This is a genomic window from [Rhizobium] kunmingense (assembly GCF_977018605.1).
Map to the genome: position 1 here is coordinate 1945858 of NZ_CDRNXG010000001.1, position 56482 is coordinate 2002339.

53 protein-coding genes (2 of these 53 running past the window's edge) are annotated in these 56482 nt (G+C 61.8%); 31 read left to right on the forward strand and 22 right to left on the reverse strand.

All coding sequences use genetic code 11. From position 1 onward, the window contains the following. The 4 genes in view from AC0JZ4_RS09165 to AC0JZ4_RS09180 are tightly spaced (each overlapping or abutting the next) and all read right to left on the reverse strand, a layout consistent with a single transcriptional unit that may run on beyond the window. Window positions 1–508: the 5' portion of a metal ABC transporter permease gene (locus tag AC0JZ4_RS09165; RefSeq protein ID WP_471886075.1), read on the reverse strand. Its footprint begins 329 nt before the window's first position; only the first 508 of its 837 coding nucleotides appear in the window; it begins with the start codon at window positions 506–508; its stop codon lies off the left edge, out of view. Continuing rightward, window positions 505–1392 carry a metal ABC transporter permease gene (locus AC0JZ4_RS09170; protein WP_471886076.1) on the reverse strand — a complete coding sequence of 296 codons (888 nt, stop codon included), beginning with the start codon at window positions 1390–1392 and terminating at the stop codon, window positions 505–507. The genes AC0JZ4_RS09165 and AC0JZ4_RS09170 overlap by 4 nt, the downstream gene beginning before the upstream one ends. Then, entirely contained in the window at window positions 1373–2296 is a 924-nt protein-coding gene (locus AC0JZ4_RS09175; protein ID WP_471886077.1) for a manganese/iron ABC transporter ATP-binding protein, read from the reverse strand. Before AC0JZ4_RS09175 ends, AC0JZ4_RS09170 begins: the two co-directional genes overlap by 20 nt. Continuing rightward, window positions 2293–3180 (reverse strand): metal ABC transporter substrate-binding protein, encoded by an 888-nt coding sequence (locus AC0JZ4_RS09180; protein WP_471886078.1) that lies wholly within the window; start codon window positions 3178–3180, stop codon window positions 2293–2295. The genes AC0JZ4_RS09175 and AC0JZ4_RS09180 overlap by 4 nt, the downstream gene beginning before the upstream one ends. A 255-nt stretch (window positions 3181–3435) precedes the next feature. On the opposite strand from AC0JZ4_RS09180, the gene AC0JZ4_RS09185 reads away from it, so the two are divergent. Continuing rightward, the gene (locus AC0JZ4_RS09185; RefSeq protein ID WP_471886079.1) at window positions 3436–4800 is read left to right on the forward strand and encodes a hypothetical protein; all 1365 of its coding nucleotides are present in this window, start codon (window positions 3436–3438) and stop codon (window positions 4798–4800) included. Between the two features lie 216 nt (window positions 4801–5016). Here AC0JZ4_RS09185 and lysS read toward each other — a convergent pair whose 3' ends face one another. From lysS to AC0JZ4_RS09200, 3 genes are all read right to left on the reverse strand, one after another. Next, complete coding sequence (lysS, locus tag AC0JZ4_RS09190) at window positions 5017–6513, reverse strand: lysine--tRNA ligase (RefSeq protein WP_471886080.1); 1497 nt, start codon at window positions 6511–6513, stop codon at window positions 5017–5019. Between the two features lie 229 nt (window positions 6514–6742). After that, entirely contained in the window at window positions 6743–8200 is a 1458-nt protein-coding gene (gene gltX / locus AC0JZ4_RS09195) for a glutamate--tRNA ligase (protein WP_471886081.1), read from the reverse strand. 140 nt (window positions 8201–8340) lie between these two features. Next, window positions 8341–10110: an SLC13 family permease gene (locus AC0JZ4_RS09200; protein ID WP_471886082.1), complete on the reverse strand. Its 1770-nt coding sequence runs from the start codon at window positions 10108–10110 to the stop codon at window positions 8341–8343. Between the two features lie 209 nt (window positions 10111–10319). Between AC0JZ4_RS09200 and AC0JZ4_RS09205 the strand changes: the two genes are divergently transcribed. Next, on the forward strand, window positions 10320–10865 hold the full coding sequence (locus AC0JZ4_RS09205; RefSeq protein WP_471886083.1) for a glutathione peroxidase: 546 nt from the start codon (window positions 10320–10322) through the stop codon (window positions 10863–10865). 66 nt (window positions 10866–10931) lie between these two features. Here the strand turns inward: AC0JZ4_RS09205 and AC0JZ4_RS09210 are convergent, their stop codons facing one another. Together AC0JZ4_RS09210 and AC0JZ4_RS09215 are read right to left on the reverse strand one after the other, a co-directional pair. Then, on the reverse strand, window positions 10932–11705 hold the full coding sequence (locus AC0JZ4_RS09210) for a TerC family protein (protein WP_471886084.1): 774 nt from the start codon (window positions 11703–11705) through the stop codon (window positions 10932–10934). A gap of 118 nt (window positions 11706–11823) precedes the next feature. Further along, entirely contained in the window at window positions 11824–12525 is a 702-nt protein-coding gene (locus tag AC0JZ4_RS09215) for a TetR/AcrR family transcriptional regulator (protein ID WP_471886085.1), read from the reverse strand. Window positions 12526–12642: 117 nt separating this feature from the next. Between AC0JZ4_RS09215 and AC0JZ4_RS09220 the strand changes: the two genes are divergently transcribed. From AC0JZ4_RS09220 to AC0JZ4_RS09290, 15 genes are all read left to right on the forward strand, one after another. After that, entirely contained in the window at window positions 12643–13836 is a 1194-nt protein-coding gene (locus AC0JZ4_RS09220; RefSeq protein WP_471886086.1) for an HlyD family secretion protein, read from the forward strand. A gap of 45 nt (window positions 13837–13881) precedes the next feature. Further along, a complete protein-coding gene (locus tag AC0JZ4_RS09225; protein ID WP_471886087.1) occupies window positions 13882–15480 on the forward strand; it encodes a DHA2 family efflux MFS transporter permease subunit in 1599 nt (532 codons plus the stop codon). A gap of 138 nt (window positions 15481–15618) precedes the next feature. Next, window positions 15619–16644, forward strand: coding sequence for a LacI family DNA-binding transcriptional regulator (locus tag AC0JZ4_RS09230; protein ID WP_471886088.1), 1026 nt, complete (start codon window positions 15619–15621; stop codon window positions 16642–16644). A gap of 36 nt (window positions 16645–16680) precedes the next feature. After that, entirely contained in the window at window positions 16681–18135 is a 1455-nt protein-coding gene (gene xylB / locus AC0JZ4_RS09235; protein WP_471886089.1) for a xylulokinase, read from the forward strand. A gap of 169 nt (window positions 18136–18304) precedes the next feature. After that, window positions 18305–19615, forward strand: a complete 1311-nt coding sequence (xylA, locus tag AC0JZ4_RS09240) for a xylose isomerase (protein ID WP_471886090.1) — start codon at window positions 18305–18307, stop codon at window positions 19613–19615. Window positions 19616–19928: 313 nt separating this feature from the next. Next, window positions 19929–20024 carry a pyrroloquinoline quinone precursor peptide PqqA gene (gene pqqA, locus AC0JZ4_RS09245; RefSeq protein ID WP_062461193.1) on the forward strand — a complete coding sequence of 32 codons (96 nt, stop codon included), beginning with the start codon at window positions 19929–19931 and terminating at the stop codon, window positions 20022–20024. A 20-nt stretch (window positions 20025–20044) separates the two neighbouring features. Then, window positions 20045–20962, forward strand: a complete 918-nt coding sequence (gene pqqB, locus AC0JZ4_RS09250; protein ID WP_471886091.1) for a pyrroloquinoline quinone biosynthesis protein PqqB — start codon at window positions 20045–20047, stop codon at window positions 20960–20962. Next, on the forward strand, window positions 20955–21758 hold the full coding sequence (gene pqqC, locus AC0JZ4_RS09255; protein ID WP_471886092.1) for a pyrroloquinoline-quinone synthase PqqC: 804 nt from the start codon (window positions 20955–20957) through the stop codon (window positions 21756–21758). Before pqqB ends, pqqC begins: the two co-directional genes overlap by 8 nt. After that, window positions 21755–22054 carry a pyrroloquinoline quinone biosynthesis peptide chaperone PqqD gene (gene pqqD / locus AC0JZ4_RS09260; protein ID WP_471886093.1) on the forward strand — a complete coding sequence of 100 codons (300 nt, stop codon included), beginning with the start codon at window positions 21755–21757 and terminating at the stop codon, window positions 22052–22054. The genes pqqC and pqqD overlap by 4 nt, the downstream gene beginning before the upstream one ends. A gap of 62 nt (window positions 22055–22116) precedes the next feature. After that, a complete protein-coding gene (gene pqqE, locus AC0JZ4_RS09265) occupies window positions 22117–23196 on the forward strand; it encodes a pyrroloquinoline quinone biosynthesis protein PqqE (protein ID WP_471887846.1) in 1080 nt (359 codons plus the stop codon). Between the two features lie 194 nt (window positions 23197–23390). Further along, a complete protein-coding gene (locus tag AC0JZ4_RS09270) occupies window positions 23391–24920 on the forward strand; it encodes a sugar ABC transporter ATP-binding protein (RefSeq protein WP_471886094.1) in 1530 nt (509 codons plus the stop codon). Further along, the gene (locus AC0JZ4_RS09275; protein ID WP_471886095.1) at window positions 24917–25918 is read left to right on the forward strand and encodes an ABC transporter permease; all 1002 of its coding nucleotides are present in this window, start codon (window positions 24917–24919) and stop codon (window positions 25916–25918) included. The genes AC0JZ4_RS09270 and AC0JZ4_RS09275 overlap by 4 nt, the downstream gene beginning before the upstream one ends. Window positions 25919–26020: 102 nt before the next feature. Beyond that, window positions 26021–26986, forward strand: coding sequence for a substrate-binding domain-containing protein (locus AC0JZ4_RS09280; protein WP_471886096.1), 966 nt, complete (start codon window positions 26021–26023; stop codon window positions 26984–26986). A gap of 192 nt (window positions 26987–27178) precedes the next feature. Then, a complete protein-coding gene (locus AC0JZ4_RS09285; RefSeq protein ID WP_471886097.1) occupies window positions 27179–28231 on the forward strand; it encodes a sugar phosphate isomerase/epimerase family protein in 1053 nt (350 codons plus the stop codon). A gap of 13 nt (window positions 28232–28244) precedes the next feature. Beyond that, complete coding sequence (locus AC0JZ4_RS09290) at window positions 28245–29417, forward strand: Gfo/Idh/MocA family protein (RefSeq protein WP_471886098.1); 1173 nt, start codon at window positions 28245–28247, stop codon at window positions 29415–29417. 73 nt (window positions 29418–29490) lie between these two features. Here the strand turns inward: AC0JZ4_RS09290 and AC0JZ4_RS09295 are convergent, their stop codons facing one another. From AC0JZ4_RS09295 to AC0JZ4_RS09315, 5 genes are all read right to left on the reverse strand, one after another. Continuing rightward, window positions 29491–29880, reverse strand: a complete 390-nt coding sequence (locus tag AC0JZ4_RS09295) for a DoxX family protein (protein WP_471886099.1) — start codon at window positions 29878–29880, stop codon at window positions 29491–29493. 171 nt (window positions 29881–30051) lie between these two features. Beyond that, window positions 30052–30882, reverse strand: coding sequence for an HD-GYP domain-containing protein (locus AC0JZ4_RS09300; RefSeq protein ID WP_471886100.1), 831 nt, complete (start codon window positions 30880–30882; stop codon window positions 30052–30054). A 217-nt stretch (window positions 30883–31099) separates the two neighbouring features. Then, complete coding sequence (locus tag AC0JZ4_RS09305; protein ID WP_471886101.1) at window positions 31100–32413, reverse strand: c-type cytochrome; 1314 nt, start codon at window positions 32411–32413, stop codon at window positions 31100–31102. A 14-nt stretch (window positions 32414–32427) separates the two neighbouring features. Next, entirely contained in the window at window positions 32428–34197 is a 1770-nt protein-coding gene (locus AC0JZ4_RS09310) for a GMC family oxidoreductase (protein ID WP_471886102.1), read from the reverse strand. 7 nt (window positions 34198–34204) lie between these two features. Then, a complete protein-coding gene (locus tag AC0JZ4_RS09315; RefSeq protein ID WP_471886103.1) occupies window positions 34205–34906 on the reverse strand; it encodes a gluconate 2-dehydrogenase subunit 3 family protein in 702 nt (233 codons plus the stop codon). Window positions 34907–35349: 443 nt separating this feature from the next. Here AC0JZ4_RS09315 and AC0JZ4_RS09320 point away from each other — a divergent pair, with 443 nt between their 5' ends. The 6 genes from AC0JZ4_RS09320 (at window position 35350) to AC0JZ4_RS09345 (ending at window position 42710) form a co-directional block, all read left to right on the forward strand. Next, on the forward strand, window positions 35350–36735 hold the full coding sequence (locus AC0JZ4_RS09320; RefSeq protein ID WP_471886104.1) for a GH1 family beta-glucosidase: 1386 nt from the start codon (window positions 35350–35352) through the stop codon (window positions 36733–36735). A gap of 239 nt (window positions 36736–36974) precedes the next feature. After that, window positions 36975–38081, forward strand: coding sequence for a methionine ABC transporter ATP-binding protein (locus AC0JZ4_RS09325; RefSeq protein ID WP_471886105.1), 1107 nt, complete (start codon window positions 36975–36977; stop codon window positions 38079–38081). Beyond that, window positions 38071–38739 carry a methionine ABC transporter permease gene (locus AC0JZ4_RS09330; RefSeq protein WP_471886106.1) on the forward strand — a complete coding sequence of 223 codons (669 nt, stop codon included), beginning with the start codon at window positions 38071–38073 and terminating at the stop codon, window positions 38737–38739. Before AC0JZ4_RS09325 ends, AC0JZ4_RS09330 begins: the two co-directional genes overlap by 11 nt. A gap of 22 nt (window positions 38740–38761) precedes the next feature. Beyond that, entirely contained in the window at window positions 38762–39541 is a 780-nt protein-coding gene (locus tag AC0JZ4_RS09335) for a MetQ/NlpA family ABC transporter substrate-binding protein (protein ID WP_471886107.1), read from the forward strand. 87 nt (window positions 39542–39628) lie between these two features. After that, entirely contained in the window at window positions 39629–40405 is a 777-nt protein-coding gene (locus tag AC0JZ4_RS09340) for a MetQ/NlpA family ABC transporter substrate-binding protein (protein WP_471886108.1), read from the forward strand. A 109-nt stretch (window positions 40406–40514) separates the two neighbouring features. After that, window positions 40515–42710 (forward strand): EAL domain-containing protein, encoded by a 2196-nt coding sequence (locus AC0JZ4_RS09345; protein WP_471886109.1) that lies wholly within the window; start codon window positions 40515–40517, stop codon window positions 42708–42710. A gap of 49 nt (window positions 42711–42759) precedes the next feature. Here the strand turns inward: AC0JZ4_RS09345 and trhO are convergent, their stop codons facing one another. Genes trhO through AC0JZ4_RS09360 form a run of 3 tightly spaced genes read right to left on the reverse strand, consistent with a single transcriptional unit; the run spans window position 42760 to window position 45172 of the window. Beyond that, window positions 42760–43704, reverse strand: a complete 945-nt coding sequence (trhO, locus tag AC0JZ4_RS09350; RefSeq protein WP_471886110.1) for an oxygen-dependent tRNA uridine(34) hydroxylase TrhO — start codon at window positions 43702–43704, stop codon at window positions 42760–42762. Between the two features lie 18 nt (window positions 43705–43722). Then, window positions 43723–44700: a CHAD domain-containing protein gene (locus AC0JZ4_RS09355; RefSeq protein WP_471886111.1), complete on the reverse strand. Its 978-nt coding sequence runs from the start codon at window positions 44698–44700 to the stop codon at window positions 43723–43725. Beyond that, window positions 44675–45172, reverse strand: a complete 498-nt coding sequence (locus AC0JZ4_RS09360) for a CYTH domain-containing protein (RefSeq protein WP_471886112.1) — start codon at window positions 45170–45172, stop codon at window positions 44675–44677. Before AC0JZ4_RS09360 ends, AC0JZ4_RS09355 begins: the two co-directional genes overlap by 26 nt. A 154-nt stretch (window positions 45173–45326) precedes the next feature. Here AC0JZ4_RS09360 and AC0JZ4_RS09365 point away from each other — a divergent pair, with 154 nt between their 5' ends. Both AC0JZ4_RS09365 and AC0JZ4_RS09370 read left to right on the forward strand, forming a co-directional pair. Continuing rightward, window positions 45327–45965, forward strand: coding sequence for a 2-dehydro-3-deoxy-phosphogluconate aldolase (locus AC0JZ4_RS09365; RefSeq protein ID WP_471886113.1), 639 nt, complete (start codon window positions 45327–45329; stop codon window positions 45963–45965). 119 nt (window positions 45966–46084) lie between these two features. Next, entirely contained in the window at window positions 46085–46828 is a 744-nt protein-coding gene (locus AC0JZ4_RS09370; RefSeq protein WP_471886114.1) for a tellurite resistance TerB family protein, read from the forward strand. Between the two features lie 61 nt (window positions 46829–46889). Here the strand turns inward: AC0JZ4_RS09370 and AC0JZ4_RS09375 are convergent, their stop codons facing one another. Then, window positions 46890–47201 carry a hypothetical protein gene (locus AC0JZ4_RS09375; protein ID WP_471886115.1) on the reverse strand — a complete coding sequence of 104 codons (312 nt, stop codon included), beginning with the start codon at window positions 47199–47201 and terminating at the stop codon, window positions 46890–46892. A gap of 242 nt (window positions 47202–47443) precedes the next feature. On the opposite strand from AC0JZ4_RS09375, the gene AC0JZ4_RS09380 reads away from it, so the two are divergent. Together AC0JZ4_RS09380 and AC0JZ4_RS09385 are read left to right on the forward strand one after the other, a co-directional pair. Then, on the forward strand, window positions 47444–48136 hold the full coding sequence (locus tag AC0JZ4_RS09380) for a GNAT family N-acetyltransferase (protein WP_471886116.1): 693 nt from the start codon (window positions 47444–47446) through the stop codon (window positions 48134–48136). Next, window positions 48133–48342, forward strand: a complete 210-nt coding sequence (locus AC0JZ4_RS09385) for a hypothetical protein (RefSeq protein WP_471886117.1) — start codon at window positions 48133–48135, stop codon at window positions 48340–48342. Before AC0JZ4_RS09380 ends, AC0JZ4_RS09385 begins: the two co-directional genes overlap by 4 nt. A 27-nt stretch (window positions 48343–48369) precedes the next feature. Here AC0JZ4_RS09385 and AC0JZ4_RS09390 read toward each other — a convergent pair whose 3' ends face one another. Continuing rightward, the gene (locus AC0JZ4_RS09390; RefSeq protein WP_471886118.1) at window positions 48370–49242 is read right to left on the reverse strand and encodes an aldo/keto reductase family oxidoreductase; all 873 of its coding nucleotides are present in this window, start codon (window positions 49240–49242) and stop codon (window positions 48370–48372) included. A gap of 96 nt (window positions 49243–49338) precedes the next feature. Here AC0JZ4_RS09390 and AC0JZ4_RS09395 point away from each other — a divergent pair, with 96 nt between their 5' ends. Then, window positions 49339–50244 carry a LysR family transcriptional regulator gene (locus AC0JZ4_RS09395; RefSeq protein ID WP_471886119.1) on the forward strand — a complete coding sequence of 302 codons (906 nt, stop codon included), beginning with the start codon at window positions 49339–49341 and terminating at the stop codon, window positions 50242–50244. Window positions 50245–50262: 18 nt separating this feature from the next. Here AC0JZ4_RS09395 and AC0JZ4_RS09400 read toward each other — a convergent pair whose 3' ends face one another. From AC0JZ4_RS09400 to AC0JZ4_RS09410, 3 genes are all read right to left on the reverse strand, one after another. After that, window positions 50263–51345, reverse strand: a complete 1083-nt coding sequence (locus AC0JZ4_RS09400) for a nickel/cobalt transporter (RefSeq protein ID WP_471886120.1) — start codon at window positions 51343–51345, stop codon at window positions 50263–50265. After that, entirely contained in the window at window positions 51339–51983 is a 645-nt protein-coding gene (locus tag AC0JZ4_RS09405) for a DUF1007 family protein (protein ID WP_471886121.1), read from the reverse strand. The genes AC0JZ4_RS09400 and AC0JZ4_RS09405 overlap by 7 nt, the downstream gene beginning before the upstream one ends. 113 nt (window positions 51984–52096) lie before the next feature. After that, window positions 52097–52990, reverse strand: a complete 894-nt coding sequence (locus AC0JZ4_RS09410; RefSeq protein ID WP_471886122.1) for a LysR family transcriptional regulator — start codon at window positions 52988–52990, stop codon at window positions 52097–52099. Between the two features lie 780 nt (window positions 52991–53770). On the opposite strand from AC0JZ4_RS09410, the gene odc2 reads away from it, so the two are divergent. The 3 genes from odc2 to AC0JZ4_RS09425 form a co-directional block, all read left to right on the forward strand. Further along, the gene (odc2, locus tag AC0JZ4_RS09415; protein ID WP_471886123.1) at window positions 53771–54904 is read left to right on the forward strand and encodes an ornithine/lysine decarboxylase; all 1134 of its coding nucleotides are present in this window, start codon (window positions 53771–53773) and stop codon (window positions 54902–54904) included. Between the two features lie 112 nt (window positions 54905–55016). Beyond that, window positions 55017–55586 (forward strand): GNAT family N-acetyltransferase, encoded by a 570-nt coding sequence (locus AC0JZ4_RS09420; protein ID WP_471886124.1) that lies wholly within the window; start codon window positions 55017–55019, stop codon window positions 55584–55586. 183 nt (window positions 55587–55769) lie between these two features. Then, window positions 55770–56482, forward strand: the 5' portion of a protein-coding gene (locus tag AC0JZ4_RS09425; RefSeq protein WP_471886125.1) for a CatB-related O-acetyltransferase. The gene runs 358 nt beyond the window's last position; 713 of the gene's 1071 nt are visible here — the first part of the coding sequence; the start codon lies at window positions 55770–55772; its stop codon lies beyond the right edge, outside the window.

The window sequence follows — 56482 nt, forward strand, 5'->3', positions numbered from 1 at the left end:
TGGCATGCTGTTCGTCGAAGGCGTGGACGAGAAGATCCTTGCGGAAGATGACGAGGAAGATCGTCGAGGCAATGGCGATCAGCGTCGTCTCGATGAGGTCGGAGGGCAGGATGCCGAGCATGTCGCCGAAGAGGATGTGGTCGAGATGCACATCGGCCTGGACGTTAACATAGAGGACCAACCCCAAGCCGAACATGCCGGAAAAGACGATGCCGAGCACCGTATCTTCCTTGATGCGGCTGTTCTCCTTGAGGAAGCCTGTTGCGAGCGCGCAGACCATGCCGGCAACGAAAGCGCCGATGGAAAACGGGATCGCCAGCATATAGGCGATGACGACGCCCGGCAGGACGGCGTGGGAGACGGCGTCGCCCATCAGCGACCAGCCCTTCAGCACCAGAAAGCAGGAGAGGATCGCCATCGGCAGGGCGATCATCAGCGTCACCGCAAAGGCGGTGCGCATGAAGTCCACCTGGAAGGGGAAGAGGAGGAGATCGATCGCGTCGCTCATCGTGCGGTCCCTTCGGCTGCTTCCGACGTCTTCTCTTCCAGAGATGCCCTCATGCGGCGGCGGGAGGCCAGCATGCCGTGCTTGGGGGCAAACACGAAGGCTGTAAGGAAAATTGCCGTCTGCAACACGACGATGATGCCGCCGGTCGCACCGTCGAGGAAGTAGCTCAGATAGGCACCGAGGAAGCTGGTGCCGGCGCCGATGCCGAGGCCCATCAGCACGACGCGCTGGAAGCGGTCGGTCAGCAGATAGGCGGTGGCGCCGGGGGTGACGACCATGGCGACGACGAGGAAAGCGCCGACGGTCTGCATGGCGGCGACCGTGGAGGCGGCCAGCAGGGCGAAGAACATCACCTTCAGCGCATCGGGCTTCAGGCCGATGGTGCGGGCGTGGTTCTCATCGAAGAACGCGACCATCAGGTCCTTCCATTTCAGCGCCAGCACGACGAGGCTGACACCGCCGATGATGACGAGCTGCAGCGTGTCGCCCGGCGAGATGGCCAGAACGTTGCCCATGACGATGGTCTGGATGTCGACCGAGGTGGGTGACAGTGACACCATGAACAGGCCGAGACCGAAGAAGGAGGTGTAGATCAGGCCGATGATCGCGTCCTCCTTCAGCCGTGTGCGCTGGTTGAGGAAGAGCATGGAGAGGGCGGCGAGGCCACCCGACAGGAACGCGCCGATCGAGAACGGCAGGCCCAGCATATAGGCGCCGGCAACGCCCGGAACGATGGAGTGGGAAAGTGCATCGCCGATCAGCGACCAGCCTTTCAGCATCAGATAGGCGGAGAGAAAGCCGCAGACGCCGCCGACCAGGGCCGAAACCCAGATGGCGTTCAGCATGTAGCCGTAGGTGAAGGGCTCAAGAAGCGTCTGAAGCATCGACGCCATCCTTTTTCTTCCTTCGCTTCGCCTTGGGTTTGTGTACGCCGTTCCCATAGGTGACGAAGGGGCGCTCGTCATCGGTGATGACCTTGACGTGGCGTGGGTCCTCATCGTCATGCAGGTCGGCGCCGCCGAGGATGAAGTGGCGCAGCACGCCGCCGAAGGCCTTTTCCAGATTGGCCTCGTTGAATGTGTCCTCGGTCCTGCCGTAGGCGATGACGGTGCCCTTGACGAAGACGGTGCGGTCGCAGAAGTCCGGCACGCTGCCGAGATTGTGGGTGGACACCAGCATGACGCGGCCTTCGTCGCGCAGCGCCTTCAACAGCGTGATGATCTGTTCCTCGGTGGTCACGTCGACGCCGGTGAAGGGTTCGTCGAGCAGGATGACCTGGCCTTCCTGCGCCAATGCACGGGCGAGAAACACGCGCTTGCGCTGGCCACCGGAGAGTTCGCCGATCTGGCGCTTGCGATAGTCCTCCATGTTCACCCGTTTGAGGGCTTCCGTCACCATGTCATGGTCGCGGCGGGAGGGGATGCGGAGGAAATTCATGTGGCCGTAGCGGCCCATCATCACCACGTCTTCGACCAGGACCGGAAAGTCCCAGTCGACTTCTTCCGACTGCGGCACATAGGCGACGAGGTTCTTCTTCAATGCCTCGCGGGCCGGCATTCCGAGGATCTCGACCGTACCCTCGTTGACTGAGACGAAGCCCATGATCGCCTTGAAGAGGGTGGACTTGCCGGCGCCATTGACGCCGACGAGTGCCGTGATCGTGCCTTTCGGGACTTCGAAACTGGCGTGCTTGAGGGCGGTGTGGCCGTTGCGATAGGCGACGCTGACATTCTCAAGCTTCAAGCCGGCGCCTTTCGGTTTTGCCGGCTTGGTTTTGCCCATCATCATTTGGCAAGGCCTTTCGCAATGGTTTGGGTCGTGACGCGCAGGAGGTCGAGATAGGTCGGCACCGGGCCGCCTTCTTCCGAAAGCGAGTCGACATAGATGACGCCGCCATAGGCAGCACCTGTTTCGGAGGCGACCTGTCTGGCCGGCTTGTCGGAGACGGTGCTTTCGGAGAAGATCACCTTGACGTCATGCTCACGCATCGCATCGATTACGGCGCGGACCTGCTGCGGGGTGCCCTGGCTGTCGGCATTGACCGGCCAGAGATAGAGTTCCTTGAGCCCGAAATCGCGGGCGAGATAGGAGAATGCTCCTTCGCTCGTCACCAGCCAGCGGCGGTTTTCCGGCAGTTTGGCAAGCTCGTCGCGGATCGGCTGTACCTCGTCGCGGATCTTGTCCGTGTAGGCCTTCGCGTTGGCGGCGTAGGTTTCGGCATTGGCCGGGTCGATCTCCGTCAGGCCCTTGCGGATATTCTCGACATAGATGACGGCGTTTTCCGGCGACATCCATGCATGCGGGTTGGGTCTGCCCTGATAGTTGCCGCCGGCAATCGCCATCGGCTCGACACCGTCGGAGACCGTGACGTTCTTCACATCGCCGAGGTTTTGCAGAAAACGCTCGAACCAGAGTTCCAGATTGAGGCCGTTGCGCAGCACGAGATCGGCATCGCGGGCGCGCAGCAGGTCGCGCGGGGTCGGCTGGTAATTGTGGATCTCGGCGCCCGGCCTGGTGATGCTTTCGATGGTCGCGGCATCGCCGGCGACGTTCTTCGCCATATCGGCAATGATGGTGAAGGTGGTGACGACCTTCGGCTTTTCCTGAGCCTGTGCGGCGAAGGGAATGCTGAATGCGAAAATGGCGAGAGCGGCAAATTTCGAAAGCTTCATGGGCCTACCTTAACTGCTGTTGCAAATCATTTGCAATCTAACCTAATGACAAAATTTTCGGAGTCAATGCTATTGCAACTCATTCGCAATAAGGATTGGTCCGTTATGGCACGATGGCGAGGAATGCGCGGGTTTCGCCGGGGCGCGGCAGGCAAAATCGCTTAAACCTTCCTCAATAAGATTGGACGAATATGCCGCCCAGTATTCCAAGATTTGTATTGTGTAATTGGAGTTGAGCATGCCGGAGTTCGGCGTATGAAGATCCGGCTGTCGAAGAAGTTCGTCCTTATTTTGGGCGGTGGTCTTCTCCTTTGCGGCGCCAGCGGCGCGGCCGCCGTGCTGATCGGCGCAGACAAGATCCTCGGTCCTTCCTATCGTGATATCAACGGGCTGGAATGCAGCACGCTGCAGACGGTGCGGATCAAGAAGGACAAGACGCTGTGGGTGCGTAAATACGTGACCAGCGCCGAGAGCGCCGATGGCATGACGCGGCTGAAGACGGCGCTGCGCGTGGCGCGTTCCGTGCAGGAAAAGGAACATGCCGATCTCGTGCAGGTGGCGATGATCGACCCGACCGGGCCGAAGGATCGCGCCCAGATGCGCGGCCGCATGATTGCGGCGCAGGTCGTCTACATTCCCGACCCTGCCAAATTGCCGGACGGTGTCTCCTCGAATAGCTATCAGGCCTATTATCTCGATGGAAATCCGACCGCCAAGGGCGAGTTCTACGGCATGCGGGTCGATCTTCCGCTGGAGGACGTCGAGCATCTGGAAGCCAAGCTGACCGACAAGGCCGACTGTCTGGATCCTGAAGGGGCAGCGGGTGCCGGTGCTCATGCGCCCGCCGCCGCCGCCGGTCATGGCGCGGCAAAGCCCGAAGGCCATGAGGAGGCGAAGCCTGCCGGTCACGGTGAGGCAGCGCCCGCCGCGCACGGGACGGCACCGGAAGGCGGCGATGCCGCTGCAGCCGAAGGGCACGCCCCTGCCGCGACTGAGGGCGAGGGGCAGGAAGCGGTGTCGGCGGAAAGCGGCGGCTTCATGAGTTCGGTCACGGGCATGTTGTTCGGCTCGAGCCCAGAGCCGGCCGCTGCGGCCGGCGCAGAGCATGCAAGCGTCCCGGCCGGTGAAGGTCACGGCGCAAGCGACGGAAAAGCAGCCTCATCGGGCGGTGAAGACCATGGCGATCAGGCTGCGGCTGACGACAAGGCAAAGGCTGCGGCAGATGAGCCGGCCGAGGAGCAGGGGTTCTTCAGTCAGGTCAAGGGCATGATCCTTGGCGGTTCGTCCGACGATGCCGAGAATGCATCGCATGACGAGGCGAAGGTCGATGCGGGGCATGAGGCGGCGAAGGCGGCCGACGAGGGCCATGCGGCCACCGTGCCCGATGAGCCGAAGGCGGCACGAACGACGGCCGAGGGCGGCAAGGGCTGGTCCAAGGCAGACGAGGCGAGCGAGATCCGTTCCGAAGATCATGCCGCTCCCCCAGCCTCCGCCGAGCATGCCGAAGCAGAACCCGCTGCTGACGGGGCAAATGAAGCCGATGCCGCCGGTGCGGCGTGGCTGGAGCAGTTCAGGAAACAGTCGGGTGCGCCGGAAGGCGCGGCGAAGGCCGGGCATTGAGGTTCGGGTGGGGGGATCTCCCCTCGCCAACAAAATCCAGCGCTTAGCTAAAGCTAAGATGCTGATTTTTGTATCCTCTCCGACAAGGGGAGAGGCACAGCGCCGCATCCGCCAGTCTCTCTCCCCTTGCTGGAGAGAAAGCAATTTCGAAATCCTAGACGATGGCTAAATTCCAGAAATGGTAAGCGAGGGGGCGTTTGCCCCCTCCTGCATTTCTCAATCCGCCTTGGCCTTGCGGGCCGGGAAGAGGATGACGTCGCGGATCGACGGGGCATTGGTCAGAAGCATGGTCAGGCGGTCGACGCCGATGCCGAGGCCGCCGGCCGGCGGCATGCCCTGGTCGATCGCGTCGAGGAACTCGTCGTCGAGCTGCTTGTCCTTCTCGCCGCGGGCGTGGGCCTGTTCCAGCTGTTCCACCATGCGGCGGCGCTGTTCTTCCGGATCGTTCAGTTCAGAGAAGGCGTTGCCTAGTTCCCAGGCGTTGCAATAGGTCTCGAAACGTTCGACGAGGCGCGGTTCGCCCGGCACTTCCTTGGCAAACGGCGAAATGTCCTTGGGGAAATGAGTGACGTGGCTCGGCTGTATCAGTGTGCCCTCGACCTTTTCCTCGAAGATGAAGGCGAGGCATTCGCCCCAGGTCCAGTCCTTCTCGACCTCGAAGCCGGCGGCCTTGGCAGCGGTGCGGGCTTCCTCATCAGTCTTCATGGCGAGGAAGTCGATGCCGGTGGCTTCCTTGACGGCGTCAGGCATCGGCACGCGCTTGAAGGGGCCCTTGAAGGACAGCGTCTTGTCGCCATAGGCGAATTCGGTCGAACCATGGATCTTGACCGCCAGCTCAGCGAACATGCGCTCGACGAGGTCCATGACGTCCTCGTAGTCGGCATAGGCCCAGTAGCATTCCATCATTGTGAATTCAGGATTGTGCCGGGTGGAGACGCCTTCGTTGCGGAAGTTGCGGTTGATCTCGAACACCTTGTCGGTGAGGCCCGACACCAGCGTGCGCTTCAGGAACAGTTCCGGCGCGATGCGCAGGTACATGTCCTGCTTCAGCGTGTTGTGGTGGGTCTTGAACGGATCGGCCGTCGCGCCGCCATAGACGGAATGCAGCATCGGCGTCTCGACTTCCATGAAGCCGTCTTCCTCCATGAAATGGCGGATGCCGGAGACGATCTTCGAACGCTGCTGGAAGCGCAGTTTCGATTCCTCGTTGCTCATGATGTCGAGGTGGCGCTTGCGGTAGCGGATCTCGATGTCGGCGATGCCGTTCCACTTCTCCGGCATGGGGAGAAGCGACTTGGTCAGCATGGTGATTTCTTTGGCGTTGATCGACAACTCGCCACGCTTGGTGCGGCGTACGGTGCCGGTGACGCCGATGATGTCGCCAAGGTCGATCATCGCCAGCATGTTGCGGGCTTCTTCCGGAGTGACGTCCTTGTGGGAGAAGATCTGGATCTTGCCCGAGGCGTCATGGATGTCCATGAACATGCCCGAATTGCGCGAGGAATAGACGCGGCCGGCAACGGTGACGCTGTCCTCCGTCTCCGTGTCGGCCTCGAGGTTCTCGTATTTCGCCGCCAGTTCCGCATTGGTCATGCTGCGGTGGAAATGCGCCGGGTAGACGTCGCCGATGGTTTCGCGCAGCTTGGCAAGCTTCTGGGCGCGCACTTCGGTGGCGTCGGAGGAGAGGGCGGTTTCGGTCTTGGTGTCGGTCATCGTGTTCGCCTTTTTCGGGCTGTGTTCGTTGGGGTTACCGGGTGCGTTCTGGCGCCGTATGGACGAAACCTCTCCGCATCCGTCATCCTCGGGCTTGACCCGAGGATCTAATCACATTTCCGCTGGCAGCCTCGCCTCATCCGTAGCTACCCTTGCAGATCCTCGGGCTTGACCCGAGGATGACGGCTGAGAGCGGAGCGGCGTCTGCGCAAAATCGCCACCTGGGCAATTACTTTCCGTCGCCCACCATGGACGAAACCACGGCTGCTGCAATCTTCAAGCGCTGGCGCACCACCGAGCGGCCGAGGATCGCCATCGAGTCAAACAGCGGCAGCGAACGCGACGAGCCGGACATGGCGATGAACAGCGGCGGCGTGACGACGCGCAGTTTCTTCTCCAGCTTGTCGGCAACGGCGCGCAGCTCGGCGTCGATGGCTTCGACGTTCCACTCGATCATCTTCTCGATGTCGGCCTGAACCGTGTTGATGATGAGAAGCGTATCTTCCGGCGAGGTTTTAAGGCCCGCAAACGAGGCCGGCGTCAGGTTGACGTCGGCTGCAAGCAGGAAACCGGCGAGGTTCGGCAGGTCGCCGAGCTTGGTGATGCGGCTCTGCGAATGCGCGAGGCCCTGCGTCAGACGGTCGTTTTCCATTGCCCATTCGAGGGTACGGGCGACGAATTCCTGCGGTGTCAGCTTTTCGCGCAGCCAGCGACCGTTCAGCCATTCCAGCTTCTGCAGGTCGAAGATCGCACCGGCCTTGGACAGCGCTTCCGGATCGAATTTTCCGATCAGCTCTTCCATGGTCAGCAGCTCTTCGCCTTCGGCGATCTGCACGAAGAACAGGCCGAGGAAATTCATCAGTGCTTCCGGCAGATAGCCGAGCGCCGAATAATAGCTGATCGACGTCGGGTTCTTGCGCTTCGACAGTTTCGACTTGTCGGCATTGCGCATCAGCGACAGGTGCATGAACACCGGTGCTTCCCAGCCGAAGTAGCGATACAGCAGGATGTGTTTCGGAACAGATGCCAGCCACTCCTCGCCGCGGGCGACATGGGTGATCTTCATCAGATGGTCGTCGATGACGTTGGCCATGTGATAGGTCGGCATGCCGTCGCTCTTGATCAGCACCTGCATGTCGACGCTGTCCCACGGGATCGACACGTCGCCATAGACGCCGTCGGTGAAGTCGCAGGAACCCTCGGTCGGGATTTTCATGCGCACGACGGAGCTTTCGCCGGCGGTCATCTTGGACGTGACTTCTTCGGCGCTCAGATGCAGGCACAGACCGTCATACTTCGGCGGCTTGCCGGCGGCGCGCTGGCCTTCGCGCATCTGCTCGAGCCGCTCGGGCGTGCAGAAGCAGCGGAAGGCATGGCCCTTGTCGAGCAGGTCCTGCGCGTAGGGCTGGTACATGTCCTTGCGGTCGGACTGGCGGTAGGGACCGTAAGGGCCGCCGACATCCGGGCCTTCAGCCCAGGTCAGGCCCGTCCATTTCAGCGCGTCGAGCACTTTCTGCTCGAATTCGAGCGTCGAGCGGGTGGCATCGGTATCCTCGATACGCAGGATGAATTCGCCACCGTGCTTCTTGGCAAAAAGGTAGTTGAAGAGGGCGATATAGGCGGTGCCGACATGCGGCTCGCCGGTCGGCGAGGGGGCAATACGGACGCGGGGCGTAGGATTGATCATCTTGCTGCTCTAACTCAAGGCGCGCCGTCTTTTATTATAGGGCGACGCCAAGCCTGTTCCGGGAATAGGGATTGGGGCAGGCTTAGGCCATATTCAGGCACGAGCGTCAAGGTTTTTGGGTGCGCGCAAGGCCCTTGGCGTCAGCTGACCGGCCATATCCAGAGCAGTGCCGGAATGCTGACGAGGATGATGAGGAAGGAGAGCGGCAGGCCGAGCCTCGGGTAATCGGAGAACTTGTAGCCGCCCGGACCGAAGACCAGCGTGTTGCACTGGTGGCCGACGGGGGTCAGGAAATCGCAGCCGGCACCGATTGCCACTGCCATCAGGAAGGCTTCCGGGCGGAAGCCGAGATTGGTGGCAAAGCTTGCCGCGATCGGCCCCATGACCAGCACGGTCGCCGCATTGTTCAAGAACGGCGTCACCGCCATTGCCGTGACGAGGATGAGGCCGAGCGCGCCCCAGGCCGGGAGAGTGGCTGCTGCCTGGCCGAGCCAGCCGGCGATCAGTTCGCTGCCGCCGGTGGTGCGCAGGCTGTCGGAAACCGGGATGAGGGCGGCCAGCATGACGAGGATCGGGCCATCCACCGACTTGTAGAAATCGGTCAACGGAATGCAGCGGAAGACGACCATGCCGAGTGCTGCTGCGAAGAAGGCGACCGGAACCGGCGCGAAGCCGACTGCCGTCGTTGCCATGGCGAGCACCAGGATGATCAGCGGAATGAAGGCACGCCTGCGGGTGCCGAGCAGCACTTCGCGCTGGGCAAGCGGCAGGAGGGCAAAATCCTGCATGACGGTCGGCATCGTCTTGCGCGACCCTTGCAGAACCAGAATATCGCCGGCTGCAAGCGTCAGTCCGCCGAGGCGCTCCTTGAGGCGCTCGCCGTGGCGGCTGATCGCCAGAAGGTTGACGCCACGGGTGTAGGACAGTGCCAGTTCCTTGGCCGAGAGACCACGCAGCTGGGATTCCTGGCTGATGATCGCCTCGATGGAAATGATGTCACCTTCCGCCTGCTCGCCGGTCAGCGGCTTGCCGGAAAGCTGCAGCTTGGCGCCGGAAACGATGCGGTCGAGCGCTGCGGATGGGCCTTCGAGGATGACGACGTCGTTTTCGCGCAGCTTCAGATCCGGGAAGGGCGACATGCGGCGCGTCGCGCGCAGAATGGCGGTGGCGATGACCTCGCCGTCACCCAGTTTCAACAGGTCGGCGACGGATTTGTCGAGGATCGGAGAGCTGGCGGTCACCGAGGCTTCCGACGTGTAGTTCTTGATTTCGACGGCCTCTTCCAGCGAGTTGTTTTCTTTCGTGCGGCTCGGCACCAGCCAATGGAAGAAAAGCAGGAAGGTGATGCCGACGACACAGAGAATGACGCCCATCGGGGTGAAGTCGAACATGGTGAAGGAGGTGCCGGTCAGCTCTTCCTGGATGCGCGAGACGACGATGTTGGGCGAGGTGCCGATCTGCGTCATCAGGCCGCCGAGCAGGGCGGAAAACGCCATCGGCATGAGGTATTTCGATGGTGACGCACCGGATTTCTTGGCGAAGTGGAAGGCGACCGGCATCATGATGGCGAGTGCGCCGATATTCTTGATGAAGGCGGAGAGGATCGCCACGACGATCATCAGCAGCGCCAGCTGGGTGTGCAGCGTATCGAGGTTGGGAAAGAATTTCTTGATCGCCATGTCGACGACGCCGGAGCGGGCAACGCCGGCGGAGACGACCAGTGCCGAGCCGACGATGATGACGATATCGTCGGAAAAGCCGGAAAATGCCTGGTCGGTCGGCACGACGCCGAGCGTCACCGCCAGAACAAGGGCGCAGCAGGCGACGACATCGTAACGGAATCGGTCCCAGATGAAGACGGCCATCATCAGGGCGATGACGGCGAAGGCGAGGATCTGCTGGGTTGTCATGCGGCTCCGGAGGATGCAATCAGATGCGTATGCAGGATGGTTCAGGGCGGGGGCGGTCTTGGTTGCCGCGATAATGCCCGAGGTCGGCGAATGTTTCAAACACGTTGAAAAATCTTCGAGTTCAGCCTCGGTTGACACGATGGGTGGCCGCTGGACAATCGGATGCGCGCGGCTAGAGTGACCCGCATTGGCATACCGAGGAGTTTTTCATGACCGATATCCTGTCCATTCCCGTCAAGAGCGTCGACGGGCGCGAGACGACGCTTGCCGATTTCAAGGGGCAGGTGATGCTCGTCGTCAATGTCGCATCCAAATGCGGTCTGACCAAGCAGTATGAAGGCCTGGAAAAGCTCTATGACGACAAGCGCGGCAGCGGTTTCGTCATCGCCGCCTTCCCGGCGAACAATTTCAAGGAACAGGAGCCGGGCACCGACGCCGAGATCCTGGAGTTCTGCCAGTCGACCTATGACGTCAAGTTTCCGATCTTCTCGAAGATCTCGGTCAAGGGGGAGGATAAGCACGCGCTCTACAAGGCGCTGACTGCCAGCGATGTGCCGACCACGGGCGATGGCCCGATGAAGGAAAGGTTGCGCGGCTTCGGCATCGCGGTTGCCGACGACGGCGAGATCGTCTGGAATTTCGAAAAGTTCCTGATTGGCCGCGACGGCACGATCAAGGCCCGGTTCGCGCCGGACGTGACGGCCGACGACAATCGGCTGGTCGAGGCGATCGAGAGGGAACTGGCGGCTGGCTGACGCGACAGTCCGCATGTAAAAAGGGCGCCTTTCGGGCGCCCTTTTCGTATTCGTCGGGTTGTCCGGTCAATGCCGCGTTTCGTCGGATCCGGGCACTTCCTTGTTCTTCTGCTTGGCTCGACGGGAGAACATGTTGAGCGCTTCGACACCCGCCGAGAAGGCCATGGCGGCGTAGATGTAGCCCTTCGGTACATGGACGCCGAAGCCTTCGACGATCAGCGTGCCGCCGATCATCAAAAGGAAGGCGAGCGCCAGCATGACGATGGTCGGGTTCTTCTCGATGAAGTTGGCAAGCGGTGTCGCGGCCAGAAGCATGACGGTGACGGCCGCGAGAACGGCGACGATCATGATCGGCAGATGCGGGGTCATGCCGACAGCGGTGATGATACTGTCGATCGAGAAGACCAGATCGAGGATGAGGATCTGCACGATGGCCGCACTGAAGGTCATCTGGACGACCTCCTTGCCGGCGCCGACCAGATCTTCCTTGTGGTCGATGACGTCGACCGAATGGTGGATCTCCTTCGTCGCCTTGTAGACGAGGAAGAGGCCGCCGGCGATGAGGATCAGGTCCTTCCACGAGAAGGGATGGCCGAAGGCGGTGAAGAGCGGGTTCGTCAGCTGGACGATCCAGGCGACGGTGCCGAGCAGGCCGAGACGCATGATGAGCGCCAGACCGATACCGATCTTACGGGCCTTCTCGCGATGTTCGGGCGGCAGCTTGTTGGTGAGGATGGAGATGAAGATCAGGTTGTCGATGCCCAGAACGACTTCCATGACCACGAGTGTAACGAGCGCTACCCAAGCTGCCGGGTCTGCTAACAGCGCTGCAATGTCCATCCATATCTCCTGTTTTTCAATCAATAGGCGTAAATGCCCTGCCCGATGTAAGAGGGTAGGCGCCAAAGACAAGATCAGGTTGAATAAGCGGCGTTGAATTTTGGCGGGATCTGGGCCGTTATTCGATCACGGGTTTGTGATTGCAACCATAGGCCGCCATGAAGACCCGGATTGCACCCCGGATAACCCGGTCGATCTCCTGGCGCGACGGCGCATTGGCCATCGTGCCGAACAGGCGGAACTTGAAAAAGCTGCCGCTGACGAGGTCCAGATACTGTCCGGCGGCCAGGTCGAGGTCGTCGATTTCAAGCCTGCCGGCGGCAACGCTTTTCTCCAGATAGTCGTGCAGTACGGTTCTGAGGTTCTGCGGGCCACGGAAGAAGCGTGAACAGAGATCGGGCATGCGTTCGCGCACGCCGAGGACGGTGCGCATGGCGGTGACGATCTTTTCGTCCGTCATATGTTCAAGGAAGGCGACGCCGAATTCGTAAAGGCCCGTCTCGATGTTTTCGTTGCTGGAGAGAACCAGCCGCAACGCGTTGAGGAAAAGCGTTCGCTCGGCCTCGATCATGGCGACGAACAGATCTTCCTTGTTGGCGAAATAGACGTAGATCGTGCCCTTGGAGACGCCGGCCTCACGGGTGATGTCGTTCATGCTGGCGGCGTCGAAACCCATGCGCAGGAAGACACGCTTGGCGCCGTCGAGAATCTGCTCGCGCTTGGCAGGGTCCTCGCCGGCAGCGAAACGGCCTGCGGCCTTCGGCGCTTCCTTCTGCGAGACTTTCTTTAACCCTGACGACGTCATTTCTGCCTTTTCCATTTTTTTTCGAACCGATCGGTTCGATCGGACTTGATATGTGCCAAGTTCCGCTTTATGTCAACGCTCCGAACTGATCGGTTCGATTGGTTCCGGTTTCCTCAAGAGATGGTTACGCCGATGACGGCCTCCAAGAATGCCGGCGCGCTGCGCTCAGTAACAAACGAAAACGTGAACGAGGCTCCGATGCAGGAGAAGGCCGCACCCGCGACGGGACAGCCGACCGAAGCGCCTGGCGGCACGCAGTCTCAATCCGCCAAGGATCCGGCGCCGAAGAAGAAGCGCGGGCTGATTCTGCCGATCATCGTGCTCGGCCTTCTGGCTGGCGGTGCGTGGTACGGTTACGACTGGTTCACGCATGGCCGGTTCATGGTGTCGACGGACGACGCCTATATCGAGGGCGATATCGCCACCATCTCGCCGAAGGTCACGGCCTTCGTCGCCAAGGTCGACGTCGTTGCCAACCAGCAGGTGAAGGCCGGCGACGTGCTCGTCACGCTCGATGGCGGCGATTACCAGAATGCGCTCGATCAGGCGAATGCCCAGATCGAGACCGAAACGCTGTCGCTTTCCCGCATCGACGCGCAGATCGCTGCCGGCAATGCCAGCGTCGAACAGGCCGAGGCACAGCAGATCGCCCTTGCCGCCTCCGTGCGGGGTGCCGAGATCACGCAGAAGCGGCAGACGGAACTCTCGGCGAAATCCGCCGGCACCGCTGCCGATCTCGATCAGGCCAATGTCGCGCTCGACCAGGCCAAGGCGAACCTTGCCGGCGGCGTGGCGACGATTGCCAGCGCAAAGGCGAATATCCGTATTCTCGATGCCCAGAAGCGCGAGGCCGAGGGCCAGATCCGCACGGCGGAACTGCAGCGCGACAAGGCGGCACGCGACCTGTCCTTCACCGTCTTGAAGGCACCCTATGACGGTGTCGTCGGCAATCGCTCGGTGCAGGAGGGCGATCTCGTATCGCCCGGCCAGCGGCTGATGGCGCTGGTGCCGACGCGCCAGCTCTATATCGACGCCAATTTCAAGGAGACGCAGATCCAGCATCTGCAGCCGGGCTCCAAGGTGAACGTGCATGTCGATGCCTATAGCGATGACGCGATCACCGGCACGGTCATGTCGATTGCGCCGGCCTCCGGTTCAATCTTCTCGCTTTTGCCGCCGGAAAACGCGACGGGCAATTTCACCAAGATCATCCAGCGCGTGCCTGTCAGGATCGCCCTGCCGCAGGAGGCGCTCGATACGGGTCGCCTGCGCGCAGGCCTCAGCGTCGTCGTCGATGTCGACACGCGCACGGCGCCCAATCCGTAACCCCGCTCTGATCTAACAGCCCCTTGGCGGGGCGGAGGTGGTCCCATGGCCGGGAGCGCAACGACAACTGCAGGATCGATGCCCGCGGCTTCCATGTCGGCGGACGAGCCGATGGACCGGAGAAAGCTGATCGCTTTCTTTGCCATGGTGCTCGGCATGTTCATGTCGATTCTCGACATCCAGATCGTCTCGGCATCCTTGTCGGAAATCCAGGCGGGTCTGTCCGCCGGTTCCGACGAGATCGGCTGGGTGCAGACATCCTATCTGATCGCCGAAGTGATCATGATCCCGCTGTCGGGCACGCTGGCGCGGATCGTCTCGACCCGCTACCTGTTCGCCTTCTCGGCCGCCGGCTTCACCATTGCCAGCGCGCTCTGTGCAACGGCGACGAATATCGACCAGATGATCGTCTACCGCGCCATCCAGGGGTTTATCGGCGGCGGCATGATCCCGTCCGTGTTTGCCGCCGCCTTCACCATCTTTCCGCCTTCGAAGCGGGCGATCGTCTCGCCGATCATCGGCCTTATCGCCACACTTGCTCCGACCATCGGGCCGACCGTCGGCGGTTATCTCAGCCACGCCTTCTCGTGGCACTGGCTGTTCCTGGTCAACATCATTCCGGGCATCATCGTGGCGATCGTCACCTGGAAGTTCATCGATTTCGACAAGCCGGAACTGTCTTTGATCAAGAAGTTCGACTGGACGGGGCTGGCTGCGATGGCCGTTTTCCTCGGGGCGCTGGAATATGTGCTGGAGGAGGGCAATTCCAACGACTGGTTCAACGACCACCTGATCGTCATCGGCGCCGTCGCCTCCGTTGCCGGCGCGCTGATCTTCTTTTACCGCGCCTTCAGCGTGGAATTTCCGGTGGTGGACCTGACGGCGTTCGCCAACCGCAACTTCGCCTTCGGCTCGATCTTTTCGTTCGTCATGGGCATCGGCCTTTACGGGCTGACCTACATCTACCCGGTCTATCTGAGCCGTATCCGCGGTTATGACAGCCTGATGATCGGCGAGACGATGTTCGTCTCGGGTCTCGCCATGTTCTTCACTGCGCCGATCGCGGGCAAGCTTTCGACATTCATGGACCTTCGGGCGATGATGGTGATCGGCTTCGTCAGCTTTGCGGCCGGAACCTACATCATGACCGGCATTACCGCCGACTGGGACTTCTACGAGCTGTTCATTCCGCAGATCCTGCGCGGTTTCGGGCTGATGATGTGCATGGTGCCGATCAACAATATCGCCCTCGGTACGCTGCCGCCGGCACGTATTCGCGGCGCATCGGGCCTGTTCAATCTGACCCGTAACCTCGGCGGCGCGGTGGGGCTGGCGGTGATCAGTACGCTTCTGTCCAACCGGCAGGACGTGCATTACGAGCGGCTGCGCGAGCATCTCGACTGGGGCAACGGTGTGGCTGTCGACCAGTTGAACAGCATGGCCGCCAATCTGAACGCCTATGGCCTCGACGGTGCGACCGGCGCGATCAAGCAGATGGTGCAGATGGTGACGAAGCAGGCGGTGGTGATGTCGTTCTCGGACGTTTTCCTGATCCTGACCGTGCTCTTTGCCCTGATGATCCTCGGTGTCGCGGCGATCGCCAAGCCGGCGCCACAGGGCGGCGGCGGTGGCGGCGGCCACTGACTTCAATCCATTCGGAAACCACCGCCGAGAGGGGCGCCGCAGATAAAATGCGGCGTCCCTTTTTCTATGGTCAAATTTGTGGAATTTTCTGATTTACGTACCTCATGATGTGCGTTAGGACGCTTGGCGGAGGATTTGATGAAGCCCACCGTACATGACATAGCGCGCAGCGCGGGCGTGAGCCTCGCGACCGTCGACCGTGTGCTGAACGGCAGGCCCGGCGTGCGGCACATCACACGCGAACGCGTTGAAAAGGCAATCAGCAGCCTCGGTTACGTGCGCGACCTCGCTGCCGCCAATCTTGCCAAGGGTCGCACCTACTCGCTGACCTTCGTGCTGCCTTCCAACGACAATTCCTTCATGATCGGCCTGCGTGGCGAGGTGATCGCAGCAATCTCGCGCTCCGGCGTCGAGCGGACCCAGATCCGTGTGGTCGATGTCCCGGCTTTCGACGCGCCGGCGCTTGCGGCCGCACTCGATTGTCTCGCCGAGGACCGGCCGGATGGCGTCGCCTTCGTCGCAGTCGAAGGACAAGAGGTGCATGCGGCGGTTGCCCGGCTGCGGGCGGCCGGCATTGCGGTCGTCACGCTGGTCTCGGACCTGCCGGGCTCCCAGCGCAGTCATTTCGCCGGTATCGACAACAATGCGGCAGGACGCACCGCCGCCAACCTGCTCGGGCGCTTTCTCGGTGGCCGCGACGGGCGCGTCGCGGTCGTTGCCGGCTCGATGCTGGTGCGTGACCATCGCGAACGGCTGGAGGGGTTTCTGGCCGTCATGGGAGAGGATTATTCCCGTGTTGCGCTCCTGCCCGTCATGGAGGCGCGTGACGATCCGGCGCTCGCGGCGGAATTCGTGTCTGCGGCGCTTGCGCGCTATCCCGACGTGATCGGGCTTTACAGTCTCGGCGCGGGCAATCGCGGCATCGTTCAGGCGCTTGGCGCGATCGCGCCGGAGCGGCGTCCGGTGGTGGTGGCACATGAACTGACGGGGACGACGCGGGGCGCGCTGTCGGCTGGCCTCATCGATGCCGTACTCAATCAGGATGCTGGTCATGAGGTTCGCAGCGCCATACGTGTGCTGAAGGCCGAAGTGGACGGCCTGTCGGTGATCGCCGCGCAGGAGCGCATCCGCATCGACATATTCTTGAAGGATAATTTGCCCTGACGATTTTTCAGGACGGGCAGGAGGAAAGGAAAAGGCATGTATCTCGGTCTCGATCTGGGCACTTCCGGCGTCAAGGCGATGCTGATCGACGGCGATCAGAGGATCATCGGCTCGGCCAATGGCGCGCTCGACGTGTCGCGTCCGCATTCCGGCTGGTCGGAACAGGACCCGGCGCACTGGATCCGGGCCTGCGAGGAAGCAATTGCGGGGCTGAAGGCTGCGCATGGTTCGGCGCTTTCGGCTGTGAGGGGCATCGGTCTTTCCGGCCAGATGCATGGCGCCACGCTGCTCGATGCCGACGACAAGGTGCTGCGCCCCTGCATCCTGTGGAACGACACGCGCTCGCATGCGGAAGCCGCAGCGCTCGACGCGGATCCGCGTTTTCGCGCCATCACCGGCAATATCGTTTTCCCCGGTTTCACTGCGCCGAAGCTGGCCTGGGTGAAGAACAACGAGCCGGAGATCTTTGCCAGGGTGGCGAAGGTTCTGTTGCCCAAGGACTATCTGCGCCTGTGGCTGACCGGCGAGCATATTTCCGAAATGTCGGATTCCGCCGGTACGTCATGGTTCGATACCGGTGCGCGCAAGTGGTCTGCGGAGCTTCTGGCGGCGACGGAACTTTCCGAGGAGCAGATGCCGTCGCTGGTCGAGGGGACCGACGAGGCCGGGCGTCTGCGCTCCGAGCTGGCGTCGAAATGGGGCATTTCCGATGATGCTATCGTTGCCGGCGGGGCTGGGGACAATGCGGCCTCTGCCTGCGGCATGGGCACGGTGAAGGAAGGCCATGCCTTCGTTTCGCTCGGCACGTCCGGCGTGCTGTTCGCCGCCAACGGTTCCTACCTGCCGAAGCCGGAAAGCGCCGTGCATGCCTTTTGCCACGCGCTGCCGAAGACATGGCACCAGATGGGCGTCATTCTTTCCGCTGCCGATGCGATCAACTGGCATGCGAAGGTTATGGGCAAGCCGGCGGCCGAGCTTTCCGGCGAACTCGGCGACACCCTGAAGGCGCCGACGGGCGTCACCTTCCTTCCCTATCTTTCCGGCGAGCGTACGCCGCATAACGACGCGGTGATCCGCGGCGCCTTCATCGGGCTGGAGCACGAATCGAGCCGGGTGGTGCTGACCCAGGCGGTGCTGGAAGGCGTGACTTTCGCGATCCGGGATTCGTTCGAGGCGCTGAAATCGGCCGGTACGTCGATTTCCCGCGTAACGGCAATCGGCGGCGGTTCGCGCTCGCATTACTGGCTCTCGTCGATCGCCACCTCGCTCGGCGTGCCGGTGGATATTCCCGCCGACGGCGATTTCGGTGCAGCCTTCGGTGCCGCGCGCCTCGGGCTGATTGCGGCAACGGGAGCTGATCCGGTCGCCGTTTGCGCGGCGCCGAAGACGGAGGCGACGATCGACCCGGTCGGCGGGCTTGGCGAGGCCTACGAGGCAGCGTACCAACGGTACCGCAGGGCCTATCCGGCGATCCGGGCAATCTCGGGGTAACGAAATTTATCGCCGCGGGCGGGGGGTGGCGCAGCCATCGTCCGCCTGCCGCAACGTTCGCGGCGACATAGGCATATGCAAAATGAGGTACGTACGCCAAATTATGATTTACGTACCTCAGAAATGATGAAACTGTTCGACCACACTATTCTCAAGGAGGAGATATTCGATGGGTACGGGATTTTTCGGGGACATTTCGAAGATCAGATACGAGGGGCCGGAGAGCACCAATCCGCTGGCCTTCCGCTTTTATGATGCGGACGAGATCGTCGCGGGCAAGCGGATGGAGGATCATCTGCGCTTTGCCATCGCCTACTGGCACTCTTTCACATGGCCGGGCGGCGACCCTTTCGGTGGCCAGACATTCCTGCGCCCGTGGTTTTCCGACACGATGGAAGCGGCGAAGTTGAAGGCCGACGTCGCCTTCGAATTCTTCTCTCTGCTCGGTGCCCCTTTCTATGCCTTCCACGATGCCGATGTACGGCCGGAGGGCAATAATTTCGCGGAGAACACCAGGAACCTCGACGAGATCGTCGACTATTTCGAAGGCAAGCAGGCCGAGACCGGCGTCAAGCTGCTTTGGGGTACGGCGAACATGTTCTCCAATCGCCGCTACATGTCGGGTGCGGCGACGAACCCTGATCCGGATGTCTTCGCCTTTGCGGCGGCGACGGTGAAGACCTGCCTCGATGCGACGAAAAAGCTCGGCGGTGACAATTACGTTCTGTGGGGTGGCCGCGAAGGCTACGAGACGATCCTCAATACGGATTTTTCACGCGAACTCGACCAGATGGGTCGGTTCCTCAATCTCGTGGTCGAATACAAGTACAAGATCGGCTTTGAAGGCACGATCCTGATCGAGCCGAAGCCGCAGGAGCCGACCAAGCACCAGTACGACTACGACGTCTCCACCGTCTATGCCTTCCTGCAGAAGCACGGGCTGGAGAAGGAAGTGAAGCTCAACATCGAGCAGGGCCACGCGATCCTTGCCGGTCATTCCTTCGAGCACGAGCTGGCGATGGCGAATGCGTTCGGCCTGTTCGGCTCGATCGACATGAACCGCAACGACTACCAGTCGGGCTGGGATACGGACCAGTTTCCCAACAATGTGCCGGAAATGGCGCTGGCCTATTACCAGGTCCTGCAGGCGGGCGGGTTTACCACCGGCGGCACCAATTTCGATGCGAAGCTGCGCCGCCAGTCGCTGGATCCGGAAGACCTGCTGATCGGCCATATCGGCGGCATGGATTGCTGCGCCCGCGGCCTGAAGGCGGCGGTGAAGATGGTGGAGGACGAAGCCCTGTCGAAGCCGCTGCGCGCACGCTACGAGAAATGGGACAGCCCGGAAGCGCAGAAGATGCTGCGCGGCGAATACAAGCTCGACGAGATCGCCGCGATGGTCGAACGGGAAAACATCAATCCCGAGCCGGTTTCCGGTCGGCAGGAATATCTGGAAAATGTCGTGAACCGGTACGTGTGATCGGCAAACCGGCACTGCCGGCCTGAAGCCGTGAGAAATGCCTTCCGCGATCCTCCGCATCGCGGGAGCGTAATGTTTTTCAGGTCCTCTCGAAAATGTGATCTTGCCGCATATCCCTGCATCTGCACGCTCCGGTCGCATGGGTGCGGCGAAATGTCCCGGAAATGCTGAGACTCGCGCGAAACTATTTGCGACCTTCGCTCATTGCATGTCTGGGCTGCACGCGTGATGAGGCAAGTGGCTTGATGCCCCCTGTTATCAGGCGTAAGGCGGCTATGGCCGAAAAGGCCGAAACGACAGAAGGAGTAAGAGCATGAAGTGGACTGCACCCAAGTTTGTTGAAGTATCGTGCGGCATGGAAATCAACCGTTACGCACCGGCAGACGGCAGCGAGCCGGTTCTGTTCTAATCGTGAAGGGCACGGGATTGATGACCGGTCTCCGGTTTCTCGTGCTCGGCTCTGCCGCAGGCGGCGGATTGCCGCAATGGAACTGCAATTGTTCCAATTGCGCCGCCGCCCGCGATCCTTCTTCCGGAATTTTCCCGCAGACGCAGTCGTCGCTCGCCGTCAGTCTCGATGGTGAGACATGGGCGATCTTCAACGCCTCGCCCGACATCCGCCAGCAGATCCAGCAGACGCCGCAGCTTCATCCGAAGGCGCTTCGCCACAGCCCGATCAAAAGCGTCGTCATTACCAATGCCGATGTCGATCATATCGGCGGACTTCTGACGATCCGCGAAAAGCAGGCCTTCGATCTTTTTTCCACCGCGGCCATCGGCAAGGTGATCGACGCCAACCCTGTGTTCAGGGTGCTCGACCCGGCCTTCGTCAAGCGCCACGCGATCAGTCTCGATGAGGATTTCTCGCCGCTTCCCGGACTTGAAGCGCGGATTTTTGCCGTGCCTGGCAAGGTTGCGCTTTTTCTTGAAGAAGGTGAACCCGAACTCGGGCTTGAAGGCGAGCAGACAATCGGCGTCGAATTCGTCGCAAAGGGCAAACGCGCCTACTATATTCCGGGCTGCGCAACATTGCCGGACTGGCTTGGCAAACGCATTCGCGGCGCCGACCTGGTTTTCTTCGACGGCACGGTGTTTACCGATGACGAGATGGTCCGTGTCGGCACGGGCATCAAGACCGGGCAGCGGATGGGGCATATGCCGATCACCGGCGATGGCGCCGGGCGCGCCGGCAGCCTCGACGCGCTGTCAAAACTCGACATAGGCCGGATGGTCTATGTGCATATCAACAATACGAACCCGATCTGGCGCGTTGGCCCGGAACGGGATGCCGTCACCGCCGCCGGTTTCGAGGTCGGTCACGACGGAATGGAGATAGACCTTGTCTGACGCTCGCAACACCGCCCAGAACCGAACCGATTTCGAAGCCCGGCTGCGCGCCATCGGCGATGCGCGTTACCATGACAAGCATCCCTTCCACGGCATGTTGCATGGTGGCCAGTGCTCGATGACGCAGGTGCGCGCCTGGGTTATCAACCGCTTCTATTACCAGAGCCGTATTCCACTGAAGGATGCGGCCTTCATGTCGCGCTGCGAGGACGTCTCGATCCGCCGCGCCTGGCGCAAGCGCATCGAGGACCACGACGGTGGAGTGGAAGAGGGCGGCGGCATCCGTCGCTGGCTGAAGCTTGCCGAGGCGGTCGGTCTCGATCCGGATTATGTCGCCTCCAACCGCGGCGTGCTGCCGGGAACCCGCTTCGCCTGCGATGCCTATGTGCGGTTCGTGCGCGATATGCCGATGCTGGATGCAGTGGCCGCGTCGCTGACCGAACTCTTTGCGCCGACCATTCACAAGAACCGCATCGCCGGCCTTATCGAGCATTATGCGTTCGCCAATGACGCGGCGCTCTCCTATTTCCGCCAGCGCCTCAACGAAGCGCCGGTGGATGTCGCCTTCGGTCTCAATTACGTTCTCGACCATGCCGACACACTGGAGAAGCAGGATGCGGCCGCCGCCGCCCTTACCTTCAAGGCAGACGTGCTGTGGACGCAGCTCGATGCGCTGCATAATGCCTATGTTTCGCCGGCCCTTCTGCCGCCCGGCGGCTGGGACGGCAAGGAAGGCGTGATCGGCGATCTCGATCAGCCGGCCTTGAAACATGAGATGAAGGGAGCGGCGGAATGAGCGAGCCTTCTGCGGTAACCGTCACGGCTCAGACGATCGCCAAGCTTGCCCGCGGGGTTCGCCTGCGGGAAGATCCCGTGCGTGGCCAGACGGTGCTTCTGGCACCCGAGCGGGCGCTGGCGCTCGACGAGATCGCCGTGATGATCGTTCATGCACTCGACGGGGAACGCGATCTTGATACGATCGCGCAGGAATTTTCGGTAAAGTTCGAGGCGCCGAAGGAGCAGATCCTCATCGACGTGATCGCCTTCGTCGACGAGTTTTCCAAGCGCCGCATGCTGGAGTTGAAGTCGTGAACGAGCATGTCAGCATTCCGCGGACAAGCGCATGGACGGACAAGGACGGGGTTGCAGGTCGCATCCGCATTCCGGCCCCCATCGCCATGCTCGCGGAGCTGACACATCGATGCCCGCTTGCCTGTCCCTACTGTTCCAACCCGCTGGAACTGGACGGCATCAAGAGCGAGCTTTCCACGCAGGAATGGATTTCCGTCTTCGAACAGGCCGCGGCACTCGGGGTGCTGCACCTGCATCTTTCCGGCGGCGAGCCGGCGGCCAGGCGCGACCTGGTGGAGCTGACGGTCGCTGCCGCCAAGGCGGGCCTCTATACCAACCTGATCACCTCGGGCATCGGCCTGACCGAAAAGCGGATCGCCGAACTGTCGGAAGCCGGTCTCGACCATTTGCAGCTGTCGATCCAGGGCGCGACCCCGGCGCTGGCCGACAAGGTGGGCGGCTACAAGGGCGGCTACGACCGCAAGATCGCGGTGGCCGAATGGACCCATGCGGCCGGCATTCCGCTCACCGTCAACGCCGTCTGCCACAAGCAGAACATGGACCAGATCGGCGACATGCTGGATCTCGCCGTCAAGCTCGGTGCCCGCCGGATCGAGATCGCCACCGTGCAGTTCCACGGATGGGCGGAGCGGAACCGCAAGGCGCTGATGCCGACGAAGGAACAGGTGCTCAGGACCAACGCCTTTGTCGACGAGGCCCGCAAGCGGCTGGAAGGCATCATCGTCATCGACTATGTGCCGGCCGATCACCACTCGAGCTATCCGAAAGCCTGCATGGGTGGCTGGGGGCGTACCGGCCTCAACGTCACGCCATCCGGCAAGGTTCTGCCCTGCCATGCGGCCGAAAGCATCCCGTCGCTGAATTTCGAGACCGTGCGCGATATGTCGCTCACCGATATCTGGTACGACAGTTCCGCCTTCAACGCCTATCGCGGCGACAGCTGGATGCCGGAACTGTGCCGTTCCTGCGACCGCAAGGCGATAGACTTCGGCGGTTGCCGCTGCCAGGCCATGGCGCTTGCCGGCGATGCATCCGCCACCGATCCCGTCTGCATCCGCTCGCCGATGCGGCAGTTGCTGGTGGAGCAGGCCGAAATCGACAGCCGTGCCGAGCCGCCGGAATTCGTCTATCGCGGCCGTTGATATTCGCGCATTCGGTGCCGAAAACGTGAAGATCGCGCATTAGCTGAAACTGCTTTACGTACCTCAGAATCTTGGATAGCCTGAAAATACAGGGAGGATTTTCAGGTGCACCACATCGCTTGCGAGGAGGCAGGCGTTGGGGGCGTGTCGGACCACGACCGCTTTGCGACGCTGAATGATGCGAGGACGGCTGCATGATCGCCGCCTCCGACCAAACTGCTGTGCCGTTGCTTGATGCGCGCGGCCTTTCCAAGACTTTCGGCATCGTCGAGGTGCTCAGGGATATTGCACTGACCGTGCGCGCCGGAGAGGTGCATGCGATCATCGGCGAAAATGGTGCCGGCAAATCGACGCTGATGAAGATCCTCGCCGGCAATCATCAGCCGACGCGGGGCGAGATCGAAATCGACGGGCGTGAGGTCAGCTTTTCGGGCCCAGTGGATGCGGAACGGCACGGCATCGTGCTGGTGCATCAGGAGATATTGCTGGCTCCCGATCTGACGGTGGCGCAGAACATCTATCTCGGCCGCGAGCTGACAAAAGGTCTTTCCGTCGATGACCGGGCGATGAACGAGGGGGCGCTAAAGGCGATCCGCGATCTCGGCGCCGATATCGACCCGGACACGATCGTCTCGCGGCTTTCGATCGCCCAGCGGCAGTTGGTGCAGATCGCCCGTGTGCTGCTCGTGCCGCATCGCGTCGTCATCTTCGACGAACCGACGGCATCACTTACGCCGCATGAGACCGAAGCTCTGCTGAAGGTTATCACGGATATCCGCGCCAAGGGCGTCGGCGTCCTGTATATTTCCCACCGCCTTCCGGAAGTGAAGGAGATCGCCGACCGGGTGACGGTGCTGCGCGACGGGCGGCTGGTCGCATCGCATGCGGCATCGGACCTGCAGCCGGCCGACATGGCGCGGCTGATGGTGGGCCGCGATGTGGCAAAGCTCTATCCCGACCGGCACGCGGCAGAGGTGCGCGAGACGGTGCTTGCCGTCGAAGGTTTCGATGTGCCGGGCTATGCGCGCGAGGCGAGCTTTTCGCTGCGCAAGGGCGAGATCCTCGGCTTTGCCGGGCTGATCGGGGCCGGTCGAACCGAACTGATGGAAGGGCTGGTGGGGCTTCGTCCGGGCAAGGGCAAAGTCGCGTTCAATGGCCATCCGGTCGCCTTCCCCGATGTCCATTCCAGCCTCAAGGCGGGCATTGCCTATCTCTCCGAGGATCGCAAGGGCAAGGGCCTGCTGCTTACCAAAGACCTGCGCACCAACCTGACGCTCGCCTCGCTTTCCAAATTCATCCGCGGGCTGCAGATCGACGCCAGGCGGGAGGAGGCAGCACTCGATACGGCGATCCGTGATTTCGACATCCGCACCGGCACGAAAAGCATCCTCGCCGGCCAGCTTTCCGGCGGCAACCAGCAGAAGCTGCTGCTCGCCAAGATGATGCTGCTCGATCCGCAGGTCGTCATCATCGACGAGCCGACGCGCGGCATCGATATCGGCAACAAGGAACAGATCTACAAATTCATCGCCGCACTCGCCGCAGAGGGACGCTCGATCATCGTCGTCTCCTCCGAAATGCCGGAACTGATCGGCATTTGCGACCGCATCCTGGTGATGCGCGGCGGCCGCATCGTCGGCGAGGTTCAGGGAGACCGCATGACGGAAAACGAAATCGTGCAGCTTGCGACGGGTGTCGGTGCGGGAGCGGGGGAGGCGGCATGAGCAGCGTGGCACCCGATACCGGCAAGGCACCGAAGACGTCGAAGGACTGGGACATGGCGGCGATCGCGCCGTTCGTGGCGCTGGCGCTGCTGCTGGTGCTCGGCTATTTCGCCAATCCCAATTTCGTCTCCATTGCCAACCTGTCCAATGTCATCACCCGCAGCGCCTTCATCGCCATCATCGCGCTGGGGGCAACCTATGTGATCTCGTCGGGCGGTCTCGATCTTTCGGTCGGGGCGATGGTTGCCTTCGTGGCGAGCCTGATGATCCTGTTCATGAATTCCGGCGCAATCGGCGATCCGATGATGATGCTGATTGCCGGCATGGCCGTCGCGCTGGCGCTCGGCGCTGCCTGCGGGCTTGCAAACGGGTTGATCACCACGGTCGGAAGGATCGAGCCTTTCATCGCCACGCTCGGCACGATGGGCATCTATCGCGGGCTGACGACCTGGCTCAGCCAAGGTGGTTCGATCACGCTTCGGGACCGGGAATTGCAGCAGCTGTACCGGCCGGTCTATTTCGGCGACGTGTTCGGCGTGCCGATCCCGATCATCGTCATCTTCGTCACCGCCGCGATCGCCGCCTTCGTGCTCTACCGCACGCGCTACGGGCGGCACCTGATCGCGGTCGGTTCCAACGAGGAAGTGGCGCGCTATTCCGGCATTTCCGTCAACCGGGTGCGCACCATCGCCTATGTGGTGCAGGGGCTGTGCGTCGCGGTGGCGGTGATGATCTACGTGCCGCGGCTCGGCTCCACGTCGGCGACGACCGGGATACTCTGGGAACTGCAGGCGATCACCGCCGTCGTCGTCGGCGGCACGGCGCTCAGGGGCGGCGTCGGGCGTATCTGGGGCACGATCTGCGGTGCCTTCATCCTGGAGATAGTCGGCAACATCATGCTGCTTTCGAATTTCGTCAGCGAATACCTGATCGGCGCGATCCAGGGGGCGATCATCATCATCGCCATGCTGGTGCAGCGGTCGCTGATGCGGAAGTGAGGCTGGCAACCACGGCAAATCAAGTGCCCATACGCATACGCCGGGCCATCTGGGGCGGGTCCGGTCGGGAGGAGTGACCCCTTTAACCTTGGGAGAGAGAACATGCGTAGAAGAACATTCGGTCTCGGCTTTGCCGGGCTTGCCGCATCGGTTGCAGCGGCCCCGAGCATCGGCCTTGCGCAGGAAGGCAAGACATTCACCGTCGGTGTTTCCATTCCGGCCGCCGACCATGGCTGGACGGCGGGTGTCGTCTATCATGCCGAGCGCGTCGCCAAGCTTCTGATGGCCGAGCACAAGGGGCTCAACGTCATCGTCAAGACATCCGCCGATCCGGCGAGCCAGGCGAATGCCGTGCAGGACCTGGCCGTGCAGGGCATCGATGCGCTCGTCATCCTGCCGACCGATCCGGATCAGCTGGTTTCGGCCATCCAGCAGGTGAAGGACGACGGCAAGTTCGTGGCGCTGGTCGACCGCGCGCCTTCGGTCAATGACAGCACGATCCGCGACCTCTATGTGGCCGGCAACAACCCTGCGGTGGGCGAAGTGGCCGGAAAATACATCGCCGAAACGACGCCGGAAGCGGAAGTCGTGATCATCCGCGGCCTGCCGATTCCGATCGACCAGCAGCGCCAGGACGGTTTCGACAAGGGTATCGAGGGTTCCAAGGTGAAGATCCTGGAGCGCCAGTACGGCAACTGGAGTCGCGACGACGCGTTTCGCGTGATGCAGGACTATCTCACCAAGTATCCGAAGATCGATGTGGTCTGGTGCCAGGATGATGACATGGCTGTCGGCGTGCTGGAGGCGATCGAGCAGGCCAAGCGCAGCGACATCCAGTATGTCGTCGGCGGTGCGGGGTCGAAGGACATGATCAAGCGCGTCATGGATGGTGACAAGATGATGCCGGTCGACGTTCTCTACCCGCCGGCCATGGTGGCGACCGCCATGCAGCTCACCGCCGGCGGTCTTTACGACCAGATCCCGGTCAGCGGCGAATACATTCTCGACGCGACGCTGGTGACCAAGGACAATGCGGAGAGCTTCTACTTCCCGGATTCGCCGTTCTGAGCTTGCGGTCTAGCTAGCTCCTTACCCTGACCCTTTCCCCGTTTTGCGGGGAGAGGGACGTTGCCCGCTCGCGTCTGGAGATTGACGGAAACGGCGCGGCCGGGGGCCTTCGTCCCGCCTGCGGGGAGACGCTGCCGGCAGGCGGATGAGGGGCAGCCGTTCATTTCAGCCCGATCAATACGGAGATATCTGATGAAGACGATCAAGGGACCGGGGATTTTTCTTGGCCAGTTCGCGGGCGATGCGGCGCCGTTCAACAGCTGGGACGGGATTACCAGATGGGCGGCGGACAAGGGGTATGTCGGCGTGCAGGTGCCGACCTGGGCAAGCCAATTGATCGACCTCGACAAGGCTTCGACCTCCAAGGATTACTGCGATGAATTCGCCGGCAAGGCGCGTGAGAACGGTGTCGAGGTGACCGAGCTTTCCACTCATCTTCAGGGGCAGCTGGTCGCGGTGCATCCCGCCTATGACGAGGCGTTCGACGGCTTTGCCGTGCCGCAAGTGCGCGGCAACCCCAAGGCGCGGCAGGCATGGGCGGTCGAGCAGGTGAAGATGGCGATTTCTGCCTCCAGACATCTCGGCATCAATGCGCATGCGACCTTTTCCGGGGCGTTGGCCTGGCCTTATGTCTACCCATGGCCGCAGCGACCGGCCGGTCTTGTCGAAGCCGCCTTCGATGAACTGGCAAAACGCTGGACGCCGATCCTCGACCATGCGGAAGAGAATGGCGTCGACATCTGTTACGAAATCCATCCGGGCGAGGATCTGCATGACGGCGTGACGTTCGAGATGTTTCTGGAGCGGGTGAAGAACCATCGCCGGGCCAACATGCTCTACGATCCGTCGCATTATGTGCTGCAATGCCTCGATTATCTCGACAACATCGACATCTACAAAGACCGGATCAAGATGTTCCACGTCAAGGACGCGGAGTTCAATCCGACCGGGCGGCAGGGCGTCTATGGCGGTTACCAGGGCTGGGTCGAGCGGGCGGGGCGCTTCCGTTCACTCGGTGACGGCCAGGTGGATTTCGGCGCGGTGTTTTCGAAAATGGCGGCCAATGATTTCGACGGCTGGGCCGTTGTCGAATGGGAATGCGCGCTGAAACATCCGGAAGACGGCGCGCGGGAAGGGGCCGAGTTCGTCAAGGCGCATATCATCCGCGTGACGGAGCATGCCTTCGACGACTTTGCCGCCGGCGGCACGGACGAGGCGGCGAACAGGCGGATGCTGGGGCTTTAAGGGGAGATCATCCATGGCAATCGAAGGTACCAAGAGCGAGGCGCGCGAGCCACGGATCAGACTCGGCATGGTGGGCGGTGGTTCGGGCGCGTTCATCGGCGCTGTTCACCGCATCGCGGCACGGCTCGACGACCAGTTCGAGCTTGTTGCCGGGGCGCTGTCGTCGACGCCGGAAAAGGCGCTCGCTTCCGGTCGCGAGCTGGGCCTTAAGGAGGATCGCATCTACGGCTCTTTCAAGGACATGGCGATCCGCGAGGCGCGGTTGAAGGACGGGATCGAGGCCGTGTCGATCGTCACGCCCAACCATGTGCATTACGAGGCGGCGAGGGAGTTCCTCAAACGCGGCATCCACGTCATTTGCGACAAGCCGCTGACCTCGAACCTTGCCGACGCGAAGAAGCTCAAGAAGGTGGCGGACGAAAGCAAGGCGCTGTTCATCCTCACCCATAACTATACCGGCTATCCGATGATCCGGCAGGCACGAGAGATGGTCGCCGATGGCGATCTCGGTCGCCTGCGCGTGGTGCAGGTGGAATATGCGCAGGACTGGTTGACGGACGCTGTCGAACAGACGGGCGCGAAGCAGGCGGTCTGGCGTACCGATCCGGCCCAGTCGGGGGCCGGCGGGTCGACCGGCGATATCGGCACGCATGCCTATAATCTGGCGTCCTTCGTCACCGGCCTTACATTGGAAAGCCTCGCCGCCGATCTCGACAGCTTTGTTGCCGGCCGCCGGCTGGATGACAACGCGCATGTCATGCTGCGCTTTTCCGAAGGGGCGAAGGGCATGCTGTGGTGCAGCCAGGTCGCGCCGGGCAACGAGAACGGATTGAGGCTGCGCATCTACGGCGAGAAGGGCGGGCTGGAATGGAGCCAGGAAAACCCGAACCTTCTCTGGTTCACGCCGTTTGGCGAGCCGAAACGGTTGATCACCCGCAATGGCGCCGGTTCAGGCGCTGCGGCAGCGCGGGTGAGCCGCATTCCGGGCGGGCATCCCGAAGGTTACCTCGAAGCGTTTGCGACGATCTACACGGAAGCGGCACGCGCCATCCATGCGCACAGGGCCGGCAAGGCGGTCGACGGTGCGGTGCATTATCCGACCATCGATGACGGCTTGAAAGGCGTCGCCTTCGTCGAGGCCTGCGTCGCCTCGTCGAAGAAGAACGGCGCCTGGGTCAGGCTCTGAGATGCAAAAGACCCGGAGAACGGTTTCTCCGGGTCTTCGTATCGTTCGGATCGTGCGGGATATCCGCAGCCGATCACTTGCCCTTCAGCTTGGCATCGACGCTGACCGGACCTGGGCCAGCTGCGAAGATGTAAAGGAAGATGAAGCAGAACAGGATCGAGGCGACGCCGCCGTTCTGGGCCGGATAGAGGCCGCGCGGAAAATGGCCGATGAAATAGGCGAATGCCATCAGGCCCGACAGGATGAAGGCGGCCGGGCGGGTCTTGAAGCCGATCAACACGCAGAAGCCGAGGATGAGCTCGAACAGGCCGGCGATCCATGGCAGCGAGCCGACCGGTGGAACGCTCTGCGCTGCGGGGAAATGCAGGATCTTCTGGGTGCCGTAGCTGAACAGCACGAGGGCCGATACGGCGCGCAGAAGGCTGAGGAGATAGGGTTGAGTGCGGTCGATCGTCTGCAGCATGATGAATTCCATGGAATTGAGAGAGACGCCTCTTCCATTGCCTCATCGGCTTCTGCAACTGACATAAACGTGATCACGCAAACTTCATGCGATTGTCATTTGCCATAGGCGAAATCCGGCCAGCCGCATGCATTGGCCCCGCAGCACGGTTGCGGATCGGCGGCCGCGAGCCTAGCCGACAAGCGCGCCGAGGCGCAGCACCAGCTTGCGATCGAAAAGGTTGTCCTGGTCGTACATCCAGGTAATCGCATCGCTGGTCGTCCAGCGCTTCTTGTAAGCGCGCACGCTGGTCAAGGCATCGAAGACGTCGCAGACGGTGCAGATGCGCACGGCCGTGCTGATCGCCTCGCCCTTCAGCCGCAGCGGATATCCGCTGCCGTCGAGCGCTTCATGGTGAAGGCGGCAGACATCGAGGATGAGCTGCGATGCCTTACCCAGCTCCCTGAGGCGCTGATATCCTAGGACGGGGTGATTGCGGATGATCCGCCACTCATCCTTTTCCAGCTTGCCGGGCTTGCTGAGGATGGCGGTGGGGATCAGCAGTTTGCCGACGTCGTGGAGAATACCGGCGGTGCCGATCTCTTCCACCAGGTCGTCGTCCATGCCGAGGTTTTCGGCCATGCGCCCCATCAGGCCGCCGACGACGACGGAATGGAGATAGGTTTCCAGGTGCTTGCGTTTCAGTCGCGAGACTTCGAGGAACAGGTGGGGGGCGGCTTCGAGGCTGCGGCGGGACGCGGTGGCTGCGGCCGCTGCCTTTTCCATGTCCAGAGCCCCGGCGGAGAGGCCCTTAAGGCTGTCGCGCATCGACTTCATGGAATCGTCGAGGGCGGCGATCATCTCGGCCTTCGGCGATGCGGGCAAGGCGGGTGTTTGCGCGTTCAGCTCGTTCAGGCGGCGCAACAGCGCATCGATGTCGATACGGCTTTTCGTCTGGCTGACCATCAGATCGACGGCGGAGGAAAGCAGGATCGCGTTCAGGTCGGCCTGGGATTCAAGCATGAACCGGCGCCGCGAAAACTCGTGGCTCGGGCATTCCACGGACTCGATGAACAGTCCGGGCTGGGCAAGGCTCTTGGGTATGCGAATGATCACGACAGGCAGGCCCCTAAATACAAGGGGTATTTCGCTATATAAAAAGAAAGAAATACTTAATTCGTCGATCACGTTTTCTTTCAATTGCAGGCGCCCCGCCGTCAGGAACGGCGGGGCGATATTTTCAATGGTGACCGGCGTCGCGCACGGCCTTGACCTCGGCGGCGGTGACCGCCGGCGCCTTGTTGGTCCAACCCTCGCGCAGGAAGGTCGCGAGCGTCGCGATTTCCTCGTCGGTCAGACGGTCGGCATAGCCCTGCATGCGCACCTTCATCGGGCGTTCTGCCGTGGACGGCAGTTCGGCACCGTGGAGGATGACGCTGATCAGGCCCTTCGGCAGCTTGGCGGTGACGAGCGAGTTGCCGTCGAGTTCCGGGAAGATTTCCGCAGCACCCTTGCCGTTGACGAAGTGGCAGCCGCCGCAGTTGTCGAGATAGAGGCGGGGGCCGAGCGGCATGTCCGCCTTGGCTTCCGTCAGCATCTTTTCCGTCTCGGTGACTTCGGCCTTAGGGGCGTCCGCCGTCTTCTCGCCGCCGCTGATCGTCTTGAGGTACGTGGCGATCGCCATGTTGTCCTCTTTCGTCATGTATTGCAGCGAGTCACGCACGACGAGCATCATTTCACCGGTGGCGGTGGAATGGGCGTTGCGGGCGGTCGACAGGTAGGCGGCCATCTCGCCGGTTGTCCAGGCCTGCGAGGCGCTTTGCGGGCCGCGCAGATCCGGCGCGGTGAAGCCATCGACCTCGCCGCCGGTCAGGAAGGTCTTCGACGTGTCGTCGATGCCGCCCTGGGCCATGAAGAGGTTACGCGGGCTGTGGCAGGCGGCACAGTGACCAGCGCCCTCGACGAGATACTTGCCGCGGTTGAACGCTTCGTCCTGCCCTTGCGTCGGCTTGAACCCGGCTTCGTGGCTGAGCGCCAGCCAGTTCCAGGCACGCAGACCGAAGCGCATGTTGAACGGGAAGGCGAGTTCGGTTGCGGCCACCGTGTTGTTGACCGGCTCGACCTCGTTCATGAAGTAGTCGTAGAGGGCGACGATGTCCTCTTCCGACATCTTGCGGTAGTTCTCGTACGGCATGGCCGGATAGAGATGCGTACCGTTCGGGGTCACGCCGTCATAGAGCGACGCGCGGAAATCGTCGAGCGTCCAGTTGCCGATGCCGGTTTCCTTGTCGGGCGTGATGTTGGTCGTCCAGATCGTGCCCATGGGGCTTGCGATCGCACGGCCGCCGGCGAAGGGCTTGCCGCCCTCCGAGGTGTGGCAGGCCATGCAGTCGCCCGCCCGCATGACATACTCGCCCTGACCTTCCGCCGGCTTGAAGTCGGCGCTAAGTTCAGAGACCGCGCCGGTGCGCTGCACCGGCACGAAGATGAAGGCGAGAAGGGCTGCAACGCCCAGAACGACGAGCGTGCCGAGAACGCGAATGAGTTTTTTCATCGGTGTTCTCCTCCTCACACCAGCGGCCGCGGATTACGCAGGTAATCCGTGCGGATGGCATGCGCTGCCCAATAGGCCAGACCGCCGACCATGCCGGTCGGGTTGTACTGGGTGTTCTGCGGGAAGGCGCCGGCGCCGAGCACGAAGATGTTGTGCTTGTCCCACGCCTGCAGATAGCGGTTGACGGCGGAGGTCTTCGGATCGGCACCCATGACGGAGCCGCCGACATTGTGGGTCGTCTGGTAAGGGCGCACGTCGTACATCGCCCCTTCCTTCTTGAAGCCTTCCTGCATCGAGGTCGGGTTCATCGACTTCGCGATCGGTTCCATCTTCGACTTCATGAACTGGGTCATGCGGATGTCGTTGGGGTTCCAGTTGAAGGTCATGCGCATCAGCGGGCGGCCGCGCGGGTCCTTGTAGGTCGGATCGAGGTCGAGATAGTTGCCGCGATAGGCCATGTGCGAACCGTGCGAGCCGATGTTCATCGAATGGCCGTACCATTCGCCGACGGCCTGCTTCCACTCGGCGCCCCAGGTGGGGGTGCCTGCGGGCAGCGACATGGAGCGGATCGGCTGGCCGTTGGTCTGGCCGGAGCGCCAGTAGGCACCGCCGATGAAGCCCTCACGACCGAAGTCGATATTGTCCATGCCGAAGTCGTCGATCGACATGCCGTTTGCGCCGGTGCCGATGAACGGATTGAAGTGCTCGTCCTTGAAGAACAGCGTGTAGCCGCCGTTCATCTGGTAGGCGTAGTTTCGGCCGGTCACGCCTTCGCCCGTTGCCGGGTCGTAGGGCTGGCCGATGCCCGAGAGCAGCATCAGGTGGACATTGTGCAGCTGGTAGGCGGCGAGGATGACGAGGTCGGCCGGCTGGAAGACTTCCTCGCCGGTCTTTTCGTCATAATAGGTGACGCCGGTGGCAGTCTTGCCGTCAGCCGCCATCTCCACGCGCAGAACATCCGCGCCGGTGCGGTATTCGAAATTCGGCTTGCGCTTCAGGGCATCGAGGATGGCCGTCTGCGGCGATGACTTCGAATAGTTGTAGCAGCCGTAACGCTCGCAGAAGCCGCAATGGTTGCACGGGCCCATCTGCATGCCATACTCGTTGACATAGGCTTTCGACGCGATGCCGCCGGGGCTCGGGAACGGATGGCAGCCGGCAGCCCTGGCCGCTTCGGCGAACTTGGCGCCGTCCCAGGTGGTCGGCATGGCCGGCATCGGATACTCGCGCGAACGCGGTGCCTCGAACGGGTTGCCGCCCTCGATGATCTTGCCCTTGACGTTGCCGGCCATGCCGGAAATGCCGGCGACATGCTCGAACCGATCGAAGAAGGGTTCGAGTTCGTCGTAGGTGACCGGGTAATCCTGGAGATGCATGTCTTCCGGAATGATGCTGGAACCCCAGCGCTCTTCCACGTAAGAGCGCAGGCGATATTCGGACAGCTGCGGACGCCAGTTGAGGCCGTTCCAGTGCGTGCCCGAGCCGCCAACGCCGATGCCGGGCAGGAACGAGCCGAGGCTGCGATAGGGCAGAGCCGTTTCGTTCTGGTCGCGGCGGATGGTGACGGTCGAGTTTCTCGGCTTCTGCATCATGCCGAGGCGGACGCCGTATTTCAGTTCGTCGATCATGTTCGGATACTGGAAGTTCGGAACCGTATCCTGATCGTGACCGCGTTCCAGCGCGACGATCTCGACACCTTCCTGTGCCAGTTCCATGCCGACGATGGCGCCGGTCCAGCCGAGGCCGACGATGACGACGTCTTTTTTCTTTTCAGTGCGTGCCATGGTCGCTTTAAGCCCTTTCGCCGGAGATAGAGACAGGGCCGAGCGGGTACTTGACGTTATGCTTGCCGACCCATTCCTTGTAGGAGCCTCGGGCGCCGGGGAAGCCGATATAGTTCCAGGCCTGCATGCCGTGGTTGCCGCCGTACATCGGGTCGGCAAAATAGCCTTCCTTGGTATTGGCGAGCAGGATGCCGAAGAAGCCGCGCAATTCGGGCGCTATCTTCATCTCGTCCTTCTGCAGTGCAGTCAGCGCCGCGTCCTGCGTCTGTGCATCCAGCTCGGCGAAGATCTTGCCGTGGGTGGTCCGGCACCAGTCGTCGAAGAAGGGGATTGCCTGCTGGTAGATTTCAAGCGGGTTGAGCGGGGTCTGCCAGCCGCGCAACGGGCTTGCCGCCGCATCGTGGGGTCCCTGCATGTACCAGTCGGCAGCTTGGCCATATTCGCCGGCGAGCTGCTTGTCGATGAACACCGGAACACGTGCCTCGATCGCGCCGGGGCCATCGCCCTCCGACGGGATCAGCCTTGCCACCGCTGCCATGACGAAAGCCCACTCGCTGGGCTTGAGACAGTCCGGCTTGTATTCGGTGAGCGCCACCGGTTCTGGTTTCTGTTCGGCTTTGGCATTGGCCACAATGCCGGCGACTGCAGCCGTCGCGGCAGATGCTTTCAAAAAGCTTCTGCGGGACGGTAAGCCCGGAAGATCTCTCATTGTCCTCTCCTTGGTGGCTGCGGTGCGCAGCCTCTGACATCCGCTTGCGCCCCTAAAAACAAGGGAGCGACAATCTGACACCTGCGCTCTAACGCCGCAGCTTGACAGCTTCAAGGGAGGAATGACTAATTTTTGCTATTGTCGTGCATTGTGTTGGAAATATTTTCCTGAAAATTCTTCATGAGTGAAAAACTCATATTCATATAGAGTTGTATATCTGCGATTTTTGCGACCGAAATCTCTTCGTTTCTATCATTGAGAGTGGTCGAGATGCGGCATAAGGACGCTTTTGTGCGCCGGTTTCGTCAGGATGCCAGCATCGCTGCGGGCGTCTCGTCAGACGTTTTGCAGAGGTTTGCGATACCAATACTGCTTTGCAAGCGAGGCAGAACTGGCTAAATCGCAAGCGCAGATTGGCTCCCCCGATGAACAGGATAGTTGGCATGACCGATCCCAAGGCTTTCGCGGCACGTTTTCCCGGTGACTTTCTCTTCGGCGTGGCAACAGCCGCCTTCCAGATCGAGGGCGCGACGAAGGAGGATGGCCGAAAGCCGTCCATCTGGGATGCGTTTTCCAACATGCCCGGCCGTGTTTTCAACCGCGACAATGGCGATGTTGCCTGCGATCACTATCACCGGCTGGACGAGGATCTCGATCTGATCAAGGTGATGGGTGTTGAAGCCTACCGGTTTTCCATCGCATGGCCGCGGATCATCCCGGAAGGGACTGGGCGGATCAATGAGAAGGGGCTGGACTTCTATGACCGCCTTGTGGACGGCTGCAAGGCGCGCGGCATCAAGACCTATGCGACGCTCTATCACTGGGACCTGCCGTTGGCGCTGATGGGCGACGGCGGCTGGACGGCACGCTCGACGGCCTACGCGTTCCAGCGCTATGCAAAGGTGGTGATGGCGCGGCTCGGCGACCGGCTGGATGCCGTGGCAACCTTCAACGAGCCATGGTGCTCCGTCTGGCTTTCGCATCTCTACGGCGTGCATGCGCCGGGCGAGCGCAATATCGAGGCGGCGCTGGCTGCCATGCACACGACCAATCTGGCGCATGGGCTTGCCGTGGAAGCGATCCGCCATGTGACGCCGAAAGTGCCGGTCGGTCTGGTGCTGAATGCGCATTCGGTGATTGCCGGTTCCGACAGTGCCGACGATGCGGCAGCGGCCGAACGGGCGTTCGATTTCCACAATGGCGCGTTCTTCGGCCCCGTGTTCAAGGGCGAGTATCCTGCCGCGTTGACGCAAGCCTTCGCGGCGCAGATGCCGAAGGTGGAAGAGGGTGACCTTTCGATCATCAGCCAGAAGCTCGACTGGTGGGGCCTCAACTACTACACGCCGATGCGGGTCAAGGACGATCCGACCGAGGGTGCGATGTTCCCCGCCATGCAGGGTGCGCCGGCCGTCAGCAAGGTAACGACAGATATCGGCTGGGAGGTGTATTCTCCGGCGATGAAGTCGCTCGTCGAGGATCTCTACCGCCGCTACGAGCTGCCGGATTGCTACGTCACGGAAAACGGCGCGGCCTATAACATGGAGCCGGTCGGCGGCGAGGTCGATGACCAGCCGCGGCTCGACTATTATGTCGATCACCTGTCGGTCGTGGCGGATCTGGCATCCGACGGTTACCCGATGAAGGGCTATTTCGCCTGGAGCCTGATGGACAATTTCGAGTGGGCGGAAGGCTACCGGATGCGGTTCGGCCTCGTGCATGTCGACTATGAAACGCAACGGCGGACGATCAAGAAAAGCGGGAAATGGTATCGCGATCTGGCGTCGCAGTTTCCCGGTGGCAATCATGCCACCAGCCACAAGACCGGGTGAAACGCCCTATTTTCCAGTGACGGGGAAGATTTTTTCTTCCGTCTCGTATAATTGAAAAAACATCCCTAGGAATTGCGGCATGTCCGGGGCATTGATCTGCCATCAACGGGGCCGTGAGGCCTGCAGAGAAAGTCGATCGTAATGCTCCGGAATGTCACCTGTCATCGAATGTGCCGCCTGGGTGCGTGAACGAGCGGCGTTTCTGCCGCTGAAATGACCTGACGAACTGCGAGTTTAAAATGACGATCCCCAATGCCGCGGCTTCTCCCGCACCGTCTGCCCGGACGGATGCCGCGCCCGCGGCCTCTCCCATGGTCTCCTTCGAAGGTGTGACCAAACGCTTTGGCGGGCACGGTGGCCAGCCGGCCTTCACCGCGCTCGACGGCATCGACTTCACCGTCGCGCATGGCGCGATCACGGGTATTATCGGCCGTTCCGGTGCCGGCAAGTCAACGCTGATCCGACTGGTCAACGGGCTTGAAAAGGCGACGTCCGGCAAGGTTGTGGTCGACGGTATCGAGGTTGGCGGCTTGTCCGAAAGTGGCCTGCGCGACCTGCGCCGGCAGATCGGCATGATCTTCCAGCATTTCAATCTGCTCACCTCGCGCACCGCCTACGACAATGTGGCGCTGCCGCTGGAGATTGCCGGCGTCGATGCCAAGGCGATCAAGGCGAAGGTCGGGCCGCTGCTCGATCTCGTCGGCCTCGGTGACAAGGCAGGGCGTTATCCCTCGGAACTCTCCGGCGGCCAGAAGCAGCGCGTCGGCATTGCCCGTGCACTTGCGACCGATCCGAAGCTTCTGCTTTCCGACGAGGCGACCTCGGCGCTCGATCCGGAAACGACGCAGTCGATTCTCGAACTTTTGAAGCGCATCAATGCCGAACTCGGCCTGACCGTGCTGCTGATCACCCACGAGATGGAGGTGGTCAAGACGATCGCATCCGACGTCGCCGTGATCGACAAGGGGCGGATCGTCGAAGCAGGGCGTACGTTCGACGTTTATGCCAGCCCCAAGCACGATACGACGCGCACGCTGCTCGCATCCTCGCTGGCGCTGCCGGAATGGCTGCGGGTGGGGCTGAAGCACACGCCGTCCGCCGGCGACCGCGCCCTGGTGCGGCTCGTCTTCTTCGGCGAGACGGCCTTCCAGCCGCTGACCGCACGTCTGGTGGCCGAGCTTGGTTCCGATGTGAACATCCTTGCCGGCGGGATCGAGGAGATCGGGGGTGAGCCTTTCGGTTCGCTTGTCGTCTCGTATTCCGCCGATCCGGCCGTGCTTGCACGGGCGCAAAAATTCTATGCCGAAACCGGCCTTTCCACGGAGGTGCTCGGCTATGTCGCCTGATATGCTCTTTACCCTGCTCTACAGGGCGCTCCTGCAGACCTTGCAGATGGTGGCGATCGCCGGTGTGATCGGCTCACTGATCGGTCTGCCGATCGGTATCTTCCTGGCCACAAGCGGACGTGGCGAACTGTTTCCGGCGCCGATGGTCAACCGCATCGTCGGGCTGATCGTCAATGCCGCGCGCTCGACGCCGTTCATCATTCTCGTCGTGGCGATCATTCCGTTCACGCGGCTGATCGCCGGCACCTCGATCGGCACGAGTGCCGCCGTCGTGCCGCTGACGATCGCGACCGTTCCGTTCTTCGCCCGTCTTGTGGAGGCGGCGATCCGCGAAATCGACAAGGGGCTGATCGAGGCCGCGCGCGCCATGGGGGCGACGCCGACGCAGATCGTCTTCAAGGTGCTGCTCGCAGAAGCCCGGCCGGCGCTGATGGCGGCGCTCACCATGACCATGGTCAGCCTGATCGGTTACTCGGCGATGGTCGGTGCCGTCGGCGGCGGCGGTCTCGGCGATCTCGGCATCCGTTACGGCTACCAGCGTTTCATGCCCGAAGTCATGGCGGCCGTCGTCATCGTTCTGATCGTGCTGGTGCAGGTCGTGCAAAGCATCGGCGATGCGCTGGCGCGTCGCTTCGACAAGCGTAATCGCAAGAACTGATTTTTTTTGAGGGGTTAAGATCATGAAGACTTTGATTGCCGCAGCAACATTCGCCGCACTGTTCGCCACCGGCGCGGCGCATGCCGAGACGAAGAAGGTCGGCGTGACGCCCGGCCCGCACGCCCAGCTCGTGGAAAAGGTCAGGGAAGTGGCCGCCAAGAAGGGGCTCGAGCTGGAGATCGTCGAGTTCTCCGATTACGTCGTACCCAACCAGGCGCTGTCGGACGGCGATATCGATATCAATTCGTTCCAGCACCAGCCCTATCTCGACAACCAGGTTGCCGACCGCAAGTTCGATCTCGTCAGCGTGGCGAAGTCGGTCAATTTCCCGATGGCCGGCTATTCGAAGAAGATCAAGGCGCTGTCGGAGCTTGCGGACGGCGCATCGGTCGCCATCCCGAACGATCCGAGCAACGGCGCGCGCGCGCTCTTGCTGCTCGCTGACCAGAAGCTGATCACGCTGAAGGATGGCGTCGGCGTCAAGGCGTCGGTTGCCGACATCACCGAGAACCCGAAGAACCTCGCCATTACCGAACTCGATGCCGCCCAGCTGCCGCGTTCGCTCGATGACGTCGATCTTGCCGCCATCACCACCAACTACGCGCTTGCCGCCGGCCTCAACCCGAAGACGGACGGCATTTTCCAGGAAAGCACCAAGGCACCTTATGTCGGCGTCATCGCCGTACGGGCTGCCGACAAGGATGCCGACTGGGTGAAGACCTTCGTCGAAAGCTACCATAGCGACGAGGTGAAGGCCTTCATCGAGGAACAGTTCAAGGGTGCGATCACGCCCACCTGGTAAGCAAACTTGAGAATTGCGCCGCCGATCAACGTCAAAGACGGCCGGCGGCGTCAGGAAGAACCGAAAAACAATCTTGAGGAAACACCCATGAAGAGACTTCTTATCGCTGCCGCCATCGCAGCTCTTGCCGCCGGTTCCGCACTGGCCGAAGACATCAAGGTCGGCGTCACGCCGGGCGAGCATGCCAACATCATGGAAAAGGTCGCCGAGGTCGCCAAGACCAAGGGGCTCAACATAGAGATCATCGAATTCTCCGACTATGTCGTGCCGAACCAGGCGCTCAACGACGGCGATATCCAGGCCAACTCGTTCCAGCACCAGCCCTATCTCGACAACCAGATCACGGATCGCAAGTTCGATCTGGTCAGCGTCGGCAAGACGATCACCACCCCGATGGGCGTCTATTCCAGCAAGGTCAAAAGCCTCGAGGAACTGACGGACGGCGCTTCGGTGGCGATCCCGAACGATCCGACCAATGGCGGCCGCGCGCTGCTGGTTCTCGCCTCCAAGGGCCTGATCAAGTTCAAGGACGATGCCGGCATCAAGGTGACCGTCGCCGACATTACCGAGAACCCGAAGAACATCCAGTTCTCCGAACTCGACGCCGCCCAGCTGCCGCGCTCGCTGCAGGACGTCGATGCCGCCGTCATCAACACCAATTATGCCATGGAAGCGGGCCTCAACCCGAAGAAGGACGCGATCGCGATCGAAGGCGAGCAGTCGCCTTACGCCAACATCATCGTCGTCCGCTCCGCCGACAAGGATCAGCCCTGGGCGAAGACGCTGGTCGAATCCTACCACGACGACAGCATCCGCAAGTTCATCACCGATACCTATAACGGTGCGATCATCGCATCCTGGTAAGGTGAGATTATTTGGGGCATCGCAACCTGCGATGCCCCATATTTGAGCACAACCTTAACTGTATTTGAAGGAATTCCCGCGATAGAATTGGTGTTTCGTGAGGAGTTCCATGGGGCTGTTATCATTCCGTCTTCGACGGCCCGTGAATGTCGGGCGCAAGTCCGCCGTGACACTCATGCTCGGCGTATTCGCCGTCGTCGTCTTTCTCGTCACCCTTTTCATCCTGACCGCCGTCAACCGGATCGCCGATCACGCCAACACGCTTGACGAACAGCGGTCGCGTGCAACGACCGCCGGCGCGATCCGCACGTTCGGCGACCAGCTGCATGCGACGCTGAACGATTATGCCGCCTGGGACGATGCGGCGACCAACGTCTATGCCGAGGACGGGCACGACTGGGTCGTCAGCAATTTCGGCGACATGACCGTCAACAGCGACCTTTTCGATGTGGCGCTGGTGCTGGATGCCGAGCGCCATGTGATCATGGCCTATCAGGATGGTCAGCCGGTGACGTGGAACCCGGTCGACTATTTCGATGCCTCGCTGTGGACGCTTTTCGACAATGCCCGGTCCGTCGGGTCTGAAGCCGTGCCGGAAGCTGTCGGCTTCACCCGGACGACCAAGGGGATAGCCGCTGCCGGTGTGGCTCTCATCCGTCAGAAATCCGGCGAGATCGACCAGCCGCCGGAGAGGCGGCGCTATCTCGTCTTCGCCCGCCACCTCGATGACGACAAGGTCGCGGCCCTTTCGGAAACCTACGTGATCGGCGGCCTGCATCTCGTTCAGGGAGCGGAGCCGTCCTCGAATGCCGTTTCCGTCCGCAACGTGCACGGCCGGCAGCTCGCCACGATCGGCTGGGCGCCGCGCAAGCCCGGTGACGTCAGCTATCTGCAGGTGCGACCGCTCGTTTACAGTGCGCTCGCCATGGTCGGGCTGTTCTTTCTGCTGCTTCTGGTGGCCGGATCGAATGCCGTCAACCGGCTGAAGGCGGACGAGGCTGCCGCCCGAAAGCTGGCGATGACGGATCGACTGAGCGGGCTTTTGAACCGCGGTGGATTCTTCACCGCGCTCGACGATCTCGTCGCGGAGGCAAAACGAAAGGGACAGGACGTCACCGTCCTCTATCTCGACCTCGACGGTTTCAAGGAGGTCAACGACGCCTATGGACATGGAACGGGCGATACGCTGATCCGCAGCGTTGCTGCCGGACTGCAGATGCTGGTCGGGGAGCGTTCGGTTCTGGCGCGGGTGGGCGGCGACGAGTTCGCCATCGCGGCGTTGGCTGTTGCACCGGAGAAGTTCGTGCCGGTTCTTGCCGATCGCATTCTCGGCTTTTTCGATGAACCCTTCGTCATCGGCGAGCGGGTGGCGATGATCGGCACCAGCATCGGCGTGGCAATCTCGCCGCAGGGCACAATCTGCGGAGGGGAGCTGGTACGTTGCGCCGACATGGCCATGTACCGCGCAAAGGAAAGCGGCGGCTCGCGTTACGAGCCCTACACGCCGGGCATGGATGCCGAGCGCGAGGAGCGCAACCGGCTGGAGCTCGACCTCAGGCTGGCCATCGAACGGCGCGAGATCGTCGTCCTCTACCAGCCGGTCGTGTCCGCGGAAGACGGCCGGCTCGTCGGTATCGAGGCCTTGGCGCGCTGGAACCGCAAGGGACACGGGCCGGTATCCCCCGATGTGTTCATTCCGATTGCGGAGAGCTCCGGCCTGATCGACCAGCTCGGCCTCTTCGTGCTGCACCGGGCCTGCACCGCCGTGCGTCAGTGGCCGGGGCTGAAGCTTTCGGTCAATATCTCGCCCGGCCAGTTCCGCGATCCGGCGTTTCCGCTTCATGTGTCATCGGTGCTGGAGCGGACCGGGACGGTGCCGGCGATGGTGACGCTGGAAATGACGGAAGGCTATTTCATCCAGAATGCCGACAGGGCGAAAACCTCGATGACGGAGCTGCGCCGGCTCGGCGTCCATATCGCGCTCGATGATTTCGGTGCCGGATTTTCGAGTGTCGGCTATCTGCGTCAGTTCGGCTTCGACCGTATGAAGATCGACAAGTCGCTGGTCGATGCGCTGGAGCATGGACGCAGCGCGGCCGACATGCTGCAGGCAACGGTGGCATTGGCCCGCTCGCTCGATATTCCGGTGACGGCGGAAGGCGTGGAGACCGATGCGCAGGCGATGCAGTTGCGAATTGCCGGTTGCGATCTCCTGCAGGGCTATCTGTTCGGCCGACCCATGCCGGCCGAGGAGATCGAGGCGATCTACCGCTCAGGCACGCGCTACCGCGTTTCCATCAGTTAGAGCGTTTCAATTTAACCAGGAAACGCTCTAAAACCGCGACAGGCCGCGATCAGCCGCCAATGTGCTTCTGGCCGCGCTGTTTCGCGAGCGCGATCTGCAGCTGGCGCTGGCGGTAGCGCAGGCGGTCTTCTTCCGTGCGGCTGTCGTAGCAATGGGAGCAGGAAACGCCCTCTTCGTATTTCGGCGAGGTGATCTCTTCCGCCGTGATCGGGTTGCGGCAGGCGTGGCAGAGCTTGTGATTGCCTTCCTTCAGACCGTGCTCGACCGAGACGCGCTCGTCGAAGACGAAGCAGGCGCCTTCCCAGAGGCTTTCCTCAGCGGGCACTTCCTCGAGATATTTCAGGATGCCGCCCTTGAGGTGATAGACTTCCTCGAAGCCTTCTTCCTTCATGAAGGCCGTTGCCTTCTCGCAGCGGATGCCGCCGGTGCAGTACATGGCGATCTTCGGCTTGTTGTGCAGGCCGGTATTGTTGCGCACCCAGTCGGGAAACTCGCGGAAGGTCTTGGTGTTCGGGTCGACCGCGCCCTTGAATATGCCGATCGCCGTCTCGTAATCGTTGCGGGTGTCGATGAGGATCGTTTCCGGATCGGAGATCAGCGCGTTCCAGTCCTTCGGATCGACATAGGTGCCGACGATGCGGTTGGGGTCGATGTCCTCGACGCCCATGGTGACGATCTCTTTCTTGAGCTTCACCTTCATGCGCACGAAGGGCATTTTCGACGCGCGGCTTTCCTTGTGCTCCAGCGTGGCGAATTCCGGCTGGGCGCGTAGGTGGGAGAGCAGTCTCGCGATCGCAGCGTCGGTGCCGGCGACGGTGCCGTTAATGCCCTCGCGGGCGATCAGCAGCGTGCCCTTGATGCCGTTCTCGTCACAAAATGCCTGCAACGGCGCGCGAAAATCCTCGAAACGCTCGAAGCGTGCGAAGTGATAGAGAGCGGCAACGAGGAAGCCGTCAGCCGAGGTCGGCCGCGATGTGATCTGATTGTCTGTCATGCGGGCTCAAATACAGCGCTATTGCTGTCCGTGCAATGTCTCTTCTTCTTCGACGTACAGCGCTTTCCGGGGCTTTTTGGGCTTCGGCGCGCCGGCTGCCCTCTTCCAGAGGAGAGCGATCAGGCCGGCTTCCATTTCAGGCGTTTCGGCGAAAACGCTGTCGGCCATATCAAGCGCCTCTTCCCTGAGGATCTGTTGCCTTGCGATGATGGCGGCGAGAAGGCGGGCGAGCGTTTCGCCGGTGCCGAAAAGGTTCGGTTCCGCATCCGCGAGCGCTGTCAGAACCGAGAGATCGTGCTCGTGGCCGAGCAGGTCGACGAGCGCCTTGCATTCCAGCTGTTTGGTCCGCATCGCCGATGGCCAGATATCGCGCAACAGGGACAGATGCATCCAGTAGGCCTGCGCGCTCTTGCGCAGGTCGTGATAGTTTTCCGCCCCGCCGCACTGCTCGCAGGCGTCGCGTGCGACATGCGCCTTCTTAAGCTGCCGGCGCCATGCCTTGCCGAGATGCCTGGCGGTCTTTGCCGGCGTGTCGGACAGTTTCAGGTCGTCGAGCGCCATGATCGCGTCGCGGCAGGCATCGACGGCGGTTGCCATTTTCGCGGATAAGTCATGCTCTTGCGAGGCGATGCGGTCGCGCCTTGCGGACAGGGTTTCGCGGGCGTCGGACAATGTTTCGCGCTCCTCGTCGGAGGCTGCAAAACCCATCAGGTAATCGAGGGTCTCGACCAGAGCGGTCGCATCGCGCACCGCCGAAAGCGAATGTGCGACATCGCGGATGCGGGCGTTTTCCCTTGAACGGAAATCCGGTGCATCCTGCTGGATGAGGCGATAGAGCGCGCGCACCCGCTTGAAGCGTTTTCGTGCATCGTGGACCGCCTCGTGCGGACCATCCGGCTGGTCGCCCAGATGGCGGATCGCCTTTTCGAGCTGGTTTTCGGCAACCGCGCGGAATTCTGCGGTGAAGGACTTACGAGGCCGCAAACGGTAGGCCATTGACCAACTCCTCGCTCAGATCCTCGGTTGCCATGACGGCGTTTGAATAGCGCCGGTCGCCGGTGATTTCCCGGCCGATCCAGGAGGGCAGGGCGGGCTGCGTCTTCTCGTCGGGCAGTTCGACCTCGGCGACGATAAGGCCGGTATAGGTGCCGGCATAGACATCGACCTCGAAGATATGGCCCTCGAACGGCACCTGGTATCGGGTCTTTTCCAGAACGACGCCAAGCGCCTGCGCGGCCATGTCGTGCGCGTCCTGCAGCGGGATATCGTATTCGAACTCGTCACGGGCGAAGAGATTGCGACCCATCTTGATTGTCAGGCGTGCCCGTTCCTCATCCATGATGCGGATACGCACCGAGCGATCCTTGCCGGCGGCGATATAGGCCTGGAGGAAATCGGATGACGAGGATGCCTCCGTGCGCCAGCCATCGCCGGTGACCAGGTACTTTCGTTCAATTTCTATCGCCATGCCATGCCGTCCATCCTGCTGTGTCGATAACAACCTAGGGCAAACACCATGTCAGGAAAATGCGTTCTGTCGCAGAGGCCCGTTTTTTCTCGACAATGGCGATTTCGGCGCTTATTCCCGAAGGCATATTTCAATCGTTTTGGGAGGTTCCGTCGTGGCGAGCAAAACCGAGAAACTGCTTACCATCCTCAAGCTGCAGCCGGTCGTTCCGGTGCTGATCGTCGATGACGCGAAATCGGCTGTCGGCCTGGCTAAGGCGCTCGTCGCCGGTGGTCTTCGCGCCATCGAGATCACGATGCGCACGCCGGCGGCGCTCGATGCGGTGAAGGCGGTCGCTCAGGAAGTGGAAGGCGCCAATGTCGGCGCCGGCACCATCCTCAATGCGCGCGACTGGGACGCGGCCGTCAAGGCCGGCTCGACCTTCATCGTGTCTCCGGGCGTGACCGAAGGCGTGCTTGCCGCAGCCGCCGATTCCCCTGTGCCGCTGTTGCCGGGTTCTGCGACCGCCAGCGAAGTAATGAAGCTTCGCGAAGCCGGCTATGACGTGATGAAATTCTTCCCCGCAGAGCAGGCCGGCGGCGCTTCCATGCTGAAAGCCTTCTCGTCGCCGCTCGCCGGCACGTTCTTCTGCCCGACGGGCGGCATTTCGCTGAAAAATGCCAAGGATTACCTGGCGCTGCCGAATGTCGTCTGCGTCGGCGGTTCCTGGGTCGCGCCAAAGGAGCTGGTTGCGGCCGGCGACTGGGCCGGTATCACCAAGCTTGCCTCGGAAGCTTTTGCGCTGAGGGGCTGATCCGGCCGTTCGCGGGTCGGTTCGTATCTGACAATTTCGTTATCGATCGCGCGAGAAAATTGTTTTTCCGCGCGATCGCTCCCATATCTCCTGAGAAATTCAACCAACAGGAGATATTGATGTTCGACGCAAAGAAGCTTCTCGACCAGTTCCTCGGTTCGCAGGCTGGTGGTTATGCGGGAGGCGGCCATGCGAAAGGCGGCAAGTCTGGAGGGATCTCCGACTGGGCCGGCAAGGCTACGGACATCGCCCGCAACAACCCGCTGAAATCGGCCGGTATCGCTGCCGCCATCCTCGGTACCAAGACCGGCCGCAAGATGGCCGGCAATGCGGTGACGATCGGCGGTATCGCGGCGGTCGCCGGTCTTGGCTATCTCGCCTACAAGAACTACAAGTCCGGCCAGTCGCCACAGGCGGCGCCGCAGCCGCAGCCTGCGTCCAATACTCCGATCGCCCTGCCGCCGGCCGACAGCGCCTTCAGCCTGGAATCACCGCAGCTTTCCAATGATTTTGCGCTGACGCTGGTGCGCGCAATGATCGCGGCCGCCAAGGCCGACGGCCATATCGACCAGAGCGAACGGGCCAATATCATGGAAAAGATCCATGCGGTCGATCTCGGCGCAGAGGCGGAAGCGTTCATCGCCGAAGAGCTGGCGAACCCGGTCGATATCGACGAGCTGGTCGCCGCCGCGCGCACCGAGGAGCAGAAGGTCGAGCTTTACACGGCAACCCGTCTTACCATCGATCCCGATACGCGCGCCGAGCGCGGTTATCTCGACATGCTGGCCGGTCGCCTCAACCTGCCGGATGCGTTGATCGATCATATCGATGCGACCGTATCTTCGGTGAAGGTCGCATCGTAACCAAAAGCGGTCCTTGGAAATGACGGCAGGGCGCGATTCGCGTCCTGTCTCCCGCCGGGTGTCAGATGTCCGTCCCGCCATGCCTGCGCCTCAGCAGCATCTCGAGCTTGCGCCACAAGCTTTCGGGTTCCTTCTGGCCGATCAGCGATCGGCCCTGGCGCGTGATCGAGATAACGGCGCCGGCAGACCATTCCCCGCCGTGATCGAGGCGTATCAGCTTCCGTGCTTCCGCGTCCCGAAAGTGATCTTCCACTTCAAGACGGCCGAATTCATCTTCGTCGACCAGCAAATCTCCGCCATTTTCGGAAATCCTCATAAGCAACGTGAGTAATAGAGGGTCCGTCGGGCGTCTTTCGGGCAGATTTACGGGCATTATGTCGATCCCATTTCCTGCGCAATATTTAAATCTATATTCAGGCCCCATCAATATGGAGGGGTTTCGAAGATATGACGGATGACATTTTATAGGTGCAGCTTGCGGGACTGGCGCATCGGCGAATGGTCTTCCTACAGGCGCCGCCATGCGGATGACGAACTGGGCGAGCGGCCGTTGCGATCGTTGATTTCACCCATTCTTTGACTTAAGCCTCGTTGCATCAATGCGAGGCCCTGTCGATGCGCGATCTGAAAAGCTACAAAGTTGCAGCCCCCGCACCCGTTACCTTGAAAGGACGGTTGCTGAGCCTCGAACCCTATGACCGCGAGCTGCATCTGGCCGGTCTGTGGGAGGCGCTGGGCGGCGAGGGGATCAATGAGCTGATCCGCTATTTCCCCAATGACGATTACCGCACGCCGGACGAATTCGATGCCTGGCTGCAGGGCGCGCGTGCCAATCTGAGCTTCGTCACGCTGGTGGCGCGCGAAAACGCATCCGGCAAGATCGTCGGCATGGCGAGCTACATGCGCCCGGACCCGAAGAACGGTGTGGTCGAGGTTGGTTCGGTGGCGCATGGCGAGGCGATGAAGCGGTCGCCGATGTCGACGGAACTGCATTACCTGATGGCGAAACACGTGTTCGACGACCTCGATTACCGTCGCTATGAATGGAAGTGTCACAACGAGAACGAGCCGAGCAAGAAGACGGCGATCCGCTATGGCTTCGCCTTCGAGGGCGTGTTCCGCCAGCATGTGATTTCACGCGGAGCGAACCGCGATACGGCGTGGTTCTCGATGATCGACAGCGAATGGCCGCTCAACAGGGCAGCCTTCGAGGCATGGCTTTCGCCCGATAATTTCGAGGCCGATGGAGACCAGAAGCGGCGGCTGGAGGATATCCGCGCCGAACTCGCGACCGGAAACGGCGCATGAAGCCGGAGAACCGATCTCAGGTCATCGGCGCTGCCGTGGTGATGATCGGCGCCGTGCTGGTCATCTATTTCCTGCCGACCCTCGTTCTGTGGATCGGCCAGTACTCCCCCGTCATGGCCTTCATCACCGGGGCGGTGCTGCTGCTCGGTTTTTTCTGGGTGTTCTGGCTGCGGGCGCGCTATCAGAGACGCAAGCGGGGGGAGTAGCCCCGCCTGCCATTGTCGTCATGCCATTCAGGCGGCCCTGGCTATGCCATCCAGCTCGGCGATCGCATCGGCGGGCAGAGTGATCCCGGCCACAGCCAGATTTTCCGCAAGGTGACCGCGCGATGACGTGCCGGGAATGAGCAGGATATTGGGCGAGCGCTGCAGAAGCCACGCGAGGGCCACCTGCATCGGCGTGACGTCGAGGCGCGCTGCGACATCCGACAGGGTTGACGATTGCAGCGGCGAGAAGCCGCCGAGCGGGAAGAAAGGCACATAGGCTATGCCCGCCGCCGCCAGCTGGTCGATCAGGGCGTCGTCTTCGCGATGGGCGAGATTGTAGTGGTTCTGGATGCAGACGATGTCGGTGATCTTGCGGCCGTCGGCAACCTGTCTGGCGGTCACGTTCGACAGACCCACATGCTTGACGAGGCCCTGACGTTGCAGGTCGGCGAGCACGCTCAACGGTTCTTCCAGCGACCCTTCTGCCGGGCCGTGGACACTGAACATGGCGCGCAGATTGACCACCTCGATCACGTCGAGGCCGAGATTGCGCAGGTTGTCGTGGATGGCGCTTGTCAGTGCTTCCTTTGAGAAGGCGGGGTTCCACGAGGCGTCGTCGCCGCGTACCGCCCCGATCTTGGTGACGATGACGAGGTCGTCGGCATACGGGTGCAGTGCTTCCTTGATGATCTGGTTGGTGACGTGAGGGCCGTAGAAGTCGCTCGTGTCGATGTGATCGACGCCGCCCTCGACGGCGGCGCGCAGCACTGCGATTGCCTCTGCGCGGTCCTTCGGTGGGCCGAAGACGCCTTTTCCGGCAAGCTGCATGGCGCCGTAACCGAGGCGCTTGACGCTGCGATCGCCCAGTTTGAACAGTCCGGATTTTTCGATGCTGGTCATGGGATGACTCCTTCATTCGGGTGAGCTGAAGATAGAGCCGGTTGGTTCGTTCTGGAATAGATGCTAATCCGTACAGGCTGTACGGAGAGGCGGACAATGAAATTCGATGTGGGCGAGCTCGGTTCCTTTATCGCGGTAGCACGGGCCGGCGGGTTTCGGCAGGCGGCACGGCAATCGGGTGGCAGTGCGTCGGGGTTGAGCGATGCCGTCAGGCGGCTGGAGACGCAGCTCGGCGTCCGGCTTTTGAACCGGACGACACGCAGCGTCGTGCCGACGGAGGCCGGTCGTGCCCTGTTGGAGCGGCTCGGGCCAGCCATTTCGGAAATGGAGGCGGCACTCGATGTCGCCGGCGGTTTTCGCGATCGGCCGGCTGGCCTGTTGCGGCTGAACGTGCCGGTCAGTGCCGCGCGGCTGGTGCTGCCGGGTATCGTTCCGGGCTTTCTTGCCGCCTATCCCGATATCCGGCTCGAAATCGTCACCGATGAGAGTTTCGTCGATATCATCGCTACCGGATGCGATGCCGGCATTCGCTATGACGAACGGCTGGAGCAGGACATGATCGCGGTGCCGATCGGTCCGCGCGTCCAGCGCTTCGCCCTCGGCGCGTCACCCGCCTATCTCGAAAGGCACGGCCGCCCAGAGCATCCGCGTGATCTGCTGGCGCATTCCTGCATTCGCGGGCGCTTTGGCGATCGCGCCATGCTGCCGTGGGAATTCGAGCGGAATGGAGAGGTGGTCGTGGTGGACCCGCCGGCGCGGATGATCGTGCAGGCCGGCGGAGGCTCGGATCTGGCGATCGAGGCCGCAGTTGCAGGCGTCGGTGTCATGGCTTTGTTCGAGGATTGGCTGAGGCCGCATTTCGAACGTGGTGTGCTCGAGCCGGTGCTGGAGGATTGGTGGGAGAGCTTTTCGGGACCGTATCTCTACTATTCCGGCCGCCGGCTGGTGCCGGCACCGCTGCGCGCCTTCGTCGATTTCGTCAAGGCGCATCGTGGCGCGTGACGGGATGAAGGCGGTCCGTCAGGCCTGCAACGATGCGCCGAGCAGGCTCAGACCGATCAGGAGCACAAAGAGCGCGCCGGCGATCTCGATGCCGTGGCCGATGCGCCTGCCGGTGGGTGACGATGGGCCGGCGAGCCTGAGCGCCGCATCCTTGGCGGTGACGGCGAGCGTGGCGAGCACGGTGACGGTGATTGCCGTGCCGATCGACATGGCGAGAACCGACAGGATGCCGCCGAGATAAAGGCCGTTCAAGAGCGAGAAGCTCATGACCAGAATGGCGCCGGAACACGGGCGCAGGCCAACCGCGATTATGGCCGACCAGGCTTCCTTCAGATTGAAGTTCTTGCCCGAGAGTGCCTTCGGGTCCGGCATGTGGCTGACGCCGCAGGTTTCGCAGTAATCGCCGTCGCCTTCGTAATCATGGTCGTCGATTTCGACGGCCTTGAAGCTGAGGCCGGTCGTGCTGCGCGTCGCCGACGGGCCGTCGAAGAGGCCGGCGGTTGCCGTTGCCGTCTCCGGCGTGCGCACCAGGCGCAGCCTCAGAGAGCGGATCTTCTTTACCAGCAGCCAGCCGCCGAACAGGGCGACGAGCGCATAGCTTGCCACTTCCATCGTCCATGTCGCCTGGGTCATGGTGATGCCGGAGCCGCGCAGGGCCACAAAGGCTGCGGCGACGACCAGGATCGCGACAAGGCCCTGAAGCAGGGCCGAGATGAACGAGATGACCACGCCGCGGCGCAGCTCCACCTCGTTGGCGATCATGTAGGAGGAAATGACCGCCTTGCCGTGGCCGGGGCCGGCGGCATGAAAGACGCCATAGGCAAACGACAGGCCGATGAGGCTGGACAGCGCGTAAGGGTCTTCGCGCATCGCCCGCAGCGCGCCGGTCAGCGCCCGGTAGAAGGACTGCTGGTAGTAGTTGATCCAGTTGAAGAAGGGGGCGAGGGGGCCGCCGACGGAAAACGAGGGTTCGGCCGAGCCGACGCCGAGCGGCGACTGGGCGTGGGCGATGTTGGCGAGCGCCAGCGTGGCAAGCGACAAAATGGCGAGTGTTGCCACGACGCGCGCGCGCCGGCGTTCTGCCCCTGCGGATTTCAGCATGTCAGCTCCAGGCGGGTCGCGAACATTTTCGACATGTCGGTGCCGGTCGGGTCGTTGAAGAACGCATCGGTCAGAGAGGCGCTGTTTTGCGAGAGAACCTCGTCCGGGTCGGGCCGAACGACCTGATGCTTGCAATGGCTGAAGCCCGCGCCTTCTGCGACCAGATCCTTGTCGGTCGGGAAGTCGATGGCCGTATACATGGTCGGGTCGTAGATGCCGAAGGTCAGGCGGCCCTTGAGCGGCATCGGCTTGTCGGGCTTGACGGCGAAGAAGACCAGGATCTGGTTGTCCTGGAAACTCACGTGGATGGCGTCCGGCTTGACGACGCCGACCGGTGCGCCGTTGAGCGACAGGGTGGTGAAATAGCTGTAGTCGCCAAGCGAGGTGCGCATCGTCTCGCCGAGTTCGGCAAGCTCGTCCTCGTCCAGTTTCAGGTTGGTATTCTTGTCGAAATCCAGGAGGACGCTGGAGGAGAACACCTCGTCGAAGCGCCAGACATTGCGCAGCTCGGCAACATTGCCGTCATCGCCGGCAATCACTTCCAGCCGCGATTCGACGAAGATATGCGGATGCGCGAGGGCGGGCAGGGGCAGAGCCGAGGCCGCAATGACAGTGATGGTCGCAAGTCTCTTCCGCATCGGCTTCAGCATCCCAATTCGTCCGCTTCGTGCTGTGCCGTCGAAATGGGACGGAATTTCGACTCAGGCGTTATAGAGTTACCGTTTCAATGCGTCATCTTTATCGCGGGCGTTCATCTCGCCTGCTTGAACCAGTTGGCGAGAAAGTCGACGAAGCTGCGCACCTTGGCCGGCAGGTAGCGACGGTGCGGATAAACGGCGTAGATGCCGCGATCCTTGATGATGTAGTCATCGAACAGGGTGACGAGCTCGCCCGATTGGATTGAGCTGTTGGCGATGAAATCCGGGACGATGGCAACGCCGAGGCCGGCGCGTGCGGCGCGCAGCGTCGCTTGCGGGCTGTTGACCTCGATCGGGCCGGAAACACCGACGGAGATGGTCGAGCCGTCCTTTTCGACGAAGCGGATATTGTTGTGCCAACGGGAGTTGGTGTCGATGATGAAGGGCGTGCCGTTCAGTTGCTGCGGATGGTCCAGCGGGCCGTATTGAGCGACCACATCGGCCGTGGCGACTGCATGGACGCGGAAATCGCTGAGCTTCTTGGCGATCATGCCGGAATCCTCAAGTCGCGTGATGCGGATCGCGAGGTCGAAATTCTCCTCGATCAGATCGACGAAGCGGTCGTCGGCAACGATTTCCAGCTGCACGTCCGGATGCGCCTTGGCGAAATCGATCAGCGACTGGCCGACCTCGGCATCGAGGAAGGTGCGCGGCACGGATATGCGCAGGCGGCCTTTCAGATCGGCATTGCCCTCGCGCACCAGGTCGGCGAGGTTGTCGATCTCCTTCAGGATATCGGAAGCGCTGCGATAATAGGTGTGTCCCGCCTCCGTCAGCGAGAACTGCCGCGTCGTGCGGTTGAGCAGGAGCGCGCCGAGATCGTCCTCAAGCTCGCGGACATATTTCGACAGCAGCGCCTTGGAGCGGCCCGTGCGACGGGCGGCAGCGGAAAAACCTTCGGCCTCGACCACGTCGATGAAGGCGCGCATGCGGGTGAGTGTGTCCATGGGGAAGAGGGCTCCAGATTATGCGCGATTACTCGGTCAGGCCGAGGGCAAAAGCAAGGGCCACGTTAATTCGCTGAAGATCCGCATCGCTTAACCGGTCAATCGCATAACCGATGCGGTGCCGATGATTAGATCGCCACGTCTCGTTCGAGATTGCGATCCTCGTTGCCGGCCATGAGATTGCTTTCTCCTAAATCCCGCAAAATGCCCACGAAATCGCCCCGTCATGGCCATGTTGATCGCCTGTAATCCGCCCGTCGTTTTCGTGCGGTACGGGCATCCGTAAACAGGTTGTAGATTTTTTGCGGAGGCGCAAAAAACCTCTTGATTATGACGGCGAATATTCTTATTTCCCGTGCTGCCCAAAGTCGCACGTGCCTGTGGGTGTCCGCCGACCCTCGAACTGAGATCATTCTCTAAGGTGAGGTCATCGGTAAGGTACCTGGAACTAACCGCTCCAGTCGCTATTCCGGCCAACCGGGAAATGCGAGGACATCTTGAAGCAACGACGGTGCGGGCCTTTCTAGTCTCTGCGTGCTTTCCATCAGCGCGCAATTCTGAAGAGGCACACCTGAATTGCCGGAAGTGCGGTAGGGACAACCCGCCAATCCAAGGCAGACAAAGCCGGATCAAAGCCCGTGGCAGGGCGTTGGTCCACTGTTCGCGCGGTAGAGCGTGTCTAGGTTCCGGGGTCTCCATCGGCCGGGCCTTGCGCATTCTCATCCGCCCTTTGTCCTCCGGTTCGCAGCCGGAGCTTTGAGATTTTGAAGGGACTGACCGATGACCACTGCTCGCATCCTCGACTTCATCAACACCCGACGTCCGGAAGGCCCGTGCCTCGTCGTCGATACCGATGTCGTCCGCGACAACTACAACGCCTTCCGTCATGCCCTGCCGGACAGCGCGATCTATTACGCGGTCAAGGCGAACCCGGAACCGGCAATCCTTCAGCTGCTCGCCTCGCTCGGCTCGAGCTTCGATTGCGCCTCGGTTGCCGAAGTACAGATGGCGCTTGCCGCCGGTGCAACCGCCGACCGCATTTCCTTCGGCAACACGATCAAGAAGGAGCGCGATGTTGCGCGCGCTTTCGAACTCGGTGTCAACCTGTTCGCCGTCGACAGCCATGAGGAAGTCGAGAAGATTTCCCGTGCCGCTCCCGGCGCGAAGGTGTTCTGCCGCGTGCTGACCGATGGCGAAGGTGCCGAATGGCCGCTGTCGCGCAAGTTCGGCTGCGTCCCGCAGATGGCCGTCGACGTTCTCGTCTACGCTCACCAGCTGGGTCTGGAAAGCTACGGCGTGTCCTTCCATGTCGGCTCGCAGATGACCAAGGTCGATGCCTGGGATTCGGCGCTGGCCGATGCCAAGCGCGTCTTCGCATCGCTGGCCAAGCAGGGCATCGTCCTGCAGATGGTCAACATGGGCGGCGGCTTCCCGACCAAGTACCTGCGCGACATCCCGAAGGCCGAGGAATACGGCCAGGCGATCTCCGCTTCGCTGCGCAAGCATTTCGGCAACAACCTGCCGAAGACGATCATCGAGCCGGGTCGCGGCATGGTCGGCAATGCAGGCGTGATCAAGGCGGAAGTCGTGCTCGTGTCGCGCAAGTCGGACAATGACAACCATCGCTGGGTCTTCCTCGACATCGGCAAGTTCGGCGGTCTGGCCGAAACCATGGACGAGGCGATCCGCTACCCGATCCGCACTGCGCGTGACGGCGACGAGATGGAACCCTGCGTTCTGGCCGGCCCGACCTGCGATTCTGCCGACGTGTTGTACGAAAAGAACATGTATCCGCTGCCGCTCACCCTTTCGATCGGCGACGAAGTTCTGATCGAAGGCACCGGCGCCTACACGACGACCTACTCGGCCGTCGCCTTCAACGGCTTCGAGCCGCTCAAGGCCTATGTGATCTAAGACGTTTTAACGTCTCAAGTTTCGCGGTTCCCGTACCTCCAGGCGGGAGCCGCACACCCACAATGAAACCTCGATACCGTCTGAAACGGTTTTAAGTTCGGGAGGCCCAAGGATGGCCACTGTTCTTGATTCTGTGCGCGCATTCTTTGCGCCTGCTCAAACCTATACGATCGATGCCGAGACCCCGGCGGATGTTGTTGCCCGCGAAAACCTGCTCGACCAGGCCATGGGCCCCGACCGCCGCAAAAAGTCTTCGGAAAAAATCCGTCGCAACCGCCTGCCGGCCGAAGGCCTGGCGATTGTCGCGCGCGATGGCGAAGGCCATGTGATCGGCACCGTCCGCCTGTGGAATATCGAGGCCGGCATTTCGCCGGAAGGCAGCGCCATCGATGCGCTGCTGCTCGGTCCGCTCGCCGTCGATCCGGCGCATGAGGGCAAGGGTATCGGTGCGGCCCTGATGCGGGCGGCGATCGCCGAGGCGCATCACCGCGCCCATGGCGCCATCCTGCTTGTCGGCGATGCCGCCTATTACGAGAGATTCGGTTTCGTCGCCGAAAAGACCGCGCATCTCGTGATGCCCGGCCCGTTCCAGCGCGACCGCTTTCTGGCGCTGGAACTCAAGGCGGGCTGGCTTGCCGGTGCTGCAGGCATGATCGTTGCGAGCGGCCGCAAGCTGGCCTGATCCATAAAGCGGTTCAGCAAGGCAGGCCCTGCTGCCGTTCCGATCCTACATGAGCCCCGTCTCCCGCAAGGGAGGCGGGGTTTCGCGTCCGGTGAAATTCTGTATGGCGCGGTGCGGATGATTGAGCTTTGCCGGGATGCGGGTTTAATGGCTGGAAAACACCCAATCAGTCGAGAACAGGCCATGCCCATGCTGACCCCCGCCGAGCTTACGTCGCAGATCTGGCGATATGGCGCTGCCCCCAATTCCCTGCTCGGCAATATGGTGTTTCGCGAGGATGGCAAGATCGGTGGTTATCATCACCCGAACGAAGCCTTCTGGCGGTTGAGCGAACAGTCTCTCGATATTCTCGACGTCAACGGATCGCCTTCCCGTCGCTTCGCGTTCGAAGCGCAGGCCGGCGGACGGCTGGCGGGGCAGTCGCTTTCCGGCCCGCACCGTTTCTGGTTGGAGCCGAATGCGTCGCATCCGATCATGATACCCTATGCCGACGACGTATTGCAGACCGCCAAGCGGGGGCGTTTCTATCTCTCGCATCTGGCACGGCAGGACGGCGTCTACGCCGCCGGTGACCCGGTCACGCTGTATCCGGGCGCCGAGATCGAGCCGGGCGCGACCTTGCCGATCGGCGCTTTTTTCAAGATGGGGGCATTTTCCTATGTTGTCGGCCAGGTCCGCAACAACCTGTCGATCGGGCGCTATTGCAGCATTGCCGCGGGTCTGAGCATTTTCGGCGATGCCCATCCGACGAGCTGGCTGTCCAGCAGCCCGATGTCCTATGCGCCGCATCACCAGCGGTTCTTCGCCGATGCGGGCGTCAACGCGCCCCCGGCAATGCAGGGCTGGGAAGCGGGCAACAGCCATGTCGTCACCCGCATCGGCCATGACGTGTGGAT

Excerpts from the sequence above, each read along its gene's own strand:
- AC0JZ4_RS09170 (WP_471886076.1), bottom strand. The coding sequence starts at position 1,392 with ATGCTTCAGACGCTTCTTGAGCCCTTCACCTACGGCTACATGCTGAAC.
- AC0JZ4_RS09175 (WP_471886077.1), bottom strand. The coding sequence starts at position 2,296 with ATGATGATGGGCAAAACCAAGCCGGCAAAACCGAAAGGCGCCGGCTTG.
- AC0JZ4_RS09180 (WP_471886078.1), bottom strand. The coding sequence starts at position 3,180 with ATGAAGCTTTCGAAATTTGCCGCTCTCGCCATTTTCGCATTCAGCATT.
- AC0JZ4_RS09185 (WP_471886079.1), top strand. The coding sequence starts at position 3,436 with ATGAAGATCCGGCTGTCGAAGAAGTTCGTCCTTATTTTGGGCGGTGGT.
- lysS (WP_471886080.1), bottom strand. The coding sequence starts at position 6,513 with ATGACCGACACCAAGACCGAAACCGCCCTCTCCTCCGACGCCACCGAA.
- gltX (WP_471886081.1), bottom strand. The coding sequence starts at position 8,200 with ATGATCAATCCTACGCCCCGCGTCCGTATTGCCCCCTCGCCGACCGGC.
- AC0JZ4_RS09200 (WP_471886082.1), bottom strand. The coding sequence starts at position 10,110 with ATGACAACCCAGCAGATCCTCGCCTTCGCCGTCATCGCCCTGATGATG.
- AC0JZ4_RS09205 (WP_471886083.1), top strand. The coding sequence starts at position 10,320 with ATGACCGATATCCTGTCCATTCCCGTCAAGAGCGTCGACGGGCGCGAG.
- AC0JZ4_RS09210 (WP_471886084.1), bottom strand. The coding sequence starts at position 11,705 with ATGGACATTGCAGCGCTGTTAGCAGACCCGGCAGCTTGGGTAGCGCTC.
- AC0JZ4_RS09215 (WP_471886085.1), bottom strand. The coding sequence starts at position 12,525 with ATGGAAAAGGCAGAAATGACGTCGTCAGGGTTAAAGAAAGTCTCGCAG.
- AC0JZ4_RS09220 (WP_471886086.1), top strand. The coding sequence starts at position 12,643 with ATGACGGCCTCCAAGAATGCCGGCGCGCTGCGCTCAGTAACAAACGAA.
- AC0JZ4_RS09225 (WP_471886087.1), top strand. The coding sequence starts at position 13,882 with ATGGCCGGGAGCGCAACGACAACTGCAGGATCGATGCCCGCGGCTTCC.
- AC0JZ4_RS09230 (WP_471886088.1), top strand. The coding sequence starts at position 15,619 with ATGAAGCCCACCGTACATGACATAGCGCGCAGCGCGGGCGTGAGCCTC.
- xylB (WP_471886089.1), top strand. The coding sequence starts at position 16,681 with ATGTATCTCGGTCTCGATCTGGGCACTTCCGGCGTCAAGGCGATGCTG.
- xylA (WP_471886090.1), top strand. The coding sequence starts at position 18,305 with ATGGGTACGGGATTTTTCGGGGACATTTCGAAGATCAGATACGAGGGG.
- pqqA (WP_062461193.1), top strand. The coding sequence starts at position 19,929 with ATGAAGTGGACTGCACCCAAGTTTGTTGAAGTATCGTGCGGCATGGAA.
- pqqB (WP_471886091.1), top strand. The coding sequence starts at position 20,045 with ATGACCGGTCTCCGGTTTCTCGTGCTCGGCTCTGCCGCAGGCGGCGGA.
- pqqD (WP_471886093.1), top strand. The coding sequence starts at position 21,755 with ATGAGCGAGCCTTCTGCGGTAACCGTCACGGCTCAGACGATCGCCAAG.
- AC0JZ4_RS09270 (WP_471886094.1), top strand. The coding sequence starts at position 23,391 with ATGATCGCCGCCTCCGACCAAACTGCTGTGCCGTTGCTTGATGCGCGC.
- AC0JZ4_RS09275 (WP_471886095.1), top strand. The coding sequence starts at position 24,917 with ATGAGCAGCGTGGCACCCGATACCGGCAAGGCACCGAAGACGTCGAAG.
- AC0JZ4_RS09280 (WP_471886096.1), top strand. The coding sequence starts at position 26,021 with ATGCGTAGAAGAACATTCGGTCTCGGCTTTGCCGGGCTTGCCGCATCG.
- AC0JZ4_RS09285 (WP_471886097.1), top strand. The coding sequence starts at position 27,179 with ATGAAGACGATCAAGGGACCGGGGATTTTTCTTGGCCAGTTCGCGGGC.
- AC0JZ4_RS09290 (WP_471886098.1), top strand. The coding sequence starts at position 28,245 with ATGGCAATCGAAGGTACCAAGAGCGAGGCGCGCGAGCCACGGATCAGA.
- AC0JZ4_RS09295 (WP_471886099.1), bottom strand. The coding sequence starts at position 29,880 with ATGCTGCAGACGATCGACCGCACTCAACCCTATCTCCTCAGCCTTCTG.
- AC0JZ4_RS09300 (WP_471886100.1), bottom strand. The coding sequence starts at position 30,882 with ATGCTTGAATCCCAGGCCGACCTGAACGCGATCCTGCTTTCCTCCGCC.
- AC0JZ4_RS09305 (WP_471886101.1), bottom strand. The coding sequence starts at position 32,413 with ATGAAAAAACTCATTCGCGTTCTCGGCACGCTCGTCGTTCTGGGCGTT.
- AC0JZ4_RS09310 (WP_471886102.1), bottom strand. The coding sequence starts at position 34,197 with ATGGCACGCACTGAAAAGAAAAAAGACGTCGTCATCGTCGGCCTCGGC.
- AC0JZ4_RS09315 (WP_471886103.1), bottom strand. The coding sequence starts at position 34,906 with ATGAGAGATCTTCCGGGCTTACCGTCCCGCAGAAGCTTTTTGAAAGCA.
- AC0JZ4_RS09320 (WP_471886104.1), top strand. The coding sequence starts at position 35,350 with ATGACCGATCCCAAGGCTTTCGCGGCACGTTTTCCCGGTGACTTTCTC.
- AC0JZ4_RS09325 (WP_471886105.1), top strand. The coding sequence starts at position 36,975 with ATGACGATCCCCAATGCCGCGGCTTCTCCCGCACCGTCTGCCCGGACG.
- AC0JZ4_RS09330 (WP_471886106.1), top strand. The coding sequence starts at position 38,071 with ATGTCGCCTGATATGCTCTTTACCCTGCTCTACAGGGCGCTCCTGCAG.
- AC0JZ4_RS09335 (WP_471886107.1), top strand. The coding sequence starts at position 38,762 with ATGAAGACTTTGATTGCCGCAGCAACATTCGCCGCACTGTTCGCCACC.
- AC0JZ4_RS09340 (WP_471886108.1), top strand. The coding sequence starts at position 39,629 with ATGAAGAGACTTCTTATCGCTGCCGCCATCGCAGCTCTTGCCGCCGGT.
- AC0JZ4_RS09345 (WP_471886109.1), top strand. The coding sequence starts at position 40,515 with ATGGGGCTGTTATCATTCCGTCTTCGACGGCCCGTGAATGTCGGGCGC.
- trhO (WP_471886110.1), bottom strand. The coding sequence starts at position 43,704 with ATGACAGACAATCAGATCACATCGCGGCCGACCTCGGCTGACGGCTTC.
- AC0JZ4_RS09355 (WP_471886111.1), bottom strand. The coding sequence starts at position 44,700 with ATGGCCTACCGTTTGCGGCCTCGTAAGTCCTTCACCGCAGAATTCCGC.
- AC0JZ4_RS09360 (WP_471886112.1), bottom strand. The coding sequence starts at position 45,172 with ATGGCGATAGAAATTGAACGAAAGTACCTGGTCACCGGCGATGGCTGG.
- AC0JZ4_RS09370 (WP_471886114.1), top strand. The coding sequence starts at position 46,085 with ATGTTCGACGCAAAGAAGCTTCTCGACCAGTTCCTCGGTTCGCAGGCT.
- AC0JZ4_RS09375 (WP_471886115.1), bottom strand. The coding sequence starts at position 47,201 with ATGCCCGTAAATCTGCCCGAAAGACGCCCGACGGACCCTCTATTACTC.
- AC0JZ4_RS09380 (WP_471886116.1), top strand. The coding sequence starts at position 47,444 with ATGCGCGATCTGAAAAGCTACAAAGTTGCAGCCCCCGCACCCGTTACC.
- AC0JZ4_RS09385 (WP_471886117.1), top strand. The coding sequence starts at position 48,133 with ATGAAGCCGGAGAACCGATCTCAGGTCATCGGCGCTGCCGTGGTGATG.
- AC0JZ4_RS09390 (WP_471886118.1), bottom strand. The coding sequence starts at position 49,242 with ATGACCAGCATCGAAAAATCCGGACTGTTCAAACTGGGCGATCGCAGC.
- AC0JZ4_RS09395 (WP_471886119.1), top strand. The coding sequence starts at position 49,339 with ATGAAATTCGATGTGGGCGAGCTCGGTTCCTTTATCGCGGTAGCACGG.
- AC0JZ4_RS09400 (WP_471886120.1), bottom strand. The coding sequence starts at position 51,345 with ATGCTGAAATCCGCAGGGGCAGAACGCCGGCGCGCGCGCGTCGTGGCA.
- AC0JZ4_RS09405 (WP_471886121.1), bottom strand. The coding sequence starts at position 51,983 with ATGCGGAAGAGACTTGCGACCATCACTGTCATTGCGGCCTCGGCTCTG.
- AC0JZ4_RS09410 (WP_471886122.1), bottom strand. The coding sequence starts at position 52,990 with ATGGACACACTCACCCGCATGCGCGCCTTCATCGACGTGGTCGAGGCC.
- odc2 (WP_471886123.1), top strand. The coding sequence starts at position 53,771 with ATGACCACTGCTCGCATCCTCGACTTCATCAACACCCGACGTCCGGAA.
- AC0JZ4_RS09420 (WP_471886124.1), top strand. The coding sequence starts at position 55,017 with ATGGCCACTGTTCTTGATTCTGTGCGCGCATTCTTTGCGCCTGCTCAA.